This window comes from Aciditerrimonas ferrireducens (genome assembly GCF_023130475.1).
Classification (GTDB): domain Bacteria; phylum Actinomycetota; class Acidimicrobiia; order Acidimicrobiales; family UBA8190; genus Aciditerrimonas; species Aciditerrimonas ferrireducens.
Genome location: NZ_JAKHEX010000005.1, coordinates 1 through 55934 on the forward strand (window position 1 = coordinate 1; position 55934 = coordinate 55934).

General features: G+C 74.4%; 52 protein-coding genes, 2 tRNA genes and 3 pseudogenes (1 of these 57 running past the window's edge). 22 read left to right on the plus strand and 35 right to left on the minus strand.

From position 1 onward, the window contains the following. From Acit_RS04685 to Acit_RS13855, 4 genes and pseudogenes are all read left to right on the plus strand, one after another. A partial coding sequence (locus tag Acit_RS04685; protein WP_248106249.1) for a hypothetical protein occupies window positions 1-706 on the plus strand: 706 nt, incomplete at its 5' end. 380 nt (window positions 707-1086) lie between these two features. Next, on the plus strand, window positions 1087-1329 hold the full coding sequence (locus Acit_RS04690; protein WP_248106251.1) for a type II toxin-antitoxin system Phd/YefM family antitoxin: 243 nt from the start codon (window positions 1087-1089) through the stop codon (window positions 1327-1329). Between the two features lie 29 nt (window positions 1330-1358). Then, the gene (locus Acit_RS04695; RefSeq protein ID WP_248106252.1) at window positions 1359-1730 is read left to right on the plus strand and encodes a PIN domain-containing protein; all 372 of its coding nucleotides are present in this window, start codon (window positions 1359-1361) and stop codon (window positions 1728-1730) included. Next, window positions 1727-1918, plus strand: a pseudogene (locus Acit_RS13855) (IS1096 element passenger TnpR family protein); the annotation flags it as partial. The gene Acit_RS04695 and the pseudogene Acit_RS13855, both read left to right, overlap by 4 nt. 78 nt (window positions 1919-1996) lie before the next feature. Here Acit_RS13855 and Acit_RS04700 read toward each other — a convergent pair. Both Acit_RS04700 and Acit_RS04705 read right to left on the minus strand, forming a co-directional pair. Continuing rightward, window positions 1997-2070 (minus strand) — tRNA-Ala (locus tag Acit_RS04700). Between the two features lie 75 nt (window positions 2071-2145). Continuing rightward, window positions 2146-2598 (minus strand): PaaI family thioesterase, encoded by a 453-nt coding sequence (locus Acit_RS04705; protein ID WP_248106253.1) that lies wholly within the window; start codon window positions 2596-2598, stop codon window positions 2146-2148. A 234-nt stretch (window positions 2599-2832) separates the two neighbouring features. On the opposite strand from Acit_RS04705, the gene Acit_RS04710 reads away from it, so the two are divergent. Next, window positions 2833-4011 carry a thiolase family protein gene (locus Acit_RS04710; RefSeq protein ID WP_248106254.1) on the plus strand — a complete coding sequence of 393 codons (1179 nt, stop codon included), beginning with the start codon at window positions 2833-2835 and terminating at the stop codon, window positions 4009-4011. 94 nt (window positions 4012-4105) lie between these two features. Here Acit_RS04710 and Acit_RS04715 read toward each other — a convergent pair whose 3' ends face one another. Next, the gene (locus Acit_RS04715) at window positions 4106-4363 is read right to left on the minus strand and encodes a cell division protein CrgA (RefSeq protein WP_248106255.1); all 258 of its coding nucleotides are present in this window, start codon (window positions 4361-4363) and stop codon (window positions 4106-4108) included. A 92-nt stretch (window positions 4364-4455) separates the two neighbouring features. Here Acit_RS04715 and Acit_RS04720 point away from each other — a divergent pair, with 92 nt between their 5' ends. From Acit_RS04720 to Acit_RS04735, 4 genes are all read left to right on the plus strand, one after another. Continuing rightward, window positions 4456-5079, plus strand: coding sequence for an anthranilate synthase component II (locus Acit_RS04720; protein ID WP_248106256.1), 624 nt, complete (start codon window positions 4456-4458; stop codon window positions 5077-5079). A gap of 5 nt (window positions 5080-5084) precedes the next feature. Further along, window positions 5085-6035, plus strand: a complete 951-nt coding sequence (locus Acit_RS04725) for a hypothetical protein (RefSeq protein WP_248106257.1) — start codon at window positions 5085-5087, stop codon at window positions 6033-6035. 120 nt (window positions 6036-6155) lie between these two features. Then, entirely contained in the window at window positions 6156-7616 is a 1461-nt protein-coding gene (locus Acit_RS04730; protein ID WP_248106258.1) for an aldehyde dehydrogenase family protein, read from the plus strand. A gap of 1 nt (window position 7617) precedes the next feature. Then, on the plus strand, window positions 7618-8421 hold the full coding sequence (locus Acit_RS04735; RefSeq protein ID WP_248106259.1) for a tyrosine-protein phosphatase: 804 nt from the start codon (window positions 7618-7620) through the stop codon (window positions 8419-8421). Here Acit_RS04735 and Acit_RS04740 read toward each other — a convergent pair. Beyond that, entirely contained in the window at window positions 8399-9370 is a 972-nt protein-coding gene (locus tag Acit_RS04740) for a potassium channel beta subunit family protein (RefSeq protein ID WP_376746008.1), read from the minus strand. The two genes, Acit_RS04735 and Acit_RS04740, sit on opposite strands and share 23 nt — an antisense overlap. 180 nt (window positions 9371-9550) lie before the next feature. Between Acit_RS04740 and Acit_RS04745 the strand changes: the two genes are divergently transcribed. After that, window positions 9551-10594 carry an MBL fold metallo-hydrolase gene (locus tag Acit_RS04745; RefSeq protein WP_248106261.1) on the plus strand — a complete coding sequence of 348 codons (1044 nt, stop codon included), beginning with the start codon at window positions 9551-9553 and terminating at the stop codon, window positions 10592-10594. Here the strand turns inward: Acit_RS04745 and Acit_RS04750 are convergent. From Acit_RS04750 to Acit_RS04800, 11 genes are all read right to left on the minus strand, one after another. Then, complete coding sequence (locus Acit_RS04750) at window positions 10591-12123, minus strand: sulfatase family protein (protein ID WP_248106262.1); 1533 nt, start codon at window positions 12121-12123, stop codon at window positions 10591-10593. The genes Acit_RS04745 and Acit_RS04750 overlap by 4 nt on opposite strands. Continuing rightward, window positions 12123-12542 (minus strand): SRPBCC family protein, encoded by a 420-nt coding sequence (locus Acit_RS04755; RefSeq protein ID WP_248106264.1) that lies wholly within the window; start codon window positions 12540-12542, stop codon window positions 12123-12125. Before Acit_RS04755 ends, Acit_RS04750 begins: the two co-directional genes overlap by 1 nt. Then, window positions 12542-14248, minus strand: coding sequence for an MFS transporter (locus Acit_RS04760; protein ID WP_248106266.1), 1707 nt, complete (start codon window positions 14246-14248; stop codon window positions 12542-12544). Before Acit_RS04760 ends, Acit_RS04755 begins: the two co-directional genes overlap by 1 nt. A gap of 95 nt (window positions 14249-14343) precedes the next feature. Continuing rightward, window positions 14344-15582 carry an alkyl sulfatase dimerization domain-containing protein gene (locus Acit_RS04765; RefSeq protein ID WP_376746009.1) on the minus strand — a complete coding sequence of 413 codons (1239 nt, stop codon included), beginning with the start codon at window positions 15580-15582 and terminating at the stop codon, window positions 14344-14346. Continuing rightward, window positions 15470-16381: a TetR/AcrR family transcriptional regulator gene (locus tag Acit_RS04770; protein WP_248106268.1), complete on the minus strand. Its 912-nt coding sequence runs from the start codon at window positions 16379-16381 to the stop codon at window positions 15470-15472. Before Acit_RS04770 ends, Acit_RS04765 begins: the two co-directional genes overlap by 113 nt. 142 nt (window positions 16382-16523) lie before the next feature. Next, a complete protein-coding gene (locus Acit_RS04775) occupies window positions 16524-17645 on the minus strand; it encodes a Fic family protein (protein ID WP_248106270.1) in 1122 nt (373 codons plus the stop codon). Between the two features lie 170 nt (window positions 17646-17815). Further along, window positions 17816-17893: transfer RNA gene (locus tag Acit_RS04780), tRNA-Pro, on the minus strand. A 175-nt stretch (window positions 17894-18068) separates the two neighbouring features. Then, window positions 18069-18965, minus strand: coding sequence for a hemolysin family protein (locus Acit_RS04785; RefSeq protein ID WP_248106272.1), 897 nt, complete (start codon window positions 18963-18965; stop codon window positions 18069-18071). Between the two features lie 14 nt (window positions 18966-18979). Next, window positions 18980-19426, minus strand: coding sequence for a response regulator (locus Acit_RS04790; protein WP_248106275.1), 447 nt, complete (start codon window positions 19424-19426; stop codon window positions 18980-18982). 10 nt (window positions 19427-19436) lie between these two features. After that, entirely contained in the window at window positions 19437-20546 is a 1110-nt protein-coding gene (locus tag Acit_RS04795; RefSeq protein WP_248106277.1) for an ArsA family ATPase, read from the minus strand. Next, on the minus strand, window positions 20543-21565 hold the full coding sequence (locus tag Acit_RS04800; protein ID WP_248106279.1) for an ArsA family ATPase: 1023 nt from the start codon (window positions 21563-21565) through the stop codon (window positions 20543-20545). The genes Acit_RS04795 and Acit_RS04800 overlap by 4 nt, the downstream gene beginning before the upstream one ends. A gap of 118 nt (window positions 21566-21683) precedes the next feature. Here Acit_RS04800 and Acit_RS04805 point away from each other — a divergent pair, with 118 nt between their 5' ends. Then, entirely contained in the window at window positions 21684-21941 is a 258-nt protein-coding gene (locus tag Acit_RS04805; RefSeq protein WP_248106282.1) for a WhiB family transcriptional regulator, read from the plus strand. On the opposite strand, the gene Acit_RS04810 is transcribed toward Acit_RS04805, so the two are convergent. Both Acit_RS04810 and Acit_RS04815 read right to left on the minus strand, forming a co-directional pair. Further along, window positions 21922-22830, minus strand: a complete 909-nt coding sequence (locus tag Acit_RS04810; RefSeq protein WP_248106284.1) for a DUF929 family protein — start codon at window positions 22828-22830, stop codon at window positions 21922-21924. The genes Acit_RS04805 and Acit_RS04810 overlap by 20 nt on opposite strands. Next, a complete protein-coding gene (locus tag Acit_RS04815) occupies window positions 22814-24046 on the minus strand; it encodes a P-loop NTPase (RefSeq protein WP_312709655.1) in 1233 nt (410 codons plus the stop codon). The genes Acit_RS04810 and Acit_RS04815 overlap by 17 nt, the downstream gene beginning before the upstream one ends. Window positions 24047-24248: 202 nt before the next feature. On the opposite strand from Acit_RS04815, the pseudogene Acit_RS04825 reads away from it, so the two are divergent. The 3 genes and pseudogenes from Acit_RS04825 to Acit_RS04835 all read left to right on the plus strand — a co-directional run bounded on the left by Acit_RS04825 (window position 24249) and on the right by Acit_RS04835 (window position 26668). Beyond that, window positions 24249-24576 (plus strand): annotated as a pseudogene (locus tag Acit_RS04825) (HesB/IscA family protein). Window positions 24577-24607: 31 nt separating this feature from the next. After that, complete coding sequence (locus Acit_RS04830; protein ID WP_248106292.1) at window positions 24608-26281, plus strand: 2Fe-2S iron-sulfur cluster-binding protein; 1674 nt, start codon at window positions 24608-24610, stop codon at window positions 26279-26281. A 3-nt stretch (window positions 26282-26284) separates the two neighbouring features. After that, a complete protein-coding gene (locus tag Acit_RS04835; protein ID WP_248106297.1) occupies window positions 26285-26668 on the plus strand; it encodes a RidA family protein in 384 nt (127 codons plus the stop codon). Here the strand turns inward: Acit_RS04835 and Acit_RS04840 are convergent. Together Acit_RS04840 and Acit_RS04845 are read right to left on the minus strand one after the other, a co-directional pair. Further along, the gene (locus Acit_RS04840; protein ID WP_248106298.1) at window positions 26641-27345 is read right to left on the minus strand and encodes a response regulator transcription factor; all 705 of its coding nucleotides are present in this window, start codon (window positions 27343-27345) and stop codon (window positions 26641-26643) included. The genes Acit_RS04835 and Acit_RS04840 overlap by 28 nt on opposite strands. Then, window positions 27342-28724: a glutamine synthetase family protein gene (locus Acit_RS04845; protein WP_248106305.1), complete on the minus strand. Its 1383-nt coding sequence runs from the start codon at window positions 28722-28724 to the stop codon at window positions 27342-27344. Before Acit_RS04845 ends, Acit_RS04840 begins: the two co-directional genes overlap by 4 nt. Before the next feature lie 258 nt (window positions 28725-28982). On the opposite strand from Acit_RS04845, the gene glnA reads away from it, so the two are divergent. Beyond that, window positions 28983-30407 carry a type I glutamate--ammonia ligase gene (gene glnA / locus Acit_RS04850; protein ID WP_248106307.1) on the plus strand — a complete coding sequence of 475 codons (1425 nt, stop codon included), beginning with the start codon at window positions 28983-28985 and terminating at the stop codon, window positions 30405-30407. 30 nt (window positions 30408-30437) lie between these two features. Here the strand turns inward: glnA and Acit_RS04855 are convergent, their stop codons facing one another. Next, entirely contained in the window at window positions 30438-31088 is a 651-nt protein-coding gene (locus tag Acit_RS04855; protein ID WP_248106308.1) for a helix-turn-helix domain-containing protein, read from the minus strand. A gap of 111 nt (window positions 31089-31199) precedes the next feature. Here Acit_RS04855 and Acit_RS04860 point away from each other — a divergent pair, with 111 nt between their 5' ends. Next, complete coding sequence (locus Acit_RS04860) at window positions 31200-31553, plus strand: hypothetical protein (protein ID WP_248106309.1); 354 nt, start codon at window positions 31200-31202, stop codon at window positions 31551-31553. Beyond that, window positions 31550-31837 carry a hypothetical protein gene (locus Acit_RS04865; protein WP_248106310.1) on the plus strand — a complete coding sequence of 96 codons (288 nt, stop codon included), beginning with the start codon at window positions 31550-31552 and terminating at the stop codon, window positions 31835-31837. Before Acit_RS04860 ends, Acit_RS04865 begins: the two co-directional genes overlap by 4 nt. Window positions 31838-31883: 46 nt before the next feature. On the opposite strand, the gene Acit_RS04870 is transcribed toward Acit_RS04865, so the two are convergent. Further along, on the minus strand, window positions 31884-32282 hold the full coding sequence (locus Acit_RS04870; protein ID WP_248106311.1) for a VOC family protein: 399 nt from the start codon (window positions 32280-32282) through the stop codon (window positions 31884-31886). A gap of 9 nt (window positions 32283-32291) precedes the next feature. Then, a complete protein-coding gene (locus Acit_RS04875; protein ID WP_248106312.1) occupies window positions 32292-32495 on the minus strand; it encodes a hypothetical protein in 204 nt (67 codons plus the stop codon). A gap of 59 nt (window positions 32496-32554) precedes the next feature. Here Acit_RS04875 and Acit_RS04880 point away from each other — a divergent pair, with 59 nt between their 5' ends. Continuing rightward, complete coding sequence (locus tag Acit_RS04880) at window positions 32555-32827, plus strand: MoaD/ThiS family protein (RefSeq protein WP_248106313.1); 273 nt, start codon at window positions 32555-32557, stop codon at window positions 32825-32827. 134 nt (window positions 32828-32961) lie between these two features. Continuing rightward, window positions 32962-33960: a PP-loop family protein gene (locus Acit_RS04885; protein ID WP_248106316.1), complete on the plus strand. Its 999-nt coding sequence runs from the start codon at window positions 32962-32964 to the stop codon at window positions 33958-33960. Here Acit_RS04885 and Acit_RS04890 read toward each other — a convergent pair. The 3 genes from Acit_RS04890 to Acit_RS04900 form a co-directional block, all read right to left on the minus strand. Next, window positions 33902-34657, minus strand: a complete 756-nt coding sequence (locus Acit_RS04890) for an SDR family NAD(P)-dependent oxidoreductase (protein WP_248106319.1) — start codon at window positions 34655-34657, stop codon at window positions 33902-33904. The genes Acit_RS04885 and Acit_RS04890 overlap by 59 nt on opposite strands. A 42-nt stretch (window positions 34658-34699) precedes the next feature. Then, complete coding sequence (locus tag Acit_RS04895; protein WP_248106322.1) at window positions 34700-35413, minus strand: GNAT family N-acetyltransferase; 714 nt, start codon at window positions 35411-35413, stop codon at window positions 34700-34702. Between the two features lie 88 nt (window positions 35414-35501). Next, a complete protein-coding gene (locus Acit_RS04900; protein WP_248106325.1) occupies window positions 35502-36131 on the minus strand; it encodes a class I SAM-dependent methyltransferase in 630 nt (209 codons plus the stop codon). A 65-nt stretch (window positions 36132-36196) separates the two neighbouring features. On the opposite strand from Acit_RS04900, the gene Acit_RS04905 reads away from it, so the two are divergent. Together Acit_RS04905 and Acit_RS04910 are read left to right on the plus strand one after the other, a co-directional pair. Then, window positions 36197-37228 (plus strand): 6-phosphofructokinase, encoded by a 1032-nt coding sequence (locus tag Acit_RS04905; protein ID WP_248106332.1) that lies wholly within the window; start codon window positions 36197-36199, stop codon window positions 37226-37228. A gap of 81 nt (window positions 37229-37309) precedes the next feature. Next, window positions 37310-37828, plus strand: a complete 519-nt coding sequence (locus tag Acit_RS04910) for a hypothetical protein (RefSeq protein WP_248106334.1) — start codon at window positions 37310-37312, stop codon at window positions 37826-37828. On the opposite strand, the gene Acit_RS04915 is transcribed toward Acit_RS04910, so the two are convergent. Next, window positions 37825-39333: an MFS transporter gene (locus Acit_RS04915; RefSeq protein ID WP_248106337.1), complete on the minus strand. Its 1509-nt coding sequence runs from the start codon at window positions 39331-39333 to the stop codon at window positions 37825-37827. The two genes, Acit_RS04910 and Acit_RS04915, sit on opposite strands and share 4 nt — an antisense overlap. A gap of 133 nt (window positions 39334-39466) precedes the next feature. Between Acit_RS04915 and Acit_RS04920 the strand changes: the two genes are divergently transcribed. After that, a complete protein-coding gene (locus tag Acit_RS04920; RefSeq protein ID WP_248106340.1) occupies window positions 39467-40033 on the plus strand; it encodes a YceI family protein in 567 nt (188 codons plus the stop codon). Window positions 40034-40082: 49 nt separating this feature from the next. Here the strand turns inward: Acit_RS04920 and Acit_RS04925 are convergent, their stop codons facing one another. From Acit_RS04925 to Acit_RS04970, 9 genes and pseudogenes are all read right to left on the minus strand, one after another. Beyond that, window positions 40083-41414, minus strand: coding sequence for an alkyl sulfatase dimerization domain-containing protein (locus tag Acit_RS04925; protein WP_248106342.1), 1332 nt, complete (start codon window positions 41412-41414; stop codon window positions 40083-40085). Between the two features lie 176 nt (window positions 41415-41590). Beyond that, complete coding sequence (gene glgX / locus Acit_RS04930) at window positions 41591-43711, minus strand: glycogen debranching protein GlgX (RefSeq protein ID WP_248106346.1); 2121 nt, start codon at window positions 43709-43711, stop codon at window positions 41591-41593. Continuing rightward, complete coding sequence (glgB, locus tag Acit_RS04935) at window positions 43708-45678, minus strand: 1,4-alpha-glucan branching protein GlgB (protein ID WP_248106359.1); 1971 nt, start codon at window positions 45676-45678, stop codon at window positions 43708-43710. Before glgB ends, glgX begins: the two co-directional genes overlap by 4 nt. Further along, a complete protein-coding gene (locus tag Acit_RS04940) occupies window positions 45675-47762 on the minus strand; it encodes a 4-alpha-glucanotransferase (protein WP_248106361.1) in 2088 nt (695 codons plus the stop codon). The genes glgB and Acit_RS04940 overlap by 4 nt, the downstream gene beginning before the upstream one ends. After that, window positions 47759-51093: pseudogene (treS, locus tag Acit_RS13860) on the minus strand (maltose alpha-D-glucosyltransferase). The gene Acit_RS04940 and the pseudogene treS overlap by 4 nt, the downstream one beginning before the upstream one ends. Before the next feature lie 2 nt (window positions 51094-51095). Then, the gene (locus tag Acit_RS04955) at window positions 51096-53216 is read right to left on the minus strand and encodes an alpha-1,4-glucan--maltose-1-phosphate maltosyltransferase (protein WP_248106364.1); all 2121 of its coding nucleotides are present in this window, start codon (window positions 53214-53216) and stop codon (window positions 51096-51098) included. 34 nt (window positions 53217-53250) lie between these two features. Then, the gene (locus Acit_RS04960; protein WP_248106366.1) at window positions 53251-54312 is read right to left on the minus strand and encodes a hypothetical protein; all 1062 of its coding nucleotides are present in this window, start codon (window positions 54310-54312) and stop codon (window positions 53251-53253) included. A 19-nt stretch (window positions 54313-54331) separates the two neighbouring features. Then, window positions 54332-54814 carry a Fur family transcriptional regulator gene (locus Acit_RS04965; protein ID WP_312709685.1) on the minus strand — a complete coding sequence of 161 codons (483 nt, stop codon included), beginning with the start codon at window positions 54812-54814 and terminating at the stop codon, window positions 54332-54334. 53 nt (window positions 54815-54867) lie between these two features. Next, window positions 54868-55934, minus strand: partial view of a Kelch repeat-containing protein gene (locus Acit_RS04970; RefSeq protein ID WP_248106368.1) — the 3' portion only. Its footprint extends 1 nt past the window's final position; only the last 1067 of its 1068 coding nucleotides appear in the window; the start codon is cut by the window's right edge — 2 of its three bases fall inside, at window positions 55933-55934; it ends in the stop codon at window positions 54868-54870.

Sequence of the window (55934 nt, forward strand, 5' to 3'; positions counted from 1 at the left end):
TGGCGGCGTGGGTGGCATCGGCGGCGGCGGCGGTGGCGGTGGCATCGGCGGGAACGGTGGTGCTGGCGGCGTGGGTGGCATCGGCGGCGGCGGCGGTGGTGGCGGAGCATCGCAGTGCCCGCCGTCGAATCCCAGCTTGGAGGCCCTGCTGGCCGCCGAGGGGACGCCAGACCTCATGCCGGGCTCGACCGTGACCCTGTACTACGAGGACGGAACGCCGTTCTGTCAGGCGACCCTGAGCCTGGAGAACACCACGACAGGGAAGACAACGTCGGTATCGATCACCGAAAAGCTGCTCTACAGCGCCGTGACCCAGGGCAGCACCGTGCCGAAGAGCGAGGTGACGTTCCTGACCGGGCTGACGGCCCTCGACGCCAGCTTGGGTGGTTCGGCCCCGAACGCCGCCGACCCGCTGCCGGAGGAGGGGAACCCGCCCCATCCCGGCGAGCAGCAGGAGATCGCCCCCTACGTGGAGGAGCTGACCTTCACCGTGCCGGGTGACCTCGCTGCCGGAAAGTACAAGGCGATGCTGACCGTCGACGACAGTGACGGCCAGTATGAGCCCTACTCGTGGACGTTCTCCGTGGAGAAGTCCACGGTGCCGGTCGGGGCCGTTGGTGGCGTCGGAGCGGCGGCGGTCCTCGGTGGCGGCCTCCTGCTCGTGCAGGGCACCCGTCGCCGGCGTCGCCCAGCGGCCAACGCCTGAGCGAGGCACCGGCGGTTTCTTCCCCGGCGCCGGGGACCGGACCGCTTGAGTATCGGAGGACGAGTCGAGGCTGCCCGGGCCACGAGGTCCGGGCAGCCTCGCGTTCGAGGCGCTCCCCCTGGCGCTCGGTCGCACAGGGAGATCGGTGTCCGCGATCTGCGGAACCGGATCAGCCAGGCCATCGACGCCGTCCGGGCAGGCCTTGGAGAAGGAGCTGCCGTTTGGCGATGAGACCGGGCTGCCAGGTCGCTGGGGGCGACGATGGCGTCGGGAAACCCACCTGAGCTGTGGAAACGGCTGGCCGTCCTTCAGAGGAATGGTCACGTCGGTGGTGCCGCCGAGATCGCGTCCAGGGGAAGGTCGGTGCTACCGTGTCGCACATGGAGATCGGTGTCCGCGATCTGCGGAACCGGACCAGCCAGGTCATCGCCGCCGTCCGGGCAGGCGAGCGGGTGGTCCTGACCGTCCACGGCGAGGCCGTCGCCGATATCGTCCCCCATGCCCAGCGGTCCCGCTGGGTCCCAGGGGATCTCCTGCGCCGCGACCTGGTCGAGCTGGCTGCTGATCCGGGTCTGCGTGATGAACTCGAGGTGCTGGCCGGGCAGACCTTGGACGAGCTTTGAGCGACCCTGCCGGACTTCTCGACACTTCGGTGTTCATCGCTCGTGAGGTGGAGCGACCCCTCGGGGAGCTGCCCGACCGGGTGACGCTGTCGGTCGTGACCATCGGCGAGCTCGAGCTGGGTGTGCTGAGCGCAGGAGACCCCACGTCCCGGGCTCGCCGGGCGGGCACGCTGGCACTGGCACGGAGGGTGGAGCCGGTGCTGATCAGCGAGACGGTCATGTCGGCGTGGGCGCGTCTCGTCGTGGATTGCCGGAGGGCTGGCATCCAGCGGACCGTGAAGCTGGCCGATTCCCTGATCGCAGCCACCGCCATCGACCTCGGATTGCCGGTGGTGACCCAGGACGACGACTACGACCAGATGGCCGGAGCCCACGCCCCGCTGCAGGTCCGCAAGGTGTGAGCCGGTTGCCTGGGCGGACCTCCCAGGTCAGGGACTCGATCCTCGGCACGAAGCCACCGCTGCGCCAACGGCTGGTCGTTCCGCAGACGACGACCCTTCTCCAGCTCCACGACACGCTGCACGGGGCCTTCGGCGAGGAGAATGCCCACCTCCAGGAGCACGAGGTCGCCGGTGTCCGCGATGGAACCGACCGTGACGAGCGACGGGGATCTCCTCTTCGAGCGCAACCGCACCCACGTCGGCGTCCCGCGCCGAGACCAAGGCGGTGGAGACGAGGGGACTCGAACCCCCGACCCCCTGCGTGCAAAGCAGGTGCTCTGGCCAACTGAGCTACGTCCCCGAGGAGCCACCGACCGATGCCCGGCGGCGGCCAGGACGATCGTACTCCTGGCGGCCCGACCCGAGCGTCGGCGGTTCAGGCCTCGGCAGGCGTCGGCTCGCGATGGAGCATGAAGGTGCCGGTCGCCCGGCTCACGATGCGGCCCTCGCCGTCGTGGACACTGGCCTCGGCGTAGCAGACCTGCCGGGCCATGCGGACCACCTCGCCCCGGACCCGGTAGAGCTGGTCGCGGGCGGCCGGGCGCATGGTCTCGACCTTCATCTCCAGGGTCCCCCGGGTGCGGTCCCGGCCGGGCAGGGCGGCGTTGATGGCGAAGTTCATGGCCGCGTCGAGGACCAGCCCGTGGACCCCGGCCTGGACGATGCCGTGCGGGTTGCAGGCCAGGGCGGTCGGCGTCCAGCGGGCCTCCGCCCAGCCGAGGTCCTCGCCGTCGACCCCGTAGTCCTCGAACCCCACCCCGACCTCGGCCAGCAGCGGCATCCCGCCGTCGCCCAGCCAGCGGTCCATGTCCTTCACCCGGTGCTGCACCCCGCTGACCGTAGCCGGCGCTGGCCCGACCTGAGCGAAGCGACCCCGGCCCCGAGACGCGGCCCCAGTCCCGAACGGGGCCGAAGGGTCGGGGCCCCTGGTGGCGGGGTTGACCACTGCGCTCGAGCCGGTCAGAATCTTGACCGAGCGGTCAGGTTGTGGCTCGGTGCCGCAGGACTGGCCGAGCGGGCTGGCCGAGCCGGTCCAGCCGGCCGAGAGCGAAAGGAGAGGCCCATGACCACTGCCGTCATCGTGGACGCCGTCCGGACCCCGGGAGGCAAGCGGAACGGCAAGCTCCGGGGCTGGCACGCCGTGGACCTGGCGGCCGAGCCGCTCAAGGCCCTGGTGGCGCGCAACGACCTGGACCCCGCCGAGGTCGACGACGTGATCTTCGGCTGCGTCATGCAGGTCGCTGAGCAGGCCCTGAACGTCGGCCGCAACGCCGTGCTCGCCGCAGGCTTCCCGGAGTCGGTCCCGGCCACCACCGTCGACCGCCAGTGCGGCTCCTCCCAGCAGGCCATCCACTTCGCGGCCCAGGGCGTCATGGCCGGGGTCTACGACGTGGTCATCGCCGCCGGGGTCGAGCACATGACCCACACCCCCATGGGCTCCTCGGTGGTCCGGGACCTGGGCTTCCCCTTCGGGCCGAAGGTCATGCAGCGCTACGCCGACCGGGGCGGCCTGGTCTCCCAGGGCATCTCGGCCGAGATGATCGCCGACCAGTGGAACCTGAGCCGGGAGGAGCTCGACGCCTTCGGGGCGCGCAGCCAGCGCCTGGCCGCCCAGGCCACGAAGGAGGGCCGCTTCGAACGGGAGATCGTCCCGGTGGCGGTGAAGGACGACCAGGGCAACGAGACCGGTGAGGTGATGACCACCGACGAGGGGGTCCGGCCGGACACCACCGAGGAGGTCCTGGCCACCTTGAAGCCCGCCTTCAAGCCCGACGGCAAGATCACCGCGGGGAACTCCTCCCAGATCACCGACGGGGCGGCGGCGGTCCTCATCATGAGCGAGGAGAAGGCCAACGCCCTCGGCCTGCGGCCACGGGCCCGTTTCCACGCCTTCGCCCTCGCCGGGGTCGACCCGGTCACCATGCTCACCGGCCCCATCCCGGCCACCCGCAAGGTCCTTGAGAAGGGCAAGCTCAGCCTCGACGACGTCGACCTGGTGGAGATCAACGAGGCCTTCGCCTCGGTCGTCCTGGCCTGGGAGAAGGAGCTCCACCCGGACATGGACAAGGTCAACGTCAACGGCGGGGCCATCGCCCTGGGCCACCCCCTCGGGGCCTCGGGGGCCAAGCTCATGGCCACCCTGCTCAACGAGCTGGAGCGGACCGGCGGCCGCTACGGCCTCCAGACCATGTGCGAGGGCGGCGGGCTGGCCAACGCCACCATCATCGAGCGCCTCGGCTGACGAGCTCCGGCGCCAGCCGAGCGACGATCCTCGAACCGGTCCCCCGGGGTGCGGCCGTGGTCCCGCCCCGGGGGACCGACGCGTCCAGGCGCCGTCAGCGCCACTGGGTGGCCAGGGCGAAGCCCGTGGCGAAGACCAGGATGCCCCCGAGCAGGTACCAGTTGGTCGGGGAGTCCGGCAGCACGTCGAAGTAGTTGAGGACGATCATCAAGATCCCGACGAGCAGGATCAGGCCGATGAGGTAGGGCAGCCAGCGGGGGCTCCGCTTGACCGTCCGGGGCGTGGGGGGCGTGTAGCGGCCCCCACGCCGGGCACTCGTCCGGCCCCCGCGCCTGGTCGCCGTCTTGGCCACGGCCTCGAAGGTTAGCCAGACCCAGCCGACCCGGTCGGCCGGGCCTCGGGGCCTGCGCAGCCCGGCCCACCCCGGCCCCCTACCATGGGCCGGTGGCTGGTCCGCTCCTGGTCCTGGACAACTACGACTCCTTCACCTACAACCTCGTCCAAGAGCTCGGCGAGCTCGGGGCCGACCCGGTGGTGCGCCGCAACGACGCCCTGGACCTCGCCGGGGTCCGGGCCCTCCAGCCGGCCGCCATCGTCATCTCCCCCGGGCCGGGCCGGCCCGAGGACGCCGGCATCTGCCTCGAGGTGATCGAGGCCCTGGCCGGCCAGGTGCCCATCCTCGGGGTCTGCCTGGGCCACCAGTGCCTCGCCCAGGCCTTCGGGGGGGAGGTCGTCCGGGCCGCCGAGGTGGTCCACGGCAAGACCTCGGCCATCCACCACGACGGCACGGGCGTCCTGGCTGGCCTGCCCGACCCGTTCACCGCCACCCGCTACCACTCCCTCGTGGTCGAGCCCCGCACCCTCCCCCCCGTCCTCCGGGTCACCGCCACCACGGCCGACGGGGTCGTCATGGCCATCGAGCACCGCCAGCTCCCCCTCTACGGCGTCCAGTTCCATCCCGAGTCGGTCCTGAGCCCCGAAGGGCCGGCCCTGCTCGCCAACTTCCTCCGGCTGGCCGGCCTGCCGGTCGGCCCGGTGCCCGCACCCCTCCTGCCGGCGCTCGGCTGACGGGCGTGACGGCCGCCGAGCGCACCGGGGGCCCCCGTCCCGCCGAGGAGCCCGAGACGGCCCGCCCGGGCTGGGCGCTGCGCTGGCGGCTGGCCCGGGGAGCCCTGGTGCTGGTGGTCGGCGGGGTCTGCTGGGCGCTCTTCGTGACCGGGCAGCAGGTCCGCACCGGACGGATGGCGGCCTTGGTCGTCCACCGTCCCCCGACCACGGCCGTTCGTGCCCGGCCGGCCACGGCCACCGTCCTGCCGGTCTCGGGCAGCACCCTGGCGGTGGTCCGCCGGGCGGGTCGCGCCGACCCGGCCCACAGCGGCATCGAGGAGATCGGCTGGACCTCCCCGGCCGGCGCCAGGACCAGCGTCGATCTGGGCCTGCTGGTCCAGCTTCTGCCTCGGGCCTCCCTGGCCCGCCAGGTCCTCCAGCACGTCCGGCGGCAGTACGCGAGCAGCCGGGCGGTCGGCGGGGTGACCTACACGGTCGTCGGCCACTTCGCCGTGCCCGGCCTGCCCGGCGCCCAGGGCCTCGTCGACCGGCTCTCGGCCACCTCCTCCACGCCGCCGGGCCGAGCCGACATCGTGACCTTCCAGGTGGGCCAGGCCGCCGCCCTGGTGCTCCTCCAGACTTCGGGCACCCAGCCCGGGAAGGCCACCGCGGCCCGCCTCGCCACCGAGGAGGCCCAGCTCCTGCGCCGTCGACTGCCGGGGTTCACCTTGGCGGTCCCGAACCGGCCCCTTGGGCCGTCCCTCGCCGACGGGGTGGCCAGCGTGGTCGGGGCGGGGGTGGCCGTCGTCGGCCCCGAGGGCCTCGGCAGCTGGCGCCGCCGGCGGCGGGCCCGCCGGGAGGCCCGAAGGCTGGCCGCCCTGGCCAGGGAGCGCCAGGCCCGGGGCCGGCGAGCGGTGCAGCGCCACCAGCCGGCCAGTTGGCGCCGTCGCCCGCCCCGCCCGAGCCGTCGCCGCTGACCGGTCGGGCCACCGGACGCGCTGGAGCGAGCGGTGTTGACCAGAGGGTCAACACCCGCCGACAATGGGCGGGCGCTGCGGGGCGACGCCCCGAGGCGAAGGCAGGGGAGGAGGTCGTCCATGGTCGACGTGTCCCAGTCGAAGACGGGTCCTGAGACGACCAGCCCGAGCACCCAGAGCGCGGGGGCCCGTGCGGTCCCGGCCGACCTGGCCGCTGAGGCCCAGAGGGCCTTCGAGGCGGTGCGGGCGGCCTACTTGGCCGGCCGCACCCGGCCCCTGGCGTGGCGGACCACGCAGCTCCGGGGGATCGAGGCCCTGGTGCGGGAGGGGGAGGCCGAGCTGCTGGCGGCCATGGCCGAGGACTTCGGCAAGCCCCGGGTCGAGGCCTGGCTGGCCGACCTGGCGCCGGTGGCCGCCGAGGCGGCCCACGTCCGGCGCCGGCTGCCCCGCTGGGTGCGTCCCCGGCCGGCCTGGCCGGGGAAGGCGAACCTGCCGGGGTGGGCCTTCTCGGTGCCCGAGCCCCTCGGGGCCGTCCTGGTCCTCTCCCCCTGGAACTACCCGGTCCAGCTGGCCCTCAACCCCGTGGTGGCCGCCGTGGCGGCCGGGAACGCCGTGGTCCTCAAGCCCTCCGAGCTGACCCCCGCCACCTCCGCTGCCCTGGCCCGCCTCGTCCCCCGCTACCTCGACCCCGAGGCGGTCCGGGTGGTCGAGGGGGGCGTCGAGGTGGCCAGCGCCCTTTTGGCCCAGCCCTTCGACCACGTCTTCTTCACCGGCTCGACCCGGGTGGGCCGGGTGGTCATGGAGGCCGCATCCCGCCACCTGGCCTCGGTCACCCTGGAGCTCGGGGGCAAGAGCCCGGTGCTCGTCGCCCGGGACGCCGACCTCGAGGTGGCCGCCCGGCGGGTGGCCTGGGGGAAGCTCCTGAACGCCGGCCAGACCTGCATCGCCCCGGACTACGCCCTGGTCGAGCGGGCGGTCCTGCCGGCCTTCGTCGAGCACCTGGTGACTGCCATGGGGCAGCTGCAAGGGCCCGACCCGGCCGCCGGGGCCACCCGGATCGTGAACGACCGGCACCTCGAGCGCCTGGCCGGGCTGCTGGCCAGCGCCGGGGGCACGGTGGTGGTCGGCGGCGAGGTGGACCGGGCACGGCGCCTGGTGGCCCCGACGGTGGTGCTCGACCCCGACCCCGGGTCCCCCCTCATGGAGGAGGAGATCTTCGGCCCCATCCTGCCGGTCCTCGGGGTGGCCGACCTTGAGGAGGCCGTGGCCTTCGTCCGGGCCCGGCCCAAGCCCCTGGCCCTCTACCTCTTCACGAACGACCGGCGGGTCGAGCAGCGGGTGCTCGAGGCCACCACCTCGGGCGGGGTCTGCGTGAACCACACCATGGTCCACTTCCTGGCCCCCGAGCTCCCCTTCGGCGGGGTCGGCGCCTCGGGCATCGGCGCCTACCACGGCCGGGCCGGGTTCGAGGAGCTGAGCCACCGGCGCAGCGTGGTCCGCCGGCCCACCCGCCCCGACCTGCCCCTCACCTACCCGCCCTTCGACGACCGCAAGGAGCGCTGGCTCCGGCGGCTCCTCTGAGGTGGCCGAGGAGGCGCCGCCGGCCCTGCCCGAGGGGTTCCTGGCCGCGGCCGGCGGGGTGAACCTCCGGGACCTGGCCGGCGTCGAGCTCGCCGACGGCCAGCCCATCCGGCCCGGCCGGCTCCTGCGCTCCGGGCAGCTGAGCCGCCTGGACCCCGAGGGCCGAGCGGTCCTCGAGCGCCTCCGCCTGGCCACGGTCGTCGACCTGCGGACCACGGAGGAGGCCGAGCGAGCCGGCCGCTGCCCCCCCGAGCTGGCCCGGACCGTGCTCGCCTGGCCGCTGGCCGAGGCGATCCCGGGAGCCCGGGCCGGGGAGGCCTGGGAGGACCCGGGCTGGGTGGCCGAGCACTACCTGGAGCTCCTCGACGGGGGGCTCGAGGTGCTCGGCCGGGTGGTCCGCCGGCTGGCCGAGCCCGGGGGCCTGCCGGCCGTCGTCCACTGCAGCCTCGGCAAGGACCGGACCGGGGTGGTCGTGGCCAGCCTGCTCGGCATGCTCGGGGCCGCCGACCAGGCCATCGTCGACGACTACGTCGCCAGCCGCCCGGCGGTGCTGGCCTTCTTGGAGCGCCTCCGGGCCGAGCTCGGCCCCGGGAGCCCCCTCGAGGCCTACGCGCCGGTCATCGTCTCGGTCCATGCCGAGGCCATGGCGGGCTTCCTCGCCGGGGTCCGCCGCCGCCACGGCTCCTTCGCCGCCCTGGCCAAGGAGCTCGGGGTCGCCGAGCTGCTGCCGACCCTCCGGGCCGCGCTCACCGGCCCCGAGGAGCCCGACCCGGAGGCCCGCTTCAGGAGGCGTGGGGCACGGTGAGCTCGTCGATCCGCCGGCAGACCTCGTCGTCGAGCCGGTCCAGGACGGCCAGGGCCCCCATGTTCTCCCGGACCTGCTCGGGCCGGCTGGCCCCGGTGATGACCGTCGAGACCCGGGGGTTGCGGGCGCACCAGGCGATGGCCAGCTGGGCGAGGCTGCAGCCCAGCTCGTCGGCCACCTGGCGCAGGCCCCGGACGGCCTCGTTGCGGGCCGGGTCCGTGAGCGCCTTGCGCAGCCACTCGTAGCCCGGCAGGGCGGCCCGGCTGCCCTCGGGCACCCCGTCGAGGTACTTGCCGGTCAGCAGGCCCGAGGCCAGGGGGCTCCAGGTGGTGAGCCCGAGGCCCAGGTCCTCGTAGAGCCGGGCGTACTCCCGCTCGACCCGCCGCCGGGCGAACAGGTTGTACTGGGGCTGCTCGACCACCGGCTTGCGCAGGTGGTGCCGCTCGGCGATCTCCCAGGCGGCCCGGATCTCGTCGGCAGACCACTCCGAGGTGCCCCAGTAGAGGGCCTTGCCGGCGGCCACGATGTCGGACATGGCCCAGACGGTCTCCTCGATGGGGGTCGAGGGGTCGGGCCGGTGGCAGAACAGCACGTCCACGAAGTCGAGGCCGAAGCGCTCCAGGGACCCGTCGATGGCCTGCAGGAGGTACTTGCGGTTCAAGGTGTTCCGCATGTTCACCTCGTCCCGGATCCCCCAGAAGAGCTTCGTGGAGACCACGTAGGAGCTCCGGGTCCAGCCCAGGCGCTCGATGGCCTTGCCCATGAGCCGCTCGGACTCGCCCCCGGCGTAGGCCTCGGCGTTGTCGAAGAAGTTCACCCCGGCCTCTCGGGCGGCGGCCAGGCACTCGGCCGCCAGACCCACGTCCAGCTGGGTCCCGAAGGTCACCCAGGACCCGAAGGACAGCACGCTGACCCGCAGCCCGCTGCGGCCCAGGTGCCGGTAGGGCATGGTGGTCTGGCTCATCGCGTCCTCCCCGCTGCCTGGCGTTCGGTGTCCTCGACCCTTCGTAGCAGGTGCCGGAACCGACCACCAGCGGGCCGGCGCCGCCCACGGGCCAGGGCCACGGGCCACCGCCACCGCCGCCGGTGGAGGCTGGCCCCCTGCCCCGGCCACTCCTAAGGTGATCGGGTGACCGCGAGCCCGGCCCCCTCCGAGGACTGGACCGCCCCGACCGTCGAGCAGGTCGCCCCCGGGGTCCACCGGATCCCCCTGCCGCTGCCGAACGACGGGCTGAAGGCGGTGAACGTCTACGCCCTGGAGGAGCCCGGCGGGCTGGTCCTGGTGGACTCGGGCTGGGCGGTGCCCGAGGGGCGGGCCCGCCTCGAGGAGGGCCTGGGCCGCCTGGGCGCCGGCCTGGGGGACATCCGGCGGTTCCTCGTCACCCACCTGCACCGGGACCACTACTCGCTCGGCGCGGTCCTCCGCCGGGAGCTCGGCACCCGCCTGTCGCTCGGCGCCGGGGAGGCCCCGTCGCTCGAGGTGCTGCGGACCCCGAGCCGCCTGCCCCTCCAGCACCAGGTCCGCCAGCTCCAGGCGGCAGGGGCCTGGGACCTGGCCGGTCGGCTGGCGGCCCTGCGGGGCGAGGCCCCGGCCGACCCGCTCCCGTGGGACCCCCCCGACGACTGGCTCCACGAGGGGGATCTGCCCCTCGACTCGGGGCGGACCTTGGCGGTCGTCGAGACCCCGGGGCACACCCGGGGCCACGTGGTCTTCCGGAGCGCCGCCGAGGGCCTGCTCTTCGCCGGGGACCACGTCCTGCCGACCATCACCCCCTCCATCGGGTTCGAACCGGCCCCGAGCGAGGACCCCCTGGGGGAGTTCCTCGCCTCCCTCGCCAAGGTCCGCCGGCTGCCCGACAGCCGGCTCCTGCCCGCCCACGGGCCGGTCGCCGAGAGCGTCCACGCCCGGGTGGACGAGCTGACCGCCCACCACGGCCGGCGCCTGGACCAGACCGAGGCGGCGGTCCGGGCAGGGGCGGAGACCGTGGCCCAGGTGGCGGCCGCCCTGCGCTGGACCCGCCGGGAACGGCACCTGGACGAGCTGGACGTCTTCAACCAGATGCTGGCCGTCGGGGAGACCTGGGCACACCTGCGGCTCCTGGAGGCCCAGGGCCGGGTCCGCTCGGCCCTCGACGACCAGGGCACCCGGCGCTACCAGCTCGCCACCCCCTAGACGGGGGCCTCGAGCTCGAGGCGGGTCGCCCGCGCCGGGGGCTGCGCGTCCCAGAGGTCGGCCAGCAGGTCGTCCCGCAGCGTCCGGCAGGCCGGGTCGTCGAAGCGGTTCACCCACTGCAGGGGGTCGTCGGCGAGGTCGTAGAGCTCCCCCTCGGTCCCGTCGTGGAGGCTGCCCGGCAGAGCAGCGGTGCAGACCCAGCCGTCCCGGGTGATGGTCCGGAGATGCACCCCTACCCCGAACAGCTCGCTGTCCCAGCTCGTGAGCACCCGCTCGGGCCCCTCCTGGTCGTTGGTCGGGAGGGCTCGGCCCTGCAGCCAGGGCGGGGCCGGGAGACCGGCGATCTGGCAGAGGGTCGGGGCGAGATCGACCAGGCCCACCGGCCGGTGGACCACCCCCGGGGTGGTGTCGCTCGAGGGGGCGGGCCGCCAGACGAGGGGCACCCGCATGAGACCGTCCACGTGGCAGGGCCCTTTGAACAGCAGGCCGAAGTCCCCTTCGAGCTCGCCGTGGTCGCTGGTGAACACCACGTCGAGGTCCTGCCCCCAGCCGCGGCGCTCGACCTCGGCGAGGACCCGGCCGAGGGCCTCGTCGATCAGCTCGGACGCCACCGCGTTGCGGGCCCGGATCTCGCGCAGCTGGTCGTCGGTGAGACGGGCCGGGACGAAGCGGGCGGGAGCCTCGTAGTTCGTCACCAGCCGGCCCTCGTGCCAGAGCCGCCACTGGCGGGGCTTGGCGGCGAGCACGGCGCTCCGCTGCGCCGCCGTCGGCGGGTAGCCGGGCGGGAGCGGGACGTCGTGCCAGTCGATCCGGCCCATCTCGGCCTCGGGGGGATCCCAGGGGTGGTGGGGATCGGGGAAGCTCATCCAGCAGAACCAGTCCTCGTGCTGCGCCACGCCCCGCAGCCAGGCGATGGTGCGGTCCGCCACCCAGTCCGTGTGGTACCAGGCGCGGGGGATCGGGTTCCGGTGGACCTGGGGGGCGCCGGTGTCCCCGCCGCCGGTCGCCGTCACCTGGAGGTCGTCGTCGAGGGGAGAGAGGAACATCCCGACGGCCTCGGGGTGCTCGGCGCGGAGCCAACGGGCGTAGTGCAAGGGGCCCTGGGCGCCGTGGCCGGCGAGCTCGAGGTGCTCGAACCCGCGGTGGGCGTCGCCGGCTGGGCGGGTGCCCCGGGCCGCCAGGGCGTTCTCGGGGAACCGCAGGAAGGGGTCGAGGAACGGTTCGAAGTGGGCCTTGCCGATCAGGGCCGTCCGGTAGCCGGCGCGACGGAGGACCTCGGCCACCGAGGGCGCGTCGGCCGGCAGGGGCACGCCGTTCATCCAGACCCCGTGGGTGGCGGGGTGCTGGCCGGTCAGGATGGTGGCCCGGGACGGCATGCAGACCACCGACTGGGGCACAGCCCGCTCGTAGCGGATCCCAGCCCGGGCCAGGCCGTCGACCACCGGGGTCCGGGCGAGGGTGCCGCCGTTGCAGCCCAGGTGGTCGTAGCGCTGCTGATCCGTGGTGACCAAAAGGATCTTCCGGCCCATCAGCTTCCTCCTGTTCGTTCCCGACGGGTTTCCAGGCGAGCGGCGAGGCGCTGGAGTCCTGCCCCGGCCGCGCCCGCGACGAGCAGCGCCATGGCGGCGGGCTCGGCGTCGGCGCCGTAGAGCACCAGGCAGCGGCTCGGACCGAGCGCCACCACGTCGAGGGTGGAGAGGTGCTCGACGATGCGTGGCCCGTGCAAGCGGACCTGGAGCCGGCGGGCCAGGGGATCCACGGTGACGATCTCCTCGCGCAGGCCCAGGCCAGCTGCCGTCTGGACGAAGCGGCTCCCCTGCTGGACGGTCACCGCCTCGACCCCGGGGAACCATTCGGCCAGGCGCGCCGGGTCCCCGACGACGGCCCAGACCTCGGCGGCGGGCCGGCAGACGGTGACGGCCCGCCGGACGCTGCCCCGGCGGGGCATCACCCGAGGACCTCGGGCAGGGCGTGCTCGGCGCGCAGCCGGGCCAGCTCGGCGGCCACCTGAGCCTCCCAGGCCTGCTGGTCGCGCCTGGCGGCCGAGGGCCGCCAGCGGCCCCGCAGGAGCAGCACGGTCGGAATGAAGACCAGCTGGCCGCCGGCGCAGATCCACCACCAGGTCCGCCACTGGCCCGGCGCCCGGGCCCGGGCTTGGGTCACGGCCGGCCCGTGGGCCTGGAGGTAGGCCCGGTCGGCGGCGGGCAGCTGCCGGAGGGCGAGGAGCCGGGCGACGGCTTGGGCCCGGTCCAGGTGGAACCGGGCCCCGATGGTGGCCAGGGCGGCGCTCACCGCGGGGGCCTCGGGCGGGTTGGTGCGGAGACCGGCCCGGACGGCGGGGGGCAGGACCTCGAGGGTGGCCACCTGCTCGGGGTAGGCGGTCCGGATGGCGGCGAGGGTCGGCCCGTAGGTGGTCACGGGGGTGACGGCGCTCACCACCAGGGGCAGCACGAGGAACGAGGCGGCGACGACCAGGCGGAGGACCCAGCCCCAGATGGCCAGCCCGGTGGCCACGAGCGCCGGGTTGCGCTGCTCGACGGTCTCGGTGAAGGCCGCCATCCACGGGGCGTAGGCGAAACCCCGGCTGAGCGAGAGGACCGAGATGATGAGCACGAAGGTGAGGGGTGTGGTGGCCGGGTCGGTGGCTCGGGACGCGAAGACCAGGGTCATGACGACGGCGACGAGCGCGCCGCCGACGATGAGCGGCTTGCGGACGCCGAGCCGGTCCGCCAGCACCCCCGAGGCCACCACCGCCAGGGCGTCGGCCGCCCAGAACCAGTTGCCGAGGCTGTTGGCCTGTGCCTGGGAGTAGCCGAAGACCGAGGTGAAGTAGATGACGAAGAACCCGACTGCGGCGTAGTAGATGAGGAGGAACACGCTGACCCCGAAGGCGGGGAGCAGCACGTCGGTGCGGGCCATCTGCCGCCAAGGGTGGCGGAGTGCCTCCCCGAGGTCGATGCCCCGGGCCCGGGCCTCCACGAGGGCCCGTTCCTGGGCGGAACGCATCCGCTGGTCCCGCAGGCCAGGGGAGAGCTCTCGGAGCCACAGGAAGGCGGCGAGGGCGACCGCGGCGCCGGTCAGCCCGGCGATGTGGAACTGGTCCTGCCAGGCGTGGAGGTGCGGCAGGGTGTTGGACGCCACCTCGGCCACCACCAGGCTGCCGAGGACCGGCCCGAGGGTCCACAGTCCCATCGCCGTGCCGCGCCGGACCTGGGGGGAGAAGTCCCGGACCAGCGCGGGGGTGGCCACGAGCACCGCGCCCTCCACGATCCCCGAGCAGGCGACGAGCGTGCCGTAGCCGAGGGCGTTCGGGGCGGCCGGGATGGCGAAGGCGGTCAGCAGGGCGTGGAGGGCCAGCCCGGCGACCACCAGGTTGGCTCGCCCCACCCGGTCGGCCAGGCCCGCCAAGAGCGACGCCAGGGCCCCGAGGAGGTTGGTCACCACGATCAGGGTCAAGTACCAGCGGAAGGAGACCCCGAAGTGGGCGAGCACCGACGGGGACACCGCCCCCTGGACGTACTGCTGCTGGTAGAGCACGACGGTGCAGGCCACGACGAGCACCACCAGGCCGGCCCGCCGCAGCGGTCCGGGGTAGGCGGTCAGCTCGCGGTGCACCAGACCCGAGCGCCAGCGGGCGAGGCGTCGCTCGCTCATCGCGCCGCTCCCCGGTGCCGTCCCGGTTCGACCCGTTCCCAGCCCATCGGCTCCCCCCCTCGTGTCCGAACCGGCCGGCGGTTCGTCGGGTTCTCTCAGCTCGGCCCGGCCAGGTCCCGGCGACCCTGCGCGCTGGAGCGGGCGGCGTGCCGGAGGATGTTGCGGGCCATGGAGGAGCGCTGCGCGGCCGCCCAGCGCTCGTAGACCTCGGCCCGAAGCTCGTGGGCCTCGGCGGCGGTCGGCTCGGCGAGGACCGCCATCTCGACCAGGTGGCAGGCCATCTGCGGGTCACCGGCCTCGGCCAGGGCCCGGGCGCGGGCCAGGACCGGTTCCAGCCCCCCGGCGAGGTCCACCCAGACCCGGGCCTGGGCGGCCCGGGGGGCGGGGAGCAGCTGGTCGGGTTCCCCGTCCCACCAGCCGCCGTAGCGGCGCCAGACGCTGCGGACGAGGAACTGGGGGTGGTCGTAGACCGGCTGGAGGTAGGGCCGGTCCCGGAGCCTCGCCGGGACCTCCACCTGGTGGAGGATCTGGTCCAGGCAGGCGCCCTGGTTCATGAGGGCCAGGACGTGGTCCTCGATGGCCTCCAGCAGCTCGGCGGTCTCGAGCAGGGCGGTGGCGATCCGCTCGGCCCCGAACACCGGCAGGCCGTGGCCGGGCACGAGCAGCTCCGCCCCGAGGGCCGCCATCTGGCGCAGGGCGACCGCCCAGTCGCTCAGGTAGCGCTGGACCTTCTGGGGGTTGCCGGCGTTCGGCACCGCCCAGATGAACAGGTCGCCGGGGTGGAGCAGCCGGAGCTCGGGCACCCAGGTCCAGGTGGCGTCGTCGGTCTCCCCCCGGGCGTGGTGCAGCTCGAAGGTCAGCCCGCCGCGCTCGAAGATGAGGGCGTCCTGGTAGAGGACGTCGGGGAAGCGGTAGTCGACCGGCCAGGACAGCTCCTCAGACGGAAGCCCGAACTGGCGCTGGTTGATGGCCGCGTTCCAGCCGGCGGTCCGCTGGTAGCGGGCGAAGTGGGCCGGGACGTCCCGCTGGGCGATCACCCGGGGCGCCGGCCAGCCGCGCTCGCCCGCCTCGGCCTCGAAGGGGGCGGTGCCGAAGACGTGGTCCACGTGGTGGTGGGAGTAGACCGCCTCGGTGAGCGGGCTGGCCGGCCGCCAGCGCCGGACCTGCTGGTAGAGGACCTCCCGGTCGAAGAGCCCCCCGGTGTCCAGCATGACCAGGCCGTCACCGGTGTCGATGGTGGTGGCGCTGGCCACGCTCTTCATGAACAGCACGCCGTCGGCGATCTCCTCGGCCTGGCGCCGCTCGATGGGCCGGACCGGGTGCTCCTCGTGCACCAGGTCGCCCGCCCCCTGCCAGTGCCGCTCGGCCAACTCCCGGATGCTCGCCACTGCTTGTTGCCTCCTCCTCGTCGTGGTCCTCCCCGCTGGCCGGCCGGTTCGGGACGTCCCCGGTCCGGCGCCTGGCGGTGCCGGTGAGGGCCCGGTCCCCGCTGGGGCCGAGCCCCGTTGCCGCCCAGCCACTCGTTTCCCAGCCACTCGGTGCTTCCAGCAGGCCGCAGCACATGGCCACCAGGTCGGCCACGAAGCCCGGCGCCTCCCCCAGGGCCAGGCGGCCCTCGTCCCGGGCTTCCTCGGCGCTGGCCAAGGCGACGAGCACGAACTCCACCATGCGCTCCACCCGATGCTGCCGGGCCGGTTCGGGCAGCTGGCCGAGCCGAGCGGCCAGGGCAACCCAGACCGCCCGGAAGCTGGCCGCACTGAGCGACTCGCGGACCAGGCGCCGGAAGCTCGGGTCGAACGAGGCCTGCAGCAGGAACCGGGCCCAAAAGCTCCGGGGAGCCAGCACCGTCTGCTCCGCCAGGGGCGCCACGAAGGCCTCCACCAGCGCCCGCACGCTCGGCTCCGGGCCCAGGCCAGCGAGCAGCACGAGCCGCCGGTGGTTGATCGGGCCCATGCGGGCCTCCACGACCGCCCGCACCAGCCCGTCCCGGGAGCCGAAGTAGTACTGCACCACCGACTTGTTCCGCTGGCCGGACTCCACCTGCACGTCCCGCAGGCTCGTGCCCCCGATGCCCCGGGTCGCGACCAGCCGCTCGGCCACCGCCAGCAGCTCTTCCCGCACCCCGTCGGCCACCACGCCAGGTTAAGGCAATGACCTTAAACCGTCAAGGGTGGGGTGGGGAGGGTGGGGGGAGGGGGCGGCGTGCAGAAGGGGTGCGGGGGGAGATCAGAAAGGCCTCGAGGCGGCTGGGGGTTGACGATATCGGGCCGGGAGCTCAGCGGTTGCCGATGACGGCGAGCACTTCGGGCGCGACCCAGAGGGTTCGGCCACCCCTACCGACCGTACCAACCTGTTGCAACCATCCGAGCTTCTCGAGACGACGAACGAGGTTGAGTGCGCCAGGTTGGGTGATGCCCAGGTTGTTCTGCACCTGGCGAATGGTAATGAAGGGATTTTGAATGATCATGTCGACGACTTCCGAGGCGCGACTTCTCGACGTGGAGACTTCTCGCCGATAATGCTCCCGAAGGTCAGAGAGACGCTCGGATCGCCATACGGCGTCACTGGCCTGTTCAGCAACCGCCGTGAGGAAGAATTGCAGCCAGTCTTGGAGCTCACCGCGTTCACGGACGGCTTGCAAGCGGTCGTAGTACTGGCTGCGGTGTTTCTCGAAGTAGGCACTGAGATAGAGGAGGGGTTGTGGGAGTACCTGTTGATGGACGAGGTAGAATACAGCGAGAAGTCGGCCAAGTCGTCCGTTGCCGTCCAAGAAAGGGTGGATCGTCTCGAACTGATAGTGAATGAGGGCGCAGCGCACGAGGATCGGGATCGGAGGATCCTCGTTGATGAAGCGCTCAAGATCGTTAAGGAGGGGTCCCATTTCATCAGGTAACGGCGGTACAAATGCTGCGTCGTAGAGAGAGTCCGTCGGTGACCCGATCCAGTTCGGACTCGTCCGGAACTCCCCGGGTTGCCGTTCTTGGCCTCGAACTTCTTTCATCAGGATGCCGTGAACTTCTCGTAGAAGTCTGAGGCACAAAGGAACTTTTTCGAGCTGGTTGAGGCCGTGGTGCATGGCTTTGATGTAATTCTGCACTTCGCGCACGTCGCTCCCTCTTGGCACTCGACCGGTGGCGTTCGCTTCGAGGAGGTCATTGAGCGAAGCTTGGGTGCCTTCGATTCGAGAGCTCGCCACTGCTTCTGCTGCCACGTAGGGCTCGACGAGTAGGTGAGGGTTGGGCAGGAGGCGGCCGGCACCAGCAAGGCGTCCAAGGGTGGTGTCGGCTCTCGACAAGGCGAGCACCGTTGTCGGGTTAAGGTCAAGGGTTCTCGGAAGCGGCGAAGGGACGAAGTGAAAGAAGCCGTAGGGACCGGGGGCCTTCACCACCTGGCCCATCGGAGAGTCACGAAACCGCGAGGGATCCACCACCAATCACTATAACGGAATGCGGCAACTCCTTATACCGTGCCCCACCGGTCGCAACGTTCGTTAGAGCGTGACCCGCACCTCTGGCTCGCTGAGGGGCCCAGACGGGCAACAGGGACCGGGACTTCGGCTCTTCCCCCTGGTCGGGCTGGCCGGATTTGAACCGGCGACCTCCACGTCCCGAACGTGGCGCGCTAACCAAACTGCGCTACAGCCCGTCGGCCGCCTGGGCGACCGGGCCCGATGCTACCCGACGCCCAGCGGGCCCAGCCCCAGGCCACGCACGAGCCGGGCCCAGCCGAGCGCCGAGCGCGGTCCAGGACCACGCATCGCGATCGCCCGCTCAAGGAGCAGAGCGCGCCCGCCGAGCTCCCCCCGGCCCGGCGCCGCCCCTCAGGCCTGCTGGGGCTCCTCGGCGTCGGCCGGGGCCGGGGGGAGGCGGCGGAGGACGACCTTGGCGATGCGGCGCTTGTCCATCTCGACCACCCGGAACTCGAAGCCGGCGGCCTCGATGCGCTCGCCCTCCTCGGGGATGTGGCCGGTGACGTCGAAGAGGAACCCGCCGAGGGTGACGTACTCCCCGTCGGGCACGGGCACCCCGAGGCGGTCCCGGAGCTCGTCGACCCCGAGGCCCCCGTCGACCAGCCAGCGGGTCTGGTCGACCCGGATGATCTCGGGCTCCTCGACCCGGTCGAACTCGTCGTGGAGGTCCCCGACGAGGGCGGCCAGGAGGTCCTTGACCGTGAGGACCCCGGCCACCCCCCCGTACTCGTCGACCACCACGGCGAAGCCCCGGCGGTGGTGGCGCATGTCGGCCAGGGCGTCGAGGACGAGGCGCGACTCGGGCACCAGGTAGGGCTGACGGATCCGGCGGGAGATGTCGAGCGGCGAGGGGGCCGCGCCGGCAGGGGCCCTGCCGCCAGGCGTCGTGCCCGAGGGGCCCGGGCCGTTCTGCTCGGCGGTGCCGCCGGGCGGTTCGAGCTGCCAGCCGGCTCGGAACAGGTCCCGGACGGAGAGGACCCCGACGAGGTTGTCGAGGTCCTCGTCGAACACCGGGAAGTTCGACCGGCCGCTCTGCCGGAGGGCCCGGGCCACGGCCTCGGCGGTCACCGGAATGGGCAGCCCGACCACGTCGACCCGGGGGGTCATGACCTCCCGGACCGGGGTGTGGCGCAGGTCCTCCAAGGCGGCCAGGATCCGCTGGGCCTGCTCCTCCCCCTCCGGGCTGGGCCGCCCGGCCCGTTCTGGGGGCGGGTCGGGCTTGGCCGACCGGCCGAGCCGGAGCCGCACGTCGACCCCCGCCGCTAGCCGGTGCGGACGGCCTGGGGCCGGGCCGCTTCGACCACCACGGGGTCCGGCCGCAGGGAGTCGTCCTCGAAGCGGCCCCCCTCGAGGAGCGTGGCCACGGCCCGCCGCAGCCGCAGGGGGTCCAGGGGCTTGAGCAGGAAACCCTCGGCGCCGCAGCGCCGGGCCAGGAAGACGTCGGGCCGGCGGTCCAGGAGCAGGAGGACCGGCACCTCGGGCACCGCCCCGTAGCTGGCCTCGAGCCGCAGGTCCATGCAGACCGCCATGCCCCCCATGGAGCCGATCTGGAGGTCGGCGATCACGAGGTCGGGGTGCTCGGCCCGCACGGTCGGCAGGACGTCGAAGCCCGAGCTGACCTCCAGGAGGGTGGTCTCGGGTCCCCGCAGGACACCGGCCAGCTGTTGGCGCAGGGCCGGCAGGTCGCTGGCCAGCAGGATTCTCGCCACGACCGGCAGGCTAGCGGGCCCCCGGGTCCGGCTCCAACGCCCCGGCGACCTGGGCGAGGCCTGCCAGGTCGTGGACGTCGTCGGGCAGCAGGGGCAGCTGGAGGAGGACGGCGGTGCCGACGTGGCGGGCCAGGGCCTCGGCCACGGCCTCCTGGCGGGCCCGCTGCTCGGCCAGCCGGCGCCAGTTGGCCACCAGGTCGGCCAGGGCGCTGTCGGCCGGGGCCGGGCCGGGATCCGGGCAGGGGAAGGCCGGGACCATGCGGTTCACCACCAGCGCCGCCACCCGGTAGCGCAGCTCGGCCAGGCGCTCGGCGAACCAGCGGGCCTCGGCCACCGCCTCGGCCCGGGGCGCGCTGACCAGGACGAAGGCCGTCGAGGGGTCGGCCAGGGCCTGGGCGGTCTCCTCGGCCCGGCGCCGGAACCCCTCCTCCATCCCCTCGAAGGCCTGGAAGAAGGCCACGGCGTCGTCGACCACCTCGGCCCCCGCCACCTTGGCGATGGTCCGCAGGAGCGCCTGGGAGGCCAGGGACACGGCCCGGAGGTAGGCCCGGGTGGGCATGAGCAGGAGCTGGAAGAGCCGATGCGAGAGGAAGCGGGTCAGGCGACGGGGGGCGTCGAGGAAGTCGATGGCGTTGCGGGTCGGCGGGGTGTCCACCACCACGAGGTCGAACTGGCCGCTCGTGGTCAGCTGGTGGAGCTTCTCCATGGCCATGTACTCCTGGGTGCCCGACAGGGCGCTCGTCAGGTTCCGGTAGATCCGGTTGGCCAGGATCTGCTCGGCCCGCTCGCCGCTCGGGGCGTGGGCCCGGACCAGGTCGTCGAAGGTCCGCTTGGGGTCCAGGACCACGCCGGCCAGGCTCCCCGGCCACTCCCCGGCCACCGGCACCGGGTCGTTCGCCTCCCGGTCGAGCCCCAGGGCGTCGGCCAGGCGTCGGGCCGGGTCGATGGTCACCACGCACACCCGCCGCCCGAGCGTCGCGGCCCGCACCCCCAGGGCGGCCGCCACCGTGGTCTTGCCGACCCCGCCCGAGCCGCAGCACACCACGATGCGGGCCTCTTGGAGCAGCTGGCCGAGCGGCGCCGGGTGGCTCGCTTGCGGGCTCGCCGGGGGGCTGGTCATGCCGAGGATCCGCCGCTCGCCCGGCGGGTCGCGTCCCCGGCACCTACGGGGCTGCCCGGGGACTCGGGCAGGGCCGCCAGCTCCTCGGCGAGGGCCTCGACCAGCTGGCCGAGGGCCTCGGGCCCGATCTGGTCGACCGGCAGCTCGGGCAGCTCCAGGCAGGGCAGGGGCAGCTCCTGGCGGAGCCGGCGCAGCTGGGCGTCCTGGAGCTCGGCCCGGCGGCGCTCGAAGGCGGCCGCCGCCCCGAGGGCCTCGAGCTGGGCGGCCGACAGCGAGCGGCCCGCGGCCGCTGCGGCCTCGGCCGGGTCGACGGCCAGTCCCGGGGGGGCCTGGACGCAGCCGTTCACCACCACCGGGGCCAGGGCCACCCCGACCCGGTCCTCCAGGGCGTAGGCCGCCTCGACCACCTCGTTCACCGGCATCTCCTCGGGCACCGTGACCAGGACCACCTGGCAGCGTCGCGGGTCCGAGAGCAGCTCGACCACCTCGGCCGCCTGGGTCCGCACCGGCCCGCCCCGGGCGGCGTCGAGGAGCCCCTCGGCCGAGGACAGGAAGGTCATGGCGTGACCGGTGGCCGGCGCGTCCACCACCAGCAGGTCGGCCAGGCCCTGGCGCTCGAGCTGCTTCACCTTGCCCAGCACCAGGACGTCGCGGATCCCCGGGATGGCCGTGGCCACGATCTCGAGGGCCCCCGAGGACACCAGCCGGCGGGAGACCCGCTTCAGGCCGTGCTCCACCAGGTACTCCACCAGGGCCTCGTCCGGGGTGATCCGCCGACCCACCACCTCGCCCCCGCCGGGCCCGGCGGCCAGGAGGGGGACCGGCTCGTAGCCGAGGGGATCGGGGTGGCCGAAGCAGCGGGGCAGGCCCGGGCGGCCCTCCAGGTCGACCAGCACCACCCGGGCCCCGGTTTCGGCGGCCAGGCGAGCCAAGGTGGCGGCCACCGTGGTCTTGCCGACCCCGCCCTTGCCGGCCACCACCAGCACCCGGCTCTGCCCGACGAACTCGGCGACGTCCATGCCGTCCCGAGCGTAACCGGCGGCCCACACGCCCGCCCGGATCGGAGGAATCCCAGATCAGACCCCTTGTCGAAGGAACGGCCGACGAGTACCGTCGAAGACGGGAGGGGGACTGACCGTGAGATCGATCGTCGAAGGATGGCAGGCCCGAGCGGCCTGCCGGGGGCCCCAAGCGTCGGCGTTCTTCCCGCCGTCGACCGCCGAGCGCAAGGAGCAGAAGCTGGCCAGGGAGCAGCGGGCCAAGGCCATCTGCCGGACCTGCGTCGTGCAGCGGGAGTGCCTGGAGTACGCCCTGCGGATCCGGGAGCCCCACGGCATCTGGGGCGGGCTGAACGAGGCCGAGCGCAAGCAGCTGGTCAGCCAGCAGGCAGGCTGAGGGCGCCGCTGCTCGTCAGCCGGGCCCGGCCCTGGCGCACCGCCGGGCTCGTGCAGAGGGCGCCGGGGCGTCCCCCGGTGACCTCGCAGAGCACGGCGGTCAGCTCGTTCGCCGCCCCGTCGACCGCCTGGGCGACCGGGCTGGTCGGGTCGGTGAGGTCCCGGGCGACCGTGGAGGCGCTGAGCCCGCTCAGGAGCCCGGGGGAGAACTGGGCGCCGATCACGAGGGCCCGGCCGGCCAGGTCCACCACCGGCAGGCTCCCGGCCACCGCCGTGGAGGGCGGTCGGTCCAGCCGGGAGAGGAGGGCCCGGTCGGCTGGAGGCACCCGCTCGAGGGCCTGGAAGCTGTCCTGGCCGGGGTCGGTGCTGGCGCTGTAGGTCTCGATCGCCGAGAAGGCCAGGTAGGGGCTCTGGTAGGTGGCGCCGCGGAAGCTGAAGGAGGGCACGCTCGGGAACACCTCGCCGGTGGCCGAGCTGGCCTGCCCGAGGTGCTCGAAGCGGCCGAAGCGGCTCAGGGCCACGACGAGGGGCCAGCGCTCCGCGGCGCAGAAGGGGCAGAACTCGGCTCCGACGTAGAGGACCTCGGGCAGGGACCCTCGGAGCAGCGTGGTCTGGGCGCCGAGGCGCTGGGGCGGGGTCACGAGGGGCGCCCCGGGGGCGCCCACCTCGTCGAGGACGCTGCCTGGCACGCCCGTCGCGCTGGTCACCAGGCTGGCGGGGGCCAGGGGGGTGGGCGGCGGTCCGCTCGCGTGGTGGGTGGTCGTGAGGCGCACCACCAGAAGGCTGAGGGCCACGAGGAGGACCACCACCACGAGGGCCATGGTGGCCAGGGCCAAGGGGACCCGCCGGGGGTGCCGGGCCGGGGCGGTGGCCTCAGCCTCGGGCGACACCGGCGACGGCCCGCTCGACGGCGTCCAGGAGGCGACCGGCGCAGCTGGCGGCCTCGGCCGCCTGGGGGTCGTCCCGCAGCCGCTCGGCGATGCCCCGCAGCGCCGTGCCCGCGGGGCCCGGTCCCAAGACGGCCAGCTCGCCCCGGTCCCCGCCGACGGCCACCGCCGGGTCGAAGGGTACGCTGCCCAGGAGGGGCACGCCGAGGGCGTCAGCCAGGCGCTCGCCTCCACCCTCTCCGAAGAGCGGGTAGCTGCTGCCGTGCTCGCACACGAAGCCGGCCATGTTCTCGATCACCCCGCTCACCCGCAGGTGGTGCCGCCGGGCCAGGTCGGCCGCCCGGGCCGCCACCTGCTGGGCAGCCAGCGGCGGGGTGGTGACCACCAGGACCTCGCTGCGGGGCAGGAGCCGGGCCAGGGCCATGGGCACGTCGCCGGTCCCCGGCGGGGCGTCGATCACGAGCAGGTCCACGCCGTCCCAGGCCACGTCCTCCAGGAACTGCTGCACCGCCCGGCTGAGCTTCAGGCCCCGCCAGAGCACCGCCGTGTCCTCCTCGGCCAGGAAGCCCATCGAGACCACCCGGAGCTCCCCGTCCCCCACGGCCAGCCGCCGGGGCTGGATCTTGCCCCCGGCCGCCTCGAGCCGCCCGTCCATGCCCAGCAGCCGGGGGACCGAGAAGCCCCAGATGTCGGCGTCCAGCAGCCCGACCACCTGGCCCGGGCGCGCCAGGGCGGCAGCGAGGTTGACCGCCACCGAGGACTTGCCCACCCCGCCCTTGCCCGAGGTCACCAGCAGCACCCGGGCCCGTGCCGGCAGGCTGGTCGCCGGGGCCCGCTCCTGGGCCCGGCGCCGGGCCGTGGCCATGAGGGCCCGGCGCTCCTCGGCGTCGAGCAGGCCGAACCGGACCGTTACCTGCTCCACGCCCGGGACCTGGCGGACCGCCGCCTCTACGTCGGCCCGCAGTCGGGTCCGGAGCGGGCAGCCCTGCATGGTCAAGGCGACCTCGACGGTCACCGAGGAGCCCTCGACCGCCACCTCCCGGATCATGCCCAGCTCGACCAGGCCGGCCCCGAGCTCGGGGTCCTGGACCCCGGCGAGGGCCTGGCGGATCGTCGCCGCGTCGAGGACCGGGCCGGCGCCACCGGCCCCGTGGCCGTCTCGCGGACGGCCTGCTGGGTCGGTCCTCGCAGGTTCCGGGCCCGACACGGCTTTCTCCACGGCCCCAGCCTACCGGCCGGTCGGCGGGGGCCCGGGGTGGGTCATCGGCCCGAGCGGGGAGCGGCCGGTAGGCTGCGGCCAGTAGGATTCGGCCAGTGGCTCGGGCGGGTGCCCGGGCAGCGGCCGGCTGCGGCCCCCCTGGCCGAGGCTGGGCCCGGCCCGCGGGACCGTCCAGGGAAGGAGGCCTGGAGTGACGACGACGATGACCCCGGTCCGGATCGGTCGTCGACCGGACCCCATCACGCTGACCGACGCTGCGGTCGCCAAGGTGGCCGACCTGCTCGCCCAGGAGGGCGACGAGCAGCTCGTCCTGCGGGTCGCCGTCCGACCCGGGGGCTGCTCGGGCTACAGCTACGAGATGTTCTTCGACAGCGAGGTGGCCGAGGACGACATCGTGCGGACCCAGGGCAGCGTCCGGGTGGCCGTCGACCTCGACCCTGGACTACACCGACGGGCTGCAGGGGGCGGGCTTCCACATCTCGAACCCCAACGCCACCCGCACCTGCGGCTGCGGCTCCTCCTTCAGCTGAGCCCCCCGAGGGTCCCGGGCCGGCTCCTGTCGTGGTCGACGTCCCGGCCGGCACGTTGACCCTGGAGGTCGACGGCCAGGTCGTCCAGGTCCCCGACGATGGCAGCTCGCTGCTGGAGGTCCTCCGGCAGCGGCTGGGCGCCAGGAGCCCGAAGGACGGCTGCAGCCCCCAGGGCCAGTGCGGCTGCTGCACCGTCTGGGTCGACGGGCAGCCCCGGGTGGCCTGCGTGACCGCCGCCCGCCGGGTGGCCGGCCGCCGGGTGACCACCCTGGCCGGCGTGCCCGACGCGCAGCGGGCCCGCTGGGTCCAGGCCTTCGTGGACCGGGGGGCGAGCCAGTGCGGCTTCTGCACCCCCGGGATCCTCATGCGGCTCATGGCCCTCGAGCGGCTCCCCGGGCCGGTGGGCCCCGAGCGGGTCGAGCAGGCCCTGGCCGCCCACCTCTGCCGCTGCACCGGCTGGCGGAGCATCGTGGCCGCTGCCCTGGACGTCCTCGAGGGGGCGACCGCCGCGGGGGCCACCCGGGATCTCGGGGCGGCCGCTCGCCGGGCCGCCCTGGAGGGCCAGGCGTCCCAGGTGGTCGGGCCAGCGGTGGTGCGGGGCGAGGCCGGCTTCGCCGACGACCGGGCCCCGGCCGAGGCCCTCGTGGCGCTGCCCCGGGCCGAGGGGGACTGGCGGGACCCCGACCAGTGGGTCGTCGCCGAGACCCTCGCCGAGGCCCGGCGCTTGGCCGGCCACCGGCCCGGCCGGAGCAGCACCCTGCCGGTGCGGCCACCCCTGGCCCTTCCCCCCGGCGACTGGGCGCTTCGCCTCCAGACGAGCTTCGTCGACCCCGCCTACCTCGAGCCGGACTGCTCCTGGTGCGAGCCCGGGGGGGACCCGGCCGACCCGCTGGCCAACGGGGGGGCCTTCGGGGGCAAGGCCCACTCGCCGGTCCGCGACGTGGCCAGGCTCCTGGCCGAGCGGGCGGGCCGGCCGGTCAAGGCCGTGGCCACTCGGGAGGACCTGGCCCGGCGGGGGCCGAAGCGGCCGCCGGTGGCCCTCGGGGTGGACCGGCAGGGTCGGGGACGGGTCCGGGTCGCCCGGACGCCGGGCGCCGAGCTGGCCGGCTGGGCCGAGGCGTTTCGCTCGGCTGGGCTGGCCTGGGAGATCGAGGAGGTCGAGGTGCCCGGCCCGCCGGTGGCCGCGGCCCTCCGGGCGGCCGGCTGGGCCGAGGCGGCCGTGGTCGGCGCGGTCCTCGCCGCTCTCGACCGCGGCCAGTGTCCCGGCGCCAGCGAGGCGGTCACCGAGGTCCGGACCCCCGAGGGGGCCGTCGCCCAGGTCCGCCTCGTGGCCCCCCAGGGTCCGGCGGAGCGGGAGACCGTCGAGGTGACGGTGCAGGCCGGCGAGGTGCTCGACGAGACCACCCTGCGCTCCTACTGCCTCGGGGCGGTCCACCAGGGCCTGGGCTGGGTCCGACGGGAGGGCCTGGCGGTCGACGAGGCTGGGGAGGTCCACGACCTGACCGTCCGGTCCTTCGGGGTGCTGCCCGCCCGGGCCACTCCCGAGGTCCGCGTGACCCTGGCCCCGCCGGTCGGCCCGCCCCGGGCGGCGAGCGACGCCGTGCTGGCCGCCACCGCGGCGGCCGCCTGGCTGGTCGCCGGGCTGCCCCCGGCCTGGCCGATCGAGCGGGTCCCGAACGCCGATCCCGTCGAAGGAGGTCGTTAACCGATGCCTGCCCCCGTCGGTCCCTACTCCCCCCTGGTGCTGGCCGGGCCCCTGGCGGTCTGCTCCGGGCAGCTGGGCCTGCGGCCAGGGGCCAGCGGCCCGGAGCTCGTGCCCGGGGGGACCGGCCCCGAGGCCACCCAGGCCCTGGCGAACGTGGCCGAGGTGCTGGCCGAGGCCGGCCTGGGCTGGGAGGACGTGGTGAAGGTCACGGTCTTCCTGACCGACATGGCCGACTACCAGGAGCTGAACCGCCGCTACGCCGAGGCCCTGGGCTCGGCCCGGCCGGCCCGGACGGTGGTGGCCGTGGCCGGCCTGCCCCTCGGGGCGAAGGTCGAGGTGGAGGTCTGGGCCCGGCTGCCTCAGGACCCGGCCGACCCGAAGCGGTAGCCGACGGAGCGGACCGTCTCGATCAGGTGGGCGTGCTCCTCGCCCAGCTTGGCCCGCAGGCGCCGGACGTGGACGTCGACGGTCCTGGCCCCGCCGTAGTACTCGTAGCCCCAAACCCGGCTGAGGAGGGTCTCCCGGGTGAACACCTTGCCGGGCCGGGCGGCGAGGAAGCGGAGCAGCTGGTACTCCATGTAGGTGAGGTCCAGGGGCCGGCCGGCCACCGCGGCCTGGTAGGTCTCGAGGTCGATGACCAAGGGCCCGTACTCGATGACCTGGGCCCGGGGCTCCCGCCCGGAGCGGGCCAGGAGCCGGCGGAGGCGGGCGGCGACCTCAAGGGGGTGGGCGGGCAGGACGGCGAAGTCGTCGTAGAGCTCCTCCCGGCCGTGCAGGTCGGCCAGCTGCTCCAGCCGGACCACGAGCAGGAGGGGCCGTAGGGGCACCTCCTTGGTCCGCAGGGCCTGGCAGAGCCGGAACCCGTCGCCCGGCTCGTCCACCACGCTGACGAGCGCAGCCGCCCAGCCGTCGTCGGGCTCGGCCGCCGTGGCCGCCTTGGCGTCCCCGACCGGGGCCAGGCGGTACCCGGCCCGCTCCACGGCCACGGCGAGCTCGGGCGGGAACGGGTCGGGGAAGCCCAGGACGGTGCCCGGGCCGACCGCCTGGGGCCCCGGGGCGCTCACAGCACCGGCAGGTAGCGGTCCAGCTCGAACTGGCTCACGTGGGTCTTGTAGGCGGCCCACTCGGCCCGCTTGTTGCGGACGAACCACTCGAAGACGTGCTCCCCGAGGGTCTCGGCCACGAGCTCGGAGCGCTCCATGGCGCTGACCGCCTCCTGGAGGCTGGTCGGCAGCGGTGCCACCCCCTCGGCGGCCAGCTCCTCGGGGGTCAGCTCGTAGAGGTTCGTGGTGGCCTCGGGGGGCAGGGGGTAGTCGCCCTCGACGCCGGCCATGCCGGCGGCCAGGATGACGGCGAAGGCCAGGTAGGGGTTGCAGGCCGAGTCCGGGGCCCGGTACTCGACCCGGGTGGACTCCAGCTTGCCTCGCTTGACCACCGGCACCCGGACCAGGGCCGAGCGGTTGTTGCGGGCCCAGGAGACGTAGACCGGGGCCTCGTAGCCCGGCACGAGGCGCTTGTAGCTGTTCACCCACTGGTTGGTCACCGCGGTGATCTCGGGGGCGTGGTGGAGCAGGCCGGCCACGAAGTGCCGGGCCACGGCCGAGAGTCCCGTCGGGTCGGCCGGGTCGGCGAAGGCGTTCGTCTCCCCGGCGAAGAGCGAGAGGTGGGTGTGCATGCCCGAACCCTGGACCCCGGCCAGGGGCTTGGGCATGAAGCTGGCGTGGACCCCCTGGCGGCGGGCGATCTCCTTCACCACCAGTCGGGTGGTCATGACCGTGTCGGCCATGGTCAGGGCGTCGGTGTAGCGCAGGTCGATCTCGTGCTGGGAGGGGGCGTCCTCGTGCTGGGCGTGCTCCACCGGGATGCCCATCTCCTCGAGGGTCAGCACGCTGGCCCGCCGGAGCTGCTCGGCCTGGTCCCCGGGGGTCAGCTCGAAGTAGCTGCCACTGTCGAGGCCCCGGGGCGGCCGGCGGGGGTCGGCGTCGGCGAAGTAGAAGTACTCGATCTCCGGGGCGGTGAAGAAGGTGAAGCCGGCGGCCCGGGCTCGGGCCAGGGCCCGGCGCAGGACATGGCGGGGACAGCCCTCGAAGGGGCTGCCGTCGAGGTTGCAGAGGTCGCAGAAGACCCGGGCCACCGGGACCTCGGGGCTCTGCCAGGGCAGGAGCTGGAAGGTGGTGGGGTCCGGCCAGGCGAGCACGTCGCTCTCCTGGACCCGGCTGAAGCCGTCGATGGCCGAGCCGTCGAAGGTCATGCCCTCCTCCAGGGCGTTCTCCAGCTCGGCCGGGGTGATGCTGAAGGTCTTCGGGGTGCCCAGGACGTCGGTGAACCAGAGCTGGACGAAGCGGATCCCCCGCTCCTCGACCGTCCTGAGCACGTACTCCGCCTGGGCCCGGTCCGCGCTCCGACCCGGCCCGTCGGTTCTGGCCGTTGCCTCCAAGGTCATCCCGTCTCCTCCTGTCGCCCCGTAGTCTCGCAGCTCCCGGTCCGGCCCCGGGCCCGGTTCACGCGGCGTTCACAGAGCGGTAACGCCCCGGAAACGGGGTCCTGGCAAGCTCCTGGCCGTCGGACGGGCGTGCTGGGCCCTACGCGCAGCTGCTACCGTCCGGCCCGTGCCGGAGGCCCGCCCGGGCCGCCCCGGCGCGCCGGTGCCCAGGGCGCGGCCTGGCGCGACCAGCCGAAAGAGCGAGCCGAAGGAGGAGCCGTGCAGCAGCGGACCCCGGCGGAGGTCCTCCGCCTCATGCAGGAGCAGGGCGTCGAGATCGTCGACGTCCGCTTCGTGGACCTGCCCGGGCTGACCCAGCACTTCTCCATCCCGGCCCACGCCCTCACCGAGGAGGTCTTCGAGGAGGGCCTGGGCTTCGACGGCTCCTCCATCCGGGGCTTCCAGGAGATCCAGGAGTCCGACATGCTCCTGATCCCCGACCCCTCCACGGCAGTCATCGACCCGTTCCGGCAGCACACCACCTTGAACCTGAACTGCTTCGTCCGGGACCCCGTGACCCTCGAGCCCTACTCCCGGGACCCTCGCTACGTGGCCCAGAAAGCCGAGCGCTACCTGGCCTCCACCGGCATCGCCGACACGGCCTACTTCGGGCCCGAGGCCGAGTTCTTCATCTTCGACGACGTCCGCTACGCGCAGGACCAGCACTCGGCCTTCTACCAGGTGGACTCCATCGAAGGCTGGTGGAACGCCGCCCGGCACGAGGACGGGGGCAACCTGGGCTACAAGATCCGCCCCAAGGAGGGCTACTTCCCGGTGCCCCCCACGGACCACTTCCAGGACCTGCGCTCGGAGATGATCCTGACGATGGAGCGGCTGGGCATCGAGATCGAGGTCCAGCACCACGAGGTGGCCACCGCCGGCCAGGCCGAGATCGACATGCGCTTCGACACCCTGCTGGTCATGGCGGACAAGCTCATGCTCTACAAGTACGTCGTGAAGAACGTGGCCCGGAAGGCGGGCTACACGGCCACCTTCATGCCCAAGCCCCTCTTCCAGGACAACGGCTCGGGCATGCACACCCACCAGTCCCTCTGGAAGGACGGCCAGCCCCTCTTCGCCGGGGACGGCTACGCCGGCCTCTCGGACATCGGCCGCTGGTACATCGGGGGGCTGCTCCGCCACGCCCCGGCCGTCCTGGCCTTCGCCGCGCCGAGCACCAACTCCTACAAGCGTCTGGTGCCGGGCTACGAGGCCCCGGTGAACCTCGTCTACTCCCAGCGGAACCGCTCGGCGGCCTGCCGCATCCCCCTCTACTCCCAGAGCCCGAAGGCCAAGCGGGTGGAGTTCCGCTGCCCGGACCCCTCCTGCAACCCGTACCTGGCCTTCGCCGCCATGCTCATGGCCGGCCTCGACGGGGTCCAGAACCGCATCGAGCCGCCCGATCCGGTCGACCGGGACCTCTACGACCTGCCCCCCGAGGAGCTCGCCCAGGTGCCCCAGGTGCCCGGCAGCCTCGACGAGGCCCTGGCCGCCCTGGAGGAGGACCACGACTTCTTGAAGGCCGGCGGGGTCTTCACCGACGACCTCATCCAGACCTGGATCGAGTACAAGCGGGTCAACGAGGTCGACGCCATCCGCCTCCGGCCCCACCCCTGGGAGTTCATGCTCTACTACGACATCTGAGCCCGAAGGGCCAGGGGTCCTGCGAGGACGTCAGACGGCCGGCCCCTCGGGGCCGGCTCGTCGCGTCCGGCGCCCCGAGGGTCGTTGCGGGGCCGCCGTGGCCCGGGGCCCCGTCGGGACCCGGCGACCCGAACCGGTCCCGCTCCTTTCCTTGTCGCCGTCGGTCGGCAGGAGCACCCCGGCGACCAGCCAGCGGCGCCGACGGCCCCCCGGCGGGTTCGCCAGCCGAGGCTGGAGCACCCGCACCAGGTCGGCCAGCAGCTCGGTCAGCTCGGCGTCGGTCAGCCACAGGCCGGCCATGCGGTACCCGAGCTGGTCCGGCCGGTGCCCGCGCCCGGGGTCGTCGAGGGAACGCTCAGCAGCCCCGAGGAGGCTGGCCACGAACGCCGCAAACCCCCGCAGGCGTTCCTCGGGGGTCATCCGGGCCGCCTCGGCCGGGCCGACCTGGGCAGCAGCCCCCCGCAGCACGTAGGTCCGCTCCAGGGCGCCCCGGACCCGCCGCTCGGCCACCACCTGGAGCACCCCGGCCCTGCTCAGCTCCGCGACGTGCCGGTAGAGGCTGGCCTGGGGCACCTCGGGCAGCTCGGCGGCCAGCTGGCTCGTGGTCAGGGCCCGGTCGCCCAAGAAGGCTTGGAGGATCCGCAGCCGGACCGGGTGGAGCAGCAGGTCGACGCGGTCCACGACCGCACCCTAGCCACCCGCTCTCGGACCCGATAACGTTCTAAGAAATGAGAACGACTGGTCCGGTCAGGGGACCGGGCCGGGAGGACCGGGCAGGGACGAGGAGGTGCCATGGCGGAGCTGCGCCAGGAAGGCGAGGAGCTGGTCCTGCACCTGAGTGCGTTCGAGAAGGCCGAGGCGGTCCACGGGGACCTTCGGGTCCCCATGGCCCAGGTCGTCGGGCTGTCGGTGGTCGAGGACATCGTGGACCAGGTCCAGGGCCTCAAGCTCCCCGGGTCCCGGGTCCCGGGCTGGTTCGCCGTCGGCACCTTCGTGCAACGGGGCCAGCGGACCTTCGCCGTGGTCCACCACGACACCCCCCGGGGGATCCGGGTCCGCCTCCGGGATGCGCCCTACGACCAGCTCCTGGTTGGCAGCGCCGACCCTGAGGCGGTGGTGGCCCAGCTGGGCGGCCAGGTCTCGTGACGGCCGGCTCGTCCCGGCGGCGCCTGGTTCTGCTCGGGGCTGGGGCGCTGACCGCCCTGGAGGCCGTCGTCGTGGCCCGCCGCCGGGGCCGGCTGCTGGCCCTGGACACGGTGGTCCGTTGCCGGCGGGGCCACTGCTTCACCACCTGGTGGGTGCCCGGGGCGTCGCTGAAGGCCCTGCGGCTCGGCTGGTGGCGCTGGCAGCGCTGCCCGGTCGGGAGGCACTGGACCCTCGTGACCCCCGTCGACCCGCGCCGTCTCGACCCGGCCCGTCGGCTCCCCTAGGCCGACTCCCCTCGGCCAGGGCGTCGCCGAGGGCCAGGGGACTGCTTCAGGCCTGTGCCAGGCGCACCACGTTCCCCGAGGGGTCCCGCACGGCGCCGTCGCGGACCTCCCAGGGGCGGTCGGCCGGCTCCTCGAGCACCTCGACCCCCGCGGCCCGCAACCGGGCGACGGTGCCCTCGAGGTCGTCGGTGCGGAAGATGGCGGCCTGCAGGGCGCCCTTGGCCACCAGGGCGGCCAGGGCCTCGCCGTCGGCCTCGGACCGGCCCCCGTGGGGCGGGAAGAGGACCAGCTCGGCGTCCTGGCCGGGGGCGGCCAGGGTCAGCCAGCGGTGGGGCCCGGCCTGGACGTCCTGCCGGAGCTCCAAGCCCAGGAGGTCCCGATAGAAGGCCAAGGAGGCCTCGGGATCGAGGACGGGCACGAAAGCGGTGGCCAGACGGATCGACATGGTCCGAGCCTACGAGCCCGGCCCTCGGCCGGCTTCTTCGATCCTGCCCGATCTCGCCACGGCCACCTCGCGGCCCACGCAGCAGGGCAGGCGCTCCCAGGCCGCGGGGGCCGCGCCCTGCCAGCGGGTCGGGGGCTGGCCGACGAGCCGGTGGAAGCGGCTGCTGAAGGAGCCGACCGACGCCCAGCCCACCGCCAGGCAGGCCTCGGTCACCGAGGCCCCGCGCCGCAGCAGCGTCTGGGCCCGGGCCGGCCCCGCAGTACCGTGAAGACGTGGACGAGGACCGGGAGCAGCGGGGGTCCAGGATCGCCTCGGGGGTTGGTGGTGCCGAGGGCCAGGGGGCGGTCCGGGTGCGCCTGCGCAACCCCAGCCGCGAGGTCAGCCTGCCCGCACCGACCACCGTGGGCGGGGTCCTCGAGGCCCTGGGGCTGCCCCGGGCCAGCCACCTGGTGATCGTGAACGGCGAGCTGGTCCCCGGCGAGCATCCCCTCGGGCCCGGGGACGAGGTGGAGGTCCGACCGGTGGTCTCCGGGGGGGCCCGGTGACCGAGCACACCCCAGGGCGCCAGGACGCCGCCGCCCTGCCCGGAGCGGCCCCCGCGAATACCTGGCGTGCTGTCGCCCCGCCCCGTTCCCGGCGGGGTCCCCGACGCTGCGTCCGCTGCCGCCAGCCGGCGGCGGTGGAGCTGCCGGGTCAGCGGACCGCCTTCTGCCCGCCCTGCTACCTCCACCACGTCCGCCAGAAGGTGGCCCGCACCATGGCCGAGGGCCACATGCTCCGGCGGGGCGAACGGGCCGTCGTCGCCGTCTCGGGGGGCAAGGACTCGCTCTGCCTCTGGGACGTCCTGGCGACCGCCGCGGAGGCCGACGCGACGGGCGATGCGCCGCCTCTCCTCGAGGCCCCCCCGGCCGGCGTCTACCTGGACCTGGGGATCGGGGAGTACAGCGCCCGGTCCCGCGAGACGGTGGAGCGCTTCGCCGAGGCCCGGGGCCTGCCGCTCCACGTGGTGGCAGTGGCCGAGGAGCTCGGGGCGGGCATCCCCGAGGCCGCCCGGTCGGGGGCCCGGAGCGCCTGCGGGGTCTGCGGCCTGTCCAAACGGCACCTCCTCAACCGCTTCGCCCTGGCCGAGGGCTACGACGTGGTCCTGACCGGCCACAACCTCGACGACGAGGCGGCGGTCCTCCTGGGCAACGTCCTGCAGTGGGACCTCGAGCAGCTCCGCCGCCAGCGGCCGGTGCTCGAAGGACGCCCGGGCCTGGTCCGGCGGGCGAAGCCCCTCGTGCGGACCACCGAGTGGGAGACCGCCGCCTACTGCGTGGTGGCCGGCATCGACTACGTGGTGGAGGAGTGCCCGATGGCCGAGGGCAACCGCCACCTGGTCTACAAGGACCTCCTGGCCCGCCTGGAGGACCGGGCCCCGGGGATCCGCTCGGCCTTCCACCGGGGGTTCCTGCGCCGCCTGCAGCCCCTCCTGGAGGACCAGCTCGGGGAGCAGTCCCTGGCCGGCCTCCAGCCCTGCGCGCGCTGCGGGGCCCCGACCACCGGGGAGGTCTGCGCGTTCTGCCGGGTCGCCGAGCGCCTGGCGGCCCGCCGGGAGGCCGGGGACGGGGCCGAGCCCCTCAGCGCAGGTGCAGACCCCCATCCACCAGCAGGACCTCCCCCGTCACGTACGGACTAAGCACCAGGCCGCAGATGGCGGCGGCCACGTCCTCGGGGCGGCCGGTCCGGGCCAGGGGAGCGGTGCGCTCCACGTGGCTCCGCACCGCCTCCCAGGAGGCGGTCCAGGGGGTCTCGACCATGCCCGGGGCCACGGCGTTCACCCGGATCGCCGGGCCGAGGGCGCTGGCGAGCAGCCGGGTCATGTGGGAGACGGCCGCCTTCGAGCAGGCGTAGGGGATCGAGCTGCCCGAGGGCCGCTCGCCGGCGATCGAGGAGACGTTCACCACCTGGCCCTGGCCGCTGGCCCGCAGGTGGGGCACGGCGGCCACCGTCACCTGCCAGGTGCCCAGCACGTTCACGTCCAGGATCTCCCGCCACACCGCCGGGCTGGCCGCCTCCAGGTCCTGGTGGGGGATCACCCGGGTGGTCCCGGCGTTGTTCACCAGCACGTCCAGCCGGCCGTGGCGCTCGACCGTCTCGGCCACCAGCCGGCGGGCCTCAGCCTCGTCGGCCACGTCCGCCTGCAGGTAGCTCGCCCCGGGCAGCTCGGCGGCCAGAGCCTCCCCGGCCGCCACCGACCGAGCCGAGTTCACCACCACCGTCGCCCCCAGGTCGGCCAGGGCACGGGCTGTGGCCGCCCCGATGCCCGAGGACGAGCCCGTGACCAGGGCCACCTGGCCCGCCAGGGGGCGGTCGTCCGCTCGAGGTCCGCTCACCGGCCCAGGCTAGCCAGGGGCCCGGTCCCGGACCGGGCTGGCCTACGACGCCCGCGGGGCTGCCCCGGCCGGTCGGCGCATGGTCCACATGGGCGGGCCGCTCGGGGCGGGCCGGAGCTCCTCGAGCACCTCGTAGCCGAAGCGGCGGTAGTAGGGCAGGTTCTCGGCCTTCTGGGTCTCCAGGTAGCAGTCCAGGCCCTCGGCGTCGGCCGCCGCCATGCCCGGCGCCTGCAGCCGTGCCCCCAGGCCACAGCGCTGGACCAAGGGGTCGACGACCAGCAGGAACAGGTACCAGAGCTCCTCTTTCGGGTGGGCCCGGTCGATGGCCAGCAGGTAGCGCAGCCCGTCGAGCAGCCCGGGTGGGCGGCGCCAGAGGGCCCGCAGGCCCCCGAGGAGCTCCCGGGCCTGGCCGGCCAGGGGCAGGGGGTAGGTGCCCGGGGGGAACCAGACCGAGACGCCGAGCAGCCGCTCCCCCTGCCAGGCCCCGTAGCAGCGGGCCCGGGGGCCCGAGGCCTCCAGGCAGGCCAGCCAGAACCAGCCGAGCCCCCGGGAGCGTTCCAGGGCCCGGGGCTCGAGGTGCTCGAAGAGGGGGTCGTGGTGGAACGCCCGGGTGGCCACGGCCGCAGCCTGGCCCCGGTCCCCCGGCCGGGCCCCGGCCCCGAGGTCCAAGGGGCGGACCACCACCGGCCCTCCGGGCACCAGCACCGGGTCGGCCCAGGCCGGCTCCCCCGTCACCGGACGTTCGCTGCTCGTCATCGCTCCCCCCTCCCTTCGCCGCCACCGGATCGAGCGCCGGTCCTCGGCCGCTCCGTGCTCAGCCGGTCCGTGGTCAGCCGGCCTGTGCTCAGCCAGTCCGGCGGGCCGCCAGCCAGGCGAAGGGCTGGACGGCCCCGGTCGGGGTCCGGTGCTCCTCCCGCTCGCTGGCCACCGCCTCGAACCCCGGGCCCAGGGCGGCGAGCAGGCCCGGGGGGTCGTAGCGGCGGACCGGCAGGCCCGAGCACTGCTCGGGGCCGTCGGGGGCGAAGGCCCCGACCACGACCGCACCCCCGGGGTCCAGGGCCCGGCGGAGGACGGCCTGGTAGGCGGGCAGCTCGTCCTCGGTGAGGAAGTGCAGCACCGCCCGGTCGTGCCAGCAGCCGTAGCGCCGGGTCGGCGCGAAGGCCAGGAGGTCCGAGCACAGGAGCGTGACCCGGGGATCGCCGCCCAGGCGGCCGGCCACCTCGGCCAGGGCCTCCTCCGCCACGTCGAGCACCGTCACGTCCCGGAAGCCCCGGGCCACGAGACGGTCCGCCAGGAACGACGCGCCCCCGCCGACGTCGAGCACCGCGGTCTGCGGCCCCACACCCAGGGCGTCGAGCAGGGCCAGGGAGACCCGCGGCTCGGCCTGGTACCAGCTCCGGCTCGTCGGGGGCCGGGTGGTGTAGACCGAACGCCAGTGGGCGGCGCGGGCCTCGGGGGTCGCCGCGGGGGCCACGCCTCCTGCCTAGCACAGCGTCGCCGACCAGGAGCGGTCGAGGAGCCGAACGGGGGAGGGGTCAGATGCGCATCGGGGTCTTGACCGGCGGCGGGGACTGCCCCGGGCTGAACGCCGTCATCCGAGCCGTGGTCCGCCGAGCCGAGGTGGGCTTCGGGGACGAGCTGGTCGGCATCGCGGACGGCTGGCGGGGCCTCCTGGAGGGCCGGACCCTGCCCCTCGACGTGGAGCGCTGCCGGGGGATCCTGCCCCGGGGCGGGACCATCCTCGGGACCTCCCGCACCAACCCCTACGCCGCCCCCGACGGGCCGGCCCGGGTCCTGGCCACGGCCGCCGAGCTCGGCCTGGACGCAATCGTGGCCATCGGCGGGGAGGACACCTTGGGCGTGGCCCACCGGCTGGCCGCCGAGGGCCTGGCCGTGGTGGGGGTGCCGAAGACCATCGACAACGACCTGGCGGGCACCGAGCTGACCTTCGGGTTCCACACCGCCGTCCAGACCGCCACCGAGGCCATCGACCGGCTCCACACCACCGCCGAGTCCCACGACCGGGTGATCGTCTGCGAGGTCATGGGCCGCCACGCCGGCTGGATCGCCACCTACGCCGGCATCGCCGGCGGCGCCACCGCCATCCTGGTGCCCGAGGAGCCCTTCGACCTCGACGAGGTCTGCGAAGTGCTCCGGGTCCGCCACGCCAAGGGCCGTTACGCCTCCATCGTGGTGGTGGCCGAAGGGGCCGTGCCGAAGGAGGGGACCCTGACCCTCGCGGCTGCCGAGCTCGACGCCTTCGGCCACCCCCGCCTGGGGGGCATCGCCGCGGTCCTCGCCCCCGAGATCGAGCGGCGCACCGGCATCGAGACCCGCATGACCATCCTGGGCCACATCCAGCGGGGCGGGAGCCCCACGGCCTTCGACCGGGTGCTCGCCACCCGCTTCGGGGTGGCGGCCGCCGAGGCGGTCCACGAGGGGGCCTTCGACCAGATGGTGGCCCTCCGGGCCGGACAGATCGTCCGGGTCCCCCTGGCCGAGGCCCTCGCGGCCCCCAAGCACCTGGACCCCGAGCTCCTCCACGGGGTGGCCGACTGGTTCCGGGGCTGAGCCGAACGCCCGTGGGAGGCTAGGGGCCCCGATCCCGCGCCACCCCGACGACCCCCGTCGGGCGACGGAAGGAGCCTCGTCATGCCCACAGTCCCGGACCCTCCTCGAGGCGAGCCGGCCCCCGGCGACCCGATCCCCCGTCCCCCCGCCTCGACGGACCCCCCGGGCGAGCCGACCACCGCGCCGGACCAGGACGGTACGGGGAGCCTCACCGCCCTCGCGGCACCCATGACCCGCTTCGAGCGGGCCCTCCAGGTGATCCCCCGGGCCCTCTCCAGCAAGGTCCACGTCCTGCTCCTCCTCGCCCTCGGGCTTTACCTCGTGGTCCTCCCGCTCCTCGGCGTGACGGTCAGCGCGAAGGCCGAGCTCATCGGGGGCAACTACACGAACGTCACCAGCGACGTCGGGGCCTGCATCGCGGCGGGCGGCACCTTGCACCTCATCCGCCAGAACCGTCGTCGCCACCGCCTCGAGCAGGAGCGCCTCCGCCTCACCACCGAGGTCCACGCCCTGCTCTGCCGGGCCCACCCCGAGCTCGCCGAGTCCCTCGGGGTCGGCGCGGCCGATCCCTCGACCGGCTCGAACCAGGCGGCCGGCTAGGGCTCGGCGCCCGCCCCCAGGGTGACCCCGGCCGGCTCCGGGCTCGGGGGGTCCTGGTAGATGGCCCGGGCTCGCCGCTGGCCCCAGGGGCCGGCGCAGACCCCGGCGATCGCCGCAGCCCCGAGGCCGCAGGCCACCGTGGCCCACCAGGCCAGGTGGGTGGCGGCAGCGAAGCTGGCCCGGTCCGCCACCGGCAGGTGCCCGCTGGCGAACGCCGCCGTGCTCACCAGGCCCCCCATGACCGCCACGCCCAGCACGTTGCCGACCTGCCGCGAGCTCGAGGCGATGGCCGAGGCCACCCCGGCCTGCTCGGGGGGCATGCCGCTCACCGCGGTGTTCGTGATCGGCGGGTTCATGAGGCCGAAGCCGAGCCCCAAGAGCACGTAGGCCCCGGCCAGCTGCAGGTAGGGGGTGGTCGGGGTCAGGTCCAGCAGCAGGGCCGCCCCGGCCGCCAGGCCCAGGCCCGAGAGGACCAGCGGCAAGCGGGGACCGAGCCGGGCCACCAGGCGGCCGGCCACCGGCGAGGAGGCGGCGATGACCGTGGTGGCCGGCAGCAGGCTCACCCCGGCCAGCAGAGCCGAGTCCCCCCGGACCTCCTGGAGGTAGAGGGTGGTGACGAAGAGGAAGCCCGAGAGGGCCAAGAAGCCCAGGATGGCGACCGCGTTCGCCGCCGAGAACGGCGGGCTGCGGAAGAAGCGCAGCTCGACGAGCGGCTCGAGCTGCCGACCCTCCACCACCACCAGGCCGACCAGCGCCACCCCGGCGGCCGCCAGGGCCCCGAGGACCGCCGGGTGGAGCCACCCGCTGTCGGGCCCCTCGATGAGACCGAAGGTCAGACCCCCGAGCAGCACCATGGCCAGCACCTGGCCCACCGGGTCGGGCCGCCGCGGCCGAGGCGCCTTCGACTCGGGCACGAACCGCCGGGCCGCGGCCCAGGCGGCCACCCCGACCGGCACGTTCACCCAGAACACCGACCGCCAGCCCACCGCGGCGACCAGCAGCCCCCCGATGATCGGGCCCGACGCCACCCCCAGGCCGAACACGGCGCTCCAGATCCCCAGGGCCCGGGCCCGCTCGGCCGGGTCGGTGTAGACCTGCCGGACGATCGACAGCGACACCGGGGTCAGCATGCAGCCACCCAGGGCCTGGAGCATCCGGAAGGCCACCAGCAGCCCCGTGCCCGGGGCCAGGCTGCAGAGCAGGGACCCCAGGCTGAACAGCAGCAGGCCGGTGGTGAACACCCGACGGCGTCCGATCCGGTCCGCCACCGCCCCCGAGAGCATCAGCAGGGTGGCCAGCACCAAGAGGTAGGCGTCGGCCACCCACTGCAGGCTGGCCACGTCCGCCCGGAAGGCCCGGCCGATCGTCGGCAGGGCCACGTTCAGCACCGTGCTGTCCACGTAGGTCATGAACAGGCTGACGCTGCAGATCACCAGGACCAGGAGCCGCCGCCGACGGCCCTCGGGGCCGGGGGGCGGGAAGGGGACCTGGCGTGCCGAGCGCACCCGCCCAGGCTACCAGCCCCTCTGCACAAACTCGTTGCGACTGCAATAGTTGACGGGTACGATGGGTTGCAGGGTGATCGATGCACCCGTCCATCTCGATCCGCTGCGAGGCAGCGGTCAGCAAGGAGGAGCCATGAGCACTGCCGTCACCATCCCCGGCTACGTCGCCGGCACCTGGGACGCCGACGTCGTCCACTCCGAGGTCACCTTCGTCGTCCGCCACATGGTGGTGAGCAAGGTCCGGGGCAAGTTCGACCGCTTCAGCGCCACCATCGTGACCGCCGAGGACCCCCTCGCCTCCAGCGTCGAGGCCACCATCGAGGCCGCCTCCATCAACACCGGCAACGAGCAGCGGGACCAGCACATCCGCTCGGCCGACTTCCTCGACGCCGAGCACTACCCGACCATCACCTTCCGCTCGACCGGCATCCGCCCCAACGGCGACCAGTTCCTGGTCGACGGCGAGCTCACCATCCGGGGCGTCACCCGGCCGGTCACCTTGGCGCTCGAGGTCAACGGCTTCACCCCCGACCCCTACGGCGGCACCCGGGCCGGTTTCTCGGCGACCACCGAGATCGACCGCAACGACTTCAACGTCAGCTACAACGGCCCGATCCCCGGCGCCGACAACGCCATGATCCTCTCGGACAAGGTCACCATCCACCTCGAGATCGAGGCCGTCCTCCGCAAGGACGCCTGACCCCCCGCCATCGGCCCGGCGCCGGCGTCGACCTGCTTCCGTCTCCCCCTCAGGTCGATCCGCCCCCCACCCGGTCGGCCTGACCCTGCTCGAGCCGGCGCCGGGCCCAGGCGGCCGTGTCGTGGTAGATGCCCTTCGCCATGAGGGAGGTGGCGGCTGCGAAGCGGGCCTCGGCTACCTCGGCCCGGGTCGCCAGGACCAGGGGGTCATCCGGGTCGGCCAGGACCGCCCACTCGGCCAGTTCTCCGGCCAGGCGCAGCTCTCCCTCGCCGGCCAGCCGCCGGGCCTCCGCGGCCAGCACCCCGGGCCCCCCGGCCAGCCGGGCCACGGTCGCCGCCAGGGCGGCCTCCTCCGGCGGGTGCAGGTGGGCCGGGTTCCCGTCCCACCAGCCGCCGTAGAGCCGCCAGAGGTTCCGCACCACGAACTCCGGCTCGTCGTAGAGGGGGCGCAGGTAGGGCTTCGCCAGCGTGTCCTCGGGCAGTCGGACCTGGCGGATCACCTCGTCGAGCCGGCAGCCCGCCTCCATGAGGGCCCGGGTCTGGTCCACCAGGGTCTCGAGGGCCGAGGCGATGTCGTCCAGCACCCGGTGGACCCGTTCCCGGCCCGCCACCGGCAGGCCGTGGGCCGGGACCAGCAGCTCGGGCCCCAGCGTGTCCATGGCCCGGAGGGCCGCGGCCCACTCGTCCGGGTACCGCTGGACCTTCTGGGGGTTCCCGGCGTTCGGGAAGTGCCAGATCACGAAGTCCCCGCAGCACACCGCCCGCTGCTCCGGCAGCCACACCCAGGTGTGGTCGTCGGTCTCCCCCCGGCCGTGGTGCAGCGCCAGCGGCGTTCCCCCGACCTCCAGGTCCAGGCGGTCCTCGTAGGTCCGATCCGGCAGGGCCACCCCGTCCAGCAGCGCCAGCATCGCCTCGGGCCCCTCGGGCCGCTCCCCGATCCGGGAGCGCTCGGCCAGCCAGCCGAACTGCCGGCGGTTCACCTCCGCGGTCCAGCCCGGCATCGTCCGGTAGCGGGCCAGGCGGGTCGGGACCTGGCGGTGCGCCACCACCGTCGGACGGGGATGCCCCGCCGCCTCGGCCTCCGCCAGCACCAGACCCGACCCGCCGACGTGGTCCAGGTGGCCGTGGGTGTAGACCACCGTCCGGACCGGCCCCCGGTCCCAGCGTCGCAGGGCCTCGAGCACCGCCGGGGCCGACCAGCGCGAGCTCGTGTCCAGCACCACCAGCCCGTCGTCGGTCCGCAGGGCCACCAGGTGCCCGAAGGACTCCACCAGGGCCAGGTCCTCCCGGAGCTCGGAGAGCTCCTGGGTCACCCGGTGGACCGGCAAGTCGGTGCGCTGCTCGTCGACCACCGCGGCCGACAGCTCCAGGATCCCGGCCACGCCCCCTCCTCCCTTCAGCTTTAGCGAAATGATAACCAAGGGCGTCGGGAGGCGGGGGCTGCGGGGACCAGGGGTGTTCGGTTGCCGTTGTGGAGTTTGTGTGAATCGTTGTGATTCGGGGTCCCTCCGGCCCCCTGCCACCCCTCCCGAGCCCGCCCGCCCCGGGCCCCTACTCCCTACTCCCGCCCGTGGCGGAGGACGGCGAGGGACTGGCCGGGCAGACTGATCGGTCCGGTGGGGACGGCGCGGCGCAGCGGGCGGGCGGTGTGGAGGAGCTCGACCCAGTGGCCGGGGGGGTCGAGGCGGGGGAGGGTGAAGGGGACGGGCCGGGGATCGGCGTTGAGCAGGACGAGCAGGGTGTCGCCGACCTGGCGGCGGCCCCGCTCGTCGAGCTCGTCGGCGGCCTTGCCCCACAGGAGCATGCCGAGGGCCCGGGCCTCGGGGTTGGCCCAGTCCTCCTCCTGCATCTCCTGGCCGTCGGGCCGGAGCCAGGTGAGGTCCTTCGGGCCCTCGGGTCCGAGGGGCCGGCCGGTGAAGAAGTCGCGGCGGCGGAGGACCGGCTGCTCGGCGACGAGGCGGGCGAGGCGACGGACGAAGGCGGCCAGCTCGTGGTCCTCGGGGGAGCGGTCCCAGTCGAACCAGCTGACCTCGTTGTCCTGGCAGTAGGCGTTGTTGTTGCCGCGCTGGGTCCGGCCGAGCTCGTCGCCGCCGAGGAGCATGCGGACCCCTTGGGAGAGGAAGAGGGTGGCGAGGAAGTTGCGCTTCATGCGCTGGCGGAGCCGCTGGATGCGGACCGAGCTGGTGGGGCCCTCGACCCCCCAGTTGCGGCTGTAGTTCTCCGCCGCCCCGTCGCGGTTGTCCTCGCCGTTCGCCTCGTTGTGGCGCTGCTCGTAGCTGACGAGGTCCTCGAGGGTGAAGCCGTCGTGGCAGGTGACGAAGTTCACGCTGGCGTAGGTGCGGCGCCCGGAGGGGGCGAAGATGTCGCTGGAGCCGGCCAGGCGGGAGGCGAGCTCGGGCAGCTGGCCGGGGTCGCCGCGCCAGTAGCGGCGGACGCAGTCGCGGTAGGCGCCGTTCCACTCGGCCCAGCCGGGGGGGAAGCGGCCGAGCTGGTAGCCGTCGGGGCCGACGTCCCAGGGCTCGGCGATGAGCTTGACCTGGGAGAGGACCGGGTCCTGCTGGACGACCTCGAAGAAGGCGCTGCGGCGGCCGTCGCCGAGGCCCCGGAGGAGGACGGGGGCGAGGTCGAAGCGGAAGCCGTCGACGTGCATGTCGGTGACCCAGTAGCGGAGGCTGTCCATGATGAGGGCCACGGTGCGGGGGTGGACGAGGTTGAGGCTGTTGCCGGTGCCGGTGAAGTCGACGTAGCGGGCGGGGTCCTCGGGGTCGAGTCGGTAGTAGGTGGGGTTGTCGATGCCTCGGAACGAGAGGGTGGGGCCGAGCTCGTTGCCCTCCCCGGTGTGGTTGTAGACGACGTCGAGGATGACCTCGAGGCCGGCCCGGTGGAGGGCCCGGACCATGGACTTGAACTCGCTGACCTGCTGGCCGAGCCCGGCGGTGGCGTAGCCGACGTGGGGGGCGAAGAAGCCGATGGAGTTGTAGCCCCAGTAGTTCGTGAGCCCCCGGTCGACGAGGTGGCGGTCGGCGACGAAGTGGTGGACGGGCATGAGCTCGACGGCGGTGACCCCGAGGGCGAGGAGGTGGTCGATGACGGCGTCGGAGGAGAGGCCGAGGAAGGTGCCGCGGAGGCGTTCGGGCACCCCGGGGTGCTGGATGGTCATGCCCCGGACGTGGGTCTCGTAGATGACGGTCCGGTTCCAGGGGGTCCGGGGGGGACGGTCGTCGCCCCAGGTGAAGGCGGGGTCGACGATGACGCACTTGGGCATGTTGGCCGCGGAGCCGCGCTCGTCGAAGGAGCGGTCCCCGGCGGGGTCCCCGACGCGGTAGCCGAAGAGCTCGTCGCTCCAGCGGATGGTGCCGGTGATGGCGAAGGCGTAGGGGTCGAGGAGGAGCTTGGCCCGGTTGAAGCGCAGGCCCTGCTCGGGCGCGTAGGGGCCGTCGACCCGGTAGCCGTAGAGCATGCCGGGGCGGGCGTCGGGCAGGTAGCAGTGCCAGACGTGGTCGGTGGCCTCGGGCATGGCCACCACGGCACTCGGTTCGCCGTCCTCGGGCCGTTCGAAGAGGCAGAGCTCGACGCCGGTGGCGTGCTCGGAGTAGAGGGCGAAGTTCACCCCTTCCCCGTCCCAGCGGGCCCCGAGGGGGTGGGGGTTGCCGGGCCAGACCCGCAGGTTGGTGGTCATCGCTGGTCTCGTTCGTCGTGGGGGAGCTGCTCGAGGGGCACGAGCCAGCAGGCGGCGAGGGGCGGCACGAGGAGGGTCAGGGCCGCCGGTTGGGCTCCTGCGGGCTGGGGCCCAGCGAGGACCTCCTCGGGGGTCGGGTCGGCCTCGGGGCGTCCGTCGGTGCGCAGCCCGCTGCCCCCGAAGGCGGCGCGGTCGCTGTTCAGCACCACCCGCCAGGGGCCCGGGTGGGGCACCTCGAGGACCGTGCCGGGTCGGGGGACCGGGGTGGCGTTGAGGACCACGAGGGCGACCCGGCCGGCCTCGCCGACCCGGAGGAAGGCGTAAAGGCTGTGCTCGGCGTCGTCGGCCAGGACCCACTGGAGGCCGCCGGGCTCACCGTCGCGCTGGTGGAGGGCGGGCAGCTGGCGGTACCAGCGGTTGAGCTGGGCCACGAGGCGGGCGACGCCTTGGTGGGCGGGCTCGGCGAGGAGGTGCCAGTCGAGGCTCTGGTCGTGGCGCCACTCCTGCCATTGGCCGAACTCCTGGCCCATGAAGAGGAGTTTCTTGCCGGGGGTGGCCCACTGGTAGGCGAGGAGGAGCCGGAGGTTGGCGAAGCGCTGCCAGTGGTCGCCGGGCATCTTGGCGAGCAGGGAGCCCTTGCCGTGGACCACCTCGTCGTGGGAGAGGGGCAGGACGAAGTGCTCGGTCTCGGCGTAGAGGGAGCGGAAGGTCAGCTCGTGGTGGTGCCAGCGCCGGTGCACGGGGTCCCGCTGGAGGTAGCGGAGGGTGTCGTGCATCCAGCCCATGTCCCACTTGTAGCCGAAGCCCAGGCCGCCGCCGTCGGTCGGCCAGGACACCTGGGGCCAGGCGGTGGACTCCTCCGCGTAGGTCTGGGTCCCGGGGTGGTCCTGGTAGACGCTGCGGTTGAGCTCTTGGAGGAAGGCGACCGCGCCGAGGTTCTCCCGGCCCCCGTAGGCGTTGGGCACCCACTGGCCCTCGGGCCGGGAGTAGTCGAGGTAGAGCATGGAGGCCACGGCGTCGACCCGCAGGCCGTCCGCGTGGTAGCGGCCCAGCCAGTGGTGGGCGGAGGAGAGCAGGAAGGCCCGGACCTCGTGGCGGTCGTAGTTGAAGACGGCGGTGCCCCAGTCAGGGTGGTAGCCCTGGCGGGGATCGGCGTGCTCGTAGAGGTGGGTGCCGTCGAAGCGGGCGAGGCCGGCCTCGTCGAGGGGGAAGTGGGAGGGCACCCAGTCGAGGATCACCCCGATGCCCGCCTGGTGGAGCCGGTCGACGAGGGCCATGAAGTCCTGGGGGGTGCCGTGGCGGGAGGTCGGGGCGAAGTAGCCGGTCACCTGGTACCCCCAGGAGCCCGAGAAGGGGTGCTCCATGACGGGCAGGAACTCGACGTGGGTGAAGCCCTGGGCGAGGACGTGCTCGACGAGCGGTTCGGCGAGCTCGGCGTAGGACAGCAGGCGGTCCGGCTCGGCCGGGTCGCGGCGCCAGGACCCCAGGTGGACCTCGTAGATGCTGACCGGGGCGTCCAGGGCGCTGCGGGCCGCCCGGGTGGCCATCCACTGGTCGTCTCCCCACTGGTAGGCCAGGTCCCAGACCACCGAGGCGGTGGCGGGGGGCCGCTCGGCGTGGGCCGCCATCGGGTCGGCTTTCCAGCGGAGGGCACCGTGGCGGTCGACCAGGCAGTACTTGTAGCGGGTGCCGGGGCCGACCCCTTCGATCACGCCGTGCCAGAGCCCCGAGGAGCCGACCGGCTCGAGGCGGTCGACGCCGGCCTGCCAGCCGTTGTGGTCGTGGGCCACGGAGACTGCCTGGGCGTTGGGGGCCCAGACGCAGAAGCGGGTCGCGGGGGGGCCGTGGCGGCGGGGGTGGGCGCCGAGCTTCTCCCCGAGGCGCCGGTGGGTGCCTTCGGCGAAGAGGTAGAGGTCGAGGTCGCTCAGGGCCGAGGTTTCGAAGGGGTCCTCGGGCAGCGGGTTCATCGGGTCCCTCCTTGCCGGGTGGCCGCCAGCTGGCCGAGCAGCCGCCGGGCTCGGGGGTCGGCGAGCAGGGTGCGGGGCGGCGCGGGGTGGCGGAGGCGGAAGCTGCCGGCCGCGATGCCCGGGCGGTTCTGGGGTCGGCGTTCGAGGAGGAGGTCGGCCAGGTCGACCTGGGCGAGGCGGGCCGCGCTGGGGCCGAGGTGCTCGAGGCAGCGACCGAGGGCGGCGTCGAGGTCCCCCCCGAGCCGGGCCCGCAGCGCCGCCCGTTCCTCGCCGGGTTCCTCGAGGAACGCGGCGAAGGGCGGGGTGTCGTGGGTGCCCAGGCTGGCCAGGGCGTCCTCGGGGACGGCTGGCAGGGGGTCGTCGGGGCGGGCGGCGAACTGCCAGACCCAGGTGCGAAGCATGCCGTCGGTCCCCATGGCCTGGCGGACTCGGCGGGGGACGGTCCCGAGGTCCTCGCCGACCACCGCCGCCCCGGCCCGGCTGGCCTCGAGGACGGCCACGGCCCGCAGCTCGGCGGCCGGGTAGCGGACGTAGCAGCCGTCGACGGCCGACCCGCCTGGGGGCACGAGCCAGAGGCGGTGGAGGCCCATGACGTGGTCGATGCGCAGCACCCGGGCGAAGCGCAGGGCGGTGCGCATCGAGGCCGCCAGGTAACGGGAGCCGGCGCTCGGCCAGTGCAGGGGGTGCAGGGGGGCGAGGCCCCAGTCCTGGCCCGAGGCGAAGAAGGCGTCGGGCGGTGCCCCGCAGCTGGCCCCGGTGACGAAGGCATGGGGCAGCCACCAGGGGTCGAACCCCCCGGGGTGGACCCCGACGGGCAGGTCGGCGAGCAGGTCCTGGTCCTCGGCCACGGCGGCCAGCTGCCGTTCGGCGGCCCACTGGGCGTAGAGGGCAAGGCCGAAGGCCGGGACCTGGCGGGCCAGTGCGAGCACCTCGCCGACGGCCCCCGGCTCCAGACCCGCTGGCTGGCCCGGGTCGGGCAGGGCTGCCGCCGGGGCCAGGGCGGCCCGCAGCCCCGGGGGGAGGGTCTGGAGACCGGCGTCGGCCCCTTGGCGATGGCGGCCTGCGGCTCGCAGGGCCCGGTACCAGGCGTAGGCGACGACGAGGGGTCGGGAGCCGAGCCACCGGCCGAAGGCTGCGAGGCGTCCGGGACCGAGTCGGCCGTGGAGGAGGTCGGCGGCCAGGGGCTCGAGGACCGCTCGAGTGGCAGCCCAGGCCGCCTGGTGGTCGGCGTCGTCGGCGGCGGCCAGCCGGCGGCGCTCCTCGGCGAGCCCCGCCAGGGTGGCGCGGGCCTCGGGACTGGCGGCCAGCTCGTCGAGGGCCCAGGGGGCCACGTAGTGCTCGGCGAGGGCCAGGCGGGAGGCGGGTCGGTAGGGGCTCGGGTCGGCGTCCTCCCCGTCGAGCAGGCCGGCCAGCAGGGGCAAGGTGGCGACGAGGGGCGGCTCGGCCGTCCCGGCGCTCTCCTGGGCGCTTCGGGCCAGGTCGGCGAGGTCGGGGTAGCGGCCGAGGCCGCTGTCGGGGTCCTGTCGCAGGGCGTGGAGGGGCGCGAAGACCGCCCAGCGGCGGGCCGGGGGGGCGAGGCGGCGGGGGGCGAGGACGAGGGTGGCCTGGGCGGTGAGGCCGGGACCCTCGAGGACGAGGCGGTGGTAGCCGGGGGGGAGGGGACCGAGGCGGGCGAGGTCGAGTCGGGCTCGTCCCGGGTCGGCTGCGGCGCCGGCCGGGCCGGGACGGAGCAGCGCCGGGGCGGGTGCCGAGCGCGTCTCGCCGTCCTCCAGGACCACGGTCACGGTGGCCTTCGCCGGCAGCGCCTCGGTGTGGAGGGGCACGACCGGCCCGGTCCCGCCCCCGGGGTGGACCCGACCGGCGAGCAGCGGCGGCAGGAGGGCCGCCCGTCGGTCGGCCTCGAGGGCGGCTAGGGCCGCCGGCGCGTCGGCCGGGCCGGCCAGGTCGACCCCGAGGGCCCGGAGCACGCCGCAGAGGGACTCGGGCGGCACTCGGTGGCGCCGCCCGTCGTTCGCCGTCCAGCGGACCTGGACGCCGAGGGCGCGGGCCAGGGCGGCGAGGGGTTCGCCGGAGCGGGGGCTCACGGCTGGTCGGCCAGCAGTTCGAGGACCCCGGCGGCGGGGACCCAGGTCCACTCCGGTCGGCTGTTGGCCTCGTAGCCCAGCTCGTAGATGGCCTTGTCGAGCAAGAGGAAGTCGAGCAGCAGGGGCAGCTGCTCGGGCGGGGGGACCACCCGGGCCGGGCCGGCGACCTCCAGGTAGGCGCGGAGGAACACCACGGCCACCGCCTGGTACCACAGCGTCACCGCGCCCTGGAGCCCGTCGGGTCCGCCGCCGGTGCCGAGCTGCTCGGCGACCTGGGCGGCGGCGAGCTGGCCGGCGTAGTGGAAGGAGCGGACCATGCCGGCCACGTCGGTGAGGGCCGGCCGCTTGATCCGCCGGTAGGTCAGGGAGCGGGCCGGTTCCCCCTCGAAGTCGATGATGACGAAGTCCTTGCCGGTCCACAGGACCTGTCCGAGGTGGTAGTCGCCGTGGCAGCGGATCCGGGGTGCCTCGACCCGGTTGATGGCGAGGGGCCGCAGGGCGGCGAGGATCCGGTGCTCGGCCCCGAGGACCTCGTCGACCAGGGGGTGCCGGTCGGGCAGGGCCCGCAGCTGCCGGAGGGTCCGGCGCAGGAGGGCCCGGCTCGCCTGGTACATGGCCTGGCGGTCGGTGGCGGTCAGGGGCTCGGGCGCAAAGGCCGGGTGCTCAGGGTCGCTGGCCAAGGCGCGGTGCAGCTCGGCGGTGCGCTGGCCGAGCAGGGTGGCCCACTCCAGGTGGGGGCCGATCAGCCAGTGGTCGGGCACCGCGTGATCCGAGACGGCGAGCTGCCCGACGTGGCCCTCGGCGAGGCGGAGGTGCTCGAGCTCCTCGGGGTGCGCCGCGGCCTGTTCGAGGCCGTGGCGGAGCGCGTCGACCACGTAGCTGAAGCCGTCCCCCTCGTTCGCCCGGTACTCCTCGACCGTCAGCACCGTCATGGGCTCCCCGGCCGCTGGCCGGTACTCGAGGGACCCGACGACCGCAGGGCTGTGGGGGAAACGGGCCCGCTCGGCCAGGAACCGGCCGACCTCGACGCCGGGGTGGGTCCCGGGCTGGGGTTGGCGCACCAGCTTCGCCACCACCTGGTCGCCGAGGACCACCGACGTGTTGGACTGGTCGCCGCCGACCAGCCGGGCGGGGGCTTCGAGGGCCCCGCCGAGGAGCCGGCGGGCCGGGGGGGCCGGCACCCCGGCCAGGGCGCCGTGCCGGCCGGGGACCTGTCGGCGCCGGCCAACCTGGGCCACGAGGGCCCGGCTGGCCCGCTCGTCGCGGGCCGCGTCGACCAGGTAGCCGTGGCGCTCCCCGACGGTCAGTTCCGCCACGACCGCCTCGGGGTGGTAGCGGTGGAGCTCCTCGCCCCGGCTGCCGGGCCACCAAGCCAGGGGCAGCAGGTAGGTCTCCGGCTCGCCCTCGCGCAGCTCGACGTGCAAGACGGCCAGGACCGGGCCGGGTTGGCCGGCGTCGTCCCGGTCGGGGTCGCCGGCTGCCGCCGGGGCCAGGCCCTCGAGGGGGACGGCGTCGGCCACACTGACGCTGCGCACCCCCCGGGCCTTGTCCCGGAACCAGCGCTGGGCGCTCAGGTAGGGGCCGAGGGCTTGCTGGAGCCGGGTCAGCTGCCGGCCAGTGAGCACCTCGGTCCAGCGTTGCTCGGTCCGGAAGCTCGGCAGGGCCCGGGGCGCCGGGGTGGGCTGGGGGCTCAGGGCGAACCAGTAGAAGCCGTAGGGGGCGAGGGTCACGAGGTAGGGCAGGTCCCCGACCGGGGGGAACTCGGTCCCCCCGAAGAGCTCCACCGGCACGGCGTTGCGGTACGCCGAGAGGGGAGGTGCTCGTCCTCGTGGATCCGCAGGAAGGCCAGCACCTTGCGGTTCTCGGGGCGGAGGTTCACGAAGCTGCCCCGGGCGAAGGCCCGGTGGCGGTTGCGGACCGCCAGGAGGCGCTTCATCCACCACCACAGGGAGGCCGGGTTGGCCCGCTGGGCCTCGACGTTGACCGCCTGGGGCTGGTACTCGGGGTCCATGACCACCGGCAGGTAGAGCTGCTGGGGGTTGGCGGTCGAGAACCCGGCGTTGCGGTCCGCGCTCCACTGCATGGGGGTGCGGACCGCGTTGCGGTCCCCCAGGTAGATGTTGTCCCCCATGCCGATCTCGTCGCCGTAGTAGAGGATCGGCGTGCCCGGCAGGGAGCAGAGCAGGGCGTGCATGACCTCGATGAGCCGACGGTCGTTGCCGAGGAGCGGGGCCAGGCGGCGGCGGATCCCGACGTTGACTCGGGCCTGGGGGTCCCGGGCGTAGGCCCGGTACATGTAGTCCCGCTCCTCGTCCGTCACCATCTCGAGGGTCAGCTCGTCGTGGTTCCGCAGGAACAGGGCCCACTGGCAGGACTCGTGGATCGGTGGGGTCTCGGCCAGGATGTCCACGATGGGGAACCGGTCCTCTTGGACCACGGCCATGAACATCCGGGGCATGAGGGGGAAGTGGAAGGCCATGTGGCAGGTGACCCCGTCGGCCATGTAGGCGGCGGCGTCCTCGGGCCATTGGTTCGCCTCGGCCAGCAGCATCCGGCCCTCGAAGCGCTCGTCGATGTGGCGGCGCAGTTCCCGCAGGAAGGCGAAGGTCTCGGGCAGGTTCTCGCAGGTGGTGCCCTCCCGGGCGTAGAGGTAGGGGATGGCGTCGAGCCGCAGACCGTCGACGCCCATGGCCAGCCAGTAGTCGACGATGTCGAGCACCGCCTGGCGGACCAGGGGGTTGTCGTAGTTCAGGGCCGGCTGGTGGGAGTAGAAGCGATGCCAGTAGTAGGCGCCGGCCACCGGGTCCCAGGTCCAGTTCGAGGTCTCGAAGTCCTTGAAGATGATGCGGGCGTCGGCGAAGCGGTCCGGGGTGTCGCTCCAGAGGTAGAAGTCCCGCGCCGCGCTGCCGGCCGGGGCCCGCCGGGCCCGCTGGAACCAGGGGTGCTGGTCGGAGGTGTGGGCCACGACCAGCTCGGTGATGACCCGTAGGCCCCGCCGGTGGGCCTCGCGCAGGAAGAGGCGGAAGTCCCGCAGGCTGCCGTAGCTGGGGTTGACCCGCCGGTAGTCCGAGATGTCGTAGCCGTCGTCCCGCAGGGGCGAGGGGTAGAACGGCAGGAGCCAGACGGCGGTGACCCCCAGGTCCTGGAGGTAGTCCAGGCGCGAGGTCAGCCCCCGGAAGTCCCCGATGCCGTCCCCGTTGCTGTCCTGGAACGCCCGGACGTGGACCTCGTAGATGACGGCGTCCTTGTACCAGCGCTCGGGGTCGCCGGCCAGCCCCACGAGGGGCGACGCGGCGCGCTCTTCCCCGTCCTCGCTCCGCAGGACGGTCATGCTCACCGGTCGTGGGACAACGGGGTCAGGTGCAGGACGTGCGCCGGCCACTCGGCGGGGTCCAGGGCGACGAAGTTCCGAGGACCCTGCCAGCGGAAGCGCTGGTCGGTCAGGAGGTCGTGGGCCACGAAGGGCTGCTCGGTCGGCAGCCCGAGGGCGTCGAGGTCCAGCTCCACCCACCCAGTCTGCCGGAAGACGGGGTCGAGGTTGAGGACCGTCAGGATCACGTCGCCCACCGGTCCCCGCTCCAGGGCCCAGGGGGCCGGCCGGCCCCCGGTGCCGCTGGCGGGCTCGGCGCTCGTGGGCCAGGGGCTCAAGGGGGCGGGCGCCTCGGGGTCGAGGGCCGGGGGCACCGGGGCGGTCTTGGCGAAGGCCAGGAGCTGGTCGTTGTCCACCCGCTGGAGCTGGAGGAAGCGCTGCTGGCGCAGGGCGGGGTGGCGCCGGCGGATCCGGTTCAAGAGCGCCAGCACCGGGGCCAGGCTGTCGGGCCGGTGGCGGTCCCAGTGCCGGACCTCGTACTTCTCCGAGTGCCGGTACTCCTCGGAGCCGGGTTCCCGGGGCTCGTGCTCCATGAGCTCGAACGCCGGCCCGTAGACCCCGTAGCAGGAGCTGGCCGTGGCGGCCAGGACCAGCCGGGTCACGAAGGCCGCCCGCTGGCCGGCCTGGAGGTGCCGGGGGAGGATGTCGGGGGTGTTGGGCCAGAAGCAGGGCCGGAAGTACTCGGCGAGCTCGCTCTCGGTCAGCTCCCGCAGGTACTCCTCGAGCTCCCACTTCTGCTCCCGCCAGGTGAAGTAGGTGTAGGACTGGCTGAAGCCCACCTGGGCCAGCAGCTCCATCATCCGGGGCCGGGTGAAGGCCTCGGCGAGGAACAGCACCTCGGGATGCGACCGGTGCACCCGTTCGATGAGCCAGACCCAAAAGCGCACCGGCTTCGTGTGGGGGTTGTCCACCCGGAAGACCGTGACGCCTCGGGCCACCCAGGTCTCCACCACCTCGGCGAGGGCTTCCCACAGGGCCGGCCAGGCCGGGGACTCGAAGTCCAGGGGGTAGACGTCCTCGTAGCGCTTCGGGGGGTTCTCGGCGTAGGCGATGGTCCCGTCGGGCCGGTGCCGGAACCATTCGGGGTGCTGGCGGACCCAGGGATGGTCGGGCGAGCACTGGAAGGCCAGGTCCAGGGCCAGCTCCATGCCGAGGCGCCGGGCCGCCTTGGCCAGCTCGACGACGTCTTCCACGGTGCCGAGCTCGGGGTGGACCGCCTCGTGGCCCCCCTCGGGGCCGCCGATGGCCCAGGGGCTGCCCGGGTCCCCGGGGCCGGCGACCGGGGCCCCGTCCCGGCCCTTGCGGTTCGTGCGGCCGATGGGGTGGATCGGCGGCAGGTAGAGGACGTCGACACCCAGCTCGGCCAGCTCGGGCAGCAGGGCGGCGACGTCCGCCAGGGTCCCGGGCCGGGACGGGTCGGGCGAGGCCGATCGGGGGAACAGCTCGTACCAGGCCGAGGCCCCGCCGAGGGGACGGTCGACCCAGACCGTGCCGGCCGGGCTGCGCACTACCCGGGTCTGGTCAGGGTGGCGGCTGGCCAGGGCGCAGAGGGCCGGCAGGTCGATCCCGTCGAGGTCCTCCGCGGAGGCGGCCTCGGCCAGCTGGCGAGCCGCAGCCGAGAGGGCGCGTCGGTCCGCTCCCCGGGCCCGCTCGGCCGCCTCGGCGAGCAGGCTGGCCCCGACGGCCGCGTCCTGGGCCCAGGGCTGACCGGCTCGGCGCTTGGCCGCCAAGGCCCGGGCCCAGCTGCCCACGACGTCCACGGCCGCCTCGACGGCCAGCTCGAACCGGCCGAGCTCGTCGAAGGAGACGGCCCCCTCGAAGCGGTCGTTGCCCAGAGGCTGCATCGGGGTTCGGCCCCAGCGCTCGGTGCCCGGCCGCCGCCAGGCCAGCCAGGCCAGCACGAGGTCGTGGCCGTCGACCACCACGTCGGCCTGCACCACGACGGGCTCGCCGACCACCCGTTTCCGGTCCACCGGCCACCCCGGCTCGATCGCCAGTCGCGGTCGCAGGCCGCTCACCACCGGTCGCAGGATCCCCTCGGGGGGCGGGGCCGCGTCGCTGCGCTCGGCTTGGCGGGGGCTCACGCGCTTCGACCCTACCGAGCCGGTCGCAGGACCGTCAGGCCGAGGCCGGCCCGCTCGTCCCGTCGGGGGCGAGCTCGTCCCGGTCTAGGCGGGGCAGGAGGGCCGCCAAGGTGAGCACGACCCCGGCGAGCGCGTAGCCGCCCAGGACGAGCAGTCGGGGGAGCACCCCTCTCCCGTCGAAGTAGACGATGGTCCGGGTGGCGGCCGTGGCCGCCCCGGTCGGCAGCCAGGGCCCGAGGTCCCGCCAGAAGGCCGGCAGCAGGGACCAGCCGAAGGCCCCGCCGGCTGCCGGGTCGCCAAGGACGACGAAGAGCACGATGGCCAGGCCGATGCCGATGGTGCCGGCCAGGACCTGGAGGCCCACCGTGAAGGCCCCGGCCGCGAAGACCAGCAGGGCGCCGAGGGCCCCGAGAGCGGCGACGTCGCTCGGCAGGCTGTGGAGGCCCGGTCCGGCGATGGCCGCGCCGGCGAAGCCCGAGACCACGGCGTAGAGCCCGAGGGCCCCGAGGCGGACCAGGGCCCGCTCGAGGTTCGCCGGGCGGCTGCCGGCGGTCACCCCGAGCAGGCTGGCGACCAGGTAGCCGCCGACCGTCCAGCCGATCACCAGGTAGAAGGCCGAGAGCCCGTCGTAGTCCCCCCGCACCGGCGGGACCAGGTCCTGGACCACCAGGTGGAGGTGGGCGCCCACGGCCACGTCGCCCAGCACCTGCTCGAGGGCCTGGGCCACCGAGGGTCCGCCGGCGCTGGCCACCTCGAGGCGCACGGTGGTCGGCGAGCGGAGTTCGAGGACCCCGTCGACCCGCTGGTCCAGCAGGTCTCGTCGCCCGATCCCGGGGCTGCCCACGGGCGACGCCGCCAGGGGATGGCCGGGCAGGCGGTCGAGGAGGCGGACCGCCGCTTGGACCTCGGCGGGCGGCCCGCTCACCGCCAGGGGCACCCGGTGGGGGGTGGGGTGGTGGAAGGCCCCGAGGAACGAGGTGATGAACCCCAGCTGCAGGGCCAGGACCCCGACGACGAAGAGCGCTGCCCGGGGGGTGACCGCGTCCTTGACCTCGGCCCAGCCCCGCCGCTCCCAGCTCGCCGCGCCCTCGGTCACCGGCGGATCCTGCCCGGGTTCAGGGGCCGGCCGCCAACCGGGTCGCCTCGAGCTCCTGGTCCGTGCCGGCGCAGGCCGGGCAGAGCCCCCAGAAGGTGACCTCGGCCTCGTCGACCAGGTAGCCGTGGGTCTCGGAGGGGGTGAGGCAGGGCCGACGACCTACCACGCAGTCCACGTCGGCCGTGGCGCCGCAGCGCCGGCAGACCACGTGGTGGTGGTTGTCCCCGACCCGGACCTCGTAGCGGGCCGGGCTGCCGGCCGGTTCGATCCGGCGGACCACCTCCGCGGCGCTCAGGGCCGCGAGGACGTTGTAGACCGCCTGGGTGGAGGCCGAGCCGATCCGGCGGCGCACCTCGACCAGGACCTCCTCGGCTGCGGCGTGGGGCCGTTCGGCCAGCACCATGAGCACCGCCGTCCGGGTCGCGGTGACGCGCAGGCCAGCGGTCCGCAGCAGCCCGACCGCCCAGGCGCGACTGCCCAGCGCCGCTTCTCCCTGGTGCACCCGCCCACTCTACCGGCCACCGGCCAACAGAATGGAAGGAGTCCAGGAACCGGTCAGGAGGCGGTAAGACGGAGGGCCTGGACGGTCGCGACCGGCGTCCCGGCGGTCTCGCCGCCGAGCACCCAGGCGGTGTGCCCGACGACCCCGACCGCGGCGTGGGCCACGCCCTGGGCGAGCTGCCCGACCGGCCGGGCCAGCAGCGTCCGAGGATCGGTGGCCGAGCCGCCTTGGGGCACGAGCCCGAAGACCGCCGTGCTGTCGCCGGTGGCGGTGCGGCCCCCGACGAGCAGGAGGTGGCCGGCGAGGTCGACGGCCGCCGCTCCGGTCAGGGGCTCGGGGAGGTCGCCGGCGAGGCTGGCCTGGCCGGTGGCGAGGTCCACCCGCTGGATCGTGGCCACCGGCTGGCCGCTGGCCCCGTTGCTCGCGGCCAGGCCACCGAGGACCCACAGGGTGTGCCCGACGACCGCCAGCGCAGGGTAGCGAACCGGGTGGGGGAGCTGGGCGAGGGTCCGGAAGCTCGTGCCGTCCGTGGTGGCGAGCACGGCCCCGGTGCCGCTGGTCCCGTCCCAGCCGCCGGCCACCAGCGCCTGGCCGCCCACCACCACGGCCTCGCTGTCGGACCGGGCGGTGGGCAGCTCCCCGAGCAGGGCAGCCGGGCCGCCTGGGGCCGATCCCGAGAGGGGGACCCCCTGGACGAGGGCGGTCGAGGTCACCTGGCCGCCGCCCAGGACCAGCACTTCGTGGCCGACCAGAGCAGTGGCGGCGTCGTGGGTGGCCTGGGCCAGCTGGCCGACGGTCCGGACCGTGCCGCTGGCCGGGTCCACCTGGCGCAGGGCGGCGGTCGAACCGCCCTGGCCGTCGAGGCCGCCGACCAGCAGCAGGGTGCCGTTGGGGAGGGTTACGAGGCCCGCCCGGCTGAGCGGCGTGGGCAGCCGCCAGCTCGCCAGGGTCGCGCGGATGGTGGCGGGCGCGCTGCTGGCCAGGGCCGAGCCCCGGGCGGCGCCGGGGGTCCGCACGGGGCTTCCCCGGCCTCCGCCGCCCGTGCTCAGGCCCAGGCCGAGGGCCAGCCCGAGGATCCCGAGCACGAGCCCCAGGGCACCCAGCCGGCGTCGGCGCAGCA

Bases quoted from the DNA above. Each gene is read 5' to 3' on its own strand.
- Acit_RS04690 (WP_248106251.1), top strand. From the start codon at position 1,087: ATGGAGATCGGTGTCCGCGATCTGCGGAACCGGACCAGCCAGGTCATC.
- Acit_RS04710 (WP_248106254.1), top strand. From the start codon at position 2,833: ATGACCACTGCCGTCATCGTGGACGCCGTCCGGACCCCGGGAGGCAAG.
- Acit_RS04730 (WP_248106258.1), top strand. From the start codon at position 6,156: ATGGTCGACGTGTCCCAGTCGAAGACGGGTCCTGAGACGACCAGCCCG.
- Acit_RS04740 (WP_376746008.1), bottom strand. From the start codon at position 9,370: ATGCCCTACCGGCACCTGGGCCGCAGCGGGCTGCGGGTCAGCGTGCTG.
- Acit_RS04750 (WP_248106262.1), bottom strand. From the start codon at position 12,123: ATGGGCCGGAAGATCCTTTTGGTCACCACGGATCAGCAGCGCTACGAC.
- Acit_RS04755 (WP_248106264.1), bottom strand. From the start codon at position 12,542: ATGCCCCGCCGGGGCAGCGTCCGGCGGGCCGTCACCGTCTGCCGGCCC.
- Acit_RS04760 (WP_248106266.1), bottom strand. From the start codon at position 14,248: ATGAGCGAGCGACGCCTCGCCCGCTGGCGCTCGGGTCTGGTGCACCGC.
- Acit_RS04775 (WP_248106270.1), bottom strand. From the start codon at position 17,645: ATGGGCCAGGTGGTGAAGGCCCCCGGTCCCTACGGCTTCTTTCACTTC.
- Acit_RS04795 (WP_248106277.1), bottom strand. From the start codon at position 20,546: ATGACCAGCCCCCCGGCGAGCCCGCAAGCGAGCCACCCGGCGCCGCTC.
- Acit_RS04800 (WP_248106279.1), bottom strand. From the start codon at position 21,565: ATGGACGTCGCCGAGTTCGTCGGGCAGAGCCGGGTGCTGGTGGTGGCC.
- Acit_RS04835 (WP_248106297.1), top strand. From the start codon at position 26,285: ATGCCTGCCCCCGTCGGTCCCTACTCCCCCCTGGTGCTGGCCGGGCCC.
- Acit_RS04845 (WP_248106305.1), bottom strand. From the start codon at position 28,724: ATGACCTTGGAGGCAACGGCCAGAACCGACGGGCCGGGTCGGAGCGCG.
- Acit_RS04860 (WP_248106309.1), top strand. From the start codon at position 31,200: ATGGCGGAGCTGCGCCAGGAAGGCGAGGAGCTGGTCCTGCACCTGAGT.
- Acit_RS04870 (WP_248106311.1), bottom strand. From the start codon at position 32,282: ATGTCGATCCGTCTGGCCACCGCTTTCGTGCCCGTCCTCGATCCCGAG.
- Acit_RS04895 (WP_248106322.1), bottom strand. From the start codon at position 35,413: ATGACGAGCAGCGAACGTCCGGTGACGGGGGAGCCGGCCTGGGCCGAC.
- Acit_RS04905 (WP_248106332.1), top strand. From the start codon at position 36,197: ATGCGCATCGGGGTCTTGACCGGCGGCGGGGACTGCCCCGGGCTGAAC.
- Acit_RS04910 (WP_248106334.1), top strand. From the start codon at position 37,310: ATGCCCACAGTCCCGGACCCTCCTCGAGGCGAGCCGGCCCCCGGCGAC.
- Acit_RS04920 (WP_248106340.1), top strand. From the start codon at position 39,467: ATGAGCACTGCCGTCACCATCCCCGGCTACGTCGCCGGCACCTGGGAC.
- glgX (WP_248106346.1), bottom strand. From the start codon at position 43,711: ATGACCACCAACCTGCGGGTCTGGCCCGGCAACCCCCACCCCCTCGGG.
- glgB (WP_248106359.1), bottom strand. From the start codon at position 45,678: ATGAACCCGCTGCCCGAGGACCCCTTCGAAACCTCGGCCCTGAGCGAC.